Genomic DNA, 56,533 nt, shown 5'->3' with positions numbered 1-56,533 from the left:
ATGGCCGCCTGAATGCGCCGGAAGACGTTCTCGGAAAGTGTTTCCGATTCGTCCGGGGCTATGACCGGGGGATCGAGTTGATCGAGCATATTGTCGACACCTTGAAAGCTGATGCGGCAAAAACTAGCGAATAACGACCTTCCAGTCAAAGGATAAATAGGTATTGTCGACAATCGTCTAATAACCGGTTGCACCACCACGATGCAGCCCCTCTGTTTATAGCCGCCTCCCGGCGCTGGCGCCATAAAGCCACCGTGCTAGAATGCCGCCCGCATTTGTTTGTGACATCTGCACTGCTTGTCATAAATAGCTGATAGGCATACGAGGGAGCTTGCGCAGCGATGCCAGGGCCTTGAATCGAAACACGGACCGCTGCGCACCAGGATTTATGAGACTCAAGCCCTTCCCCACCTTCCTTTATCTGCTTTGCCTGCCCGGTGTTGCCGCGGCGGGGGAAAAAACCGTGTACGGCCTCAACGAGTACGCCTCGCTGGACGGCATCAACCTGGAAGTCGCGGCCAAACTCGACACCGGGGCGAAAACCGCCTCCCTGAGTGCCCGCGACATCAAACGCTTCAAACGCAATGGCGAGTCCTGGGTACGCTTCTATCTGGCGATCGATGCGGCGCACACACACCCGATCGAACGACCATTGGCCCGCGTCAGCAAGATCAAGCGCCGTGCCGGCGACTACGATCCGGAAGAAGGCAAGAAGTACACCGCCCGTCCGGTGATCGAGCTGGATATCTGCATGGGGTCGGCATTACGCAGCATAGAAGTGAACCTTACCGACCGGAGCGCTTTCCAATACCCGCTCCTGATCGGCTCCGAAGCGCTGAAACGCTTTGATGCGCTGGTCGACCCCAGTCTTAAATACGCTGCTGGCAAACCCGCCTGCGCCACCGACGCTCATACCGCAGAGTAATTCCAATGCGCTCTCTTACCCTCCATCTGAAAATGCTGATCGCCATCCTGGTGGTCTTGGGCATTTCAGTTACGGCCTATCAGATTTTCGTGCTCGGCATTCCCGTGACCGAAGACGCCACCGACGACTTGTGGAACATCGACGCCAAAGTCGAGTTCGTCGCCAGTGCCAAAGACCCGGTCAAGATCCAGATGTTCGTGCCGCCACTGAGCCGCGATTACGTCAGCCTCAATGAGAGCTTCATCTCCAATAACTACGGCGTGGCCGTGAATCGCGTCGACGGTAACCGCAAGGTCACCTGGTCGGCGCGCCGGGCCAAGGGCAACCAGACCCTGTATTACCGCCTTGTGTTGACCAAGCGTTACACCGGCGAAAAATCCAAGGTCAAAGGCCCGACATTCCGCGACAGCATCGCTGTTGAAGGCGCAGAAAAAGTCGCAGCCGAAGCCTTGCTTGCGCCGATTCGCCAGCACTCGGCCGACGTTGAAACCTTCATTGGTGAAGCGATCAAGCGGGTCAACAACCTCAACGACGACAACGTGAAACTGTTGCTGGGCGGCGATCCGTCCAGCGGGCACAAGGCCAAGATCGTCGAATTGGTACTGTCCATCGCCCACGTGCCAGTGGAAAAAGTCCACACCATCCGTCTGGTCGCCGACCAGCCGCAAACCCCGGAACTCTGGCTGCGCAGCTTCAACGGCACCGACTGGCTGTACTTCAACCCGGAAACCGGCGAACAAGGCCTGCCGACCGACCGTTTGCTGTGGTGGACCGGCGACGAAAACCTGATCACCGTCGATGGCGGCAAGAAGGCCACCGTCACCTTCAGCATGAACAACAGCGAAATGAACGCCATTCGCCTGGCCAAGCTGACCGACGAAAACACCGACGCCAACTTCCTCGAATACTCGTTGTACGGCCTGCCGCTGCAAACCCAGCAGACCTTCATGATCATGGTGATGATCCCGATTGGCGTGCTGGTGATCCTGATCCTGCGCAACCTGATCGGCTTGCAGACCCTCGGCACCTTCACCCCGGTGCTGATCGCCCTGGCCTTCCGCGAAACCCAGCTCGGGTTCGGCATCATGCTGTTCACCATCATTACCGCGCTGGGGCTGTCGCTGCGCTCCTACCTGGAACACCTGAAGCTGCAAATGCTGCCGAGGTTGTCGGTGGTGCTGACGTTTGTGGTGGTGTTGATTGCCGCGATCAGCCTGTTCAGTCACAAGCTGGGCCTGGAACGCGGGTTGTCCGTGGCGCTGTTCCCGATGGTGATTCTGACCATGACCATCGAACGCCTGTCGATTACCTGGGAAGAACGCGGTTCCGGGCATGCCATGAAAGTGGCGATCGGCACCTTGTTCGCTGCCACCCTGGCACACCTGATCATGAGCGTGCCGGAGTTGGTGTACTTCGTGTTCACCTTCCCGGCGATCCTGTTGATTCTGGTGGGCTTCATGCTGGCCATGGGTCGCTATCGCGGCTACCGCCTGACCGAACTGGTGCGCTTCAAGGCTTTCCTGAAGAAGGCTGACGCCTGATGTTCGGCTTCTGGAAAACCTGGAAGGCCCTGGAAGCCCGGGGCATCATGGGGATCAATCGGCGTAACGCAGACTACGTGCTCAAGTACAACAAGCGCAGTCTGTACCCGATCGTCGATGACAAGATCATCACCAAGGAACGCGCGATCGCCGCCGGTATTCATGTGCCGGAACTGTACGGGGTGATTTCCACCGAGAAAGAAATCGACAAACTCGACGAGATCATCGGCGGTCGCAGCGACTTCGTGATCAAACCGGCCCAGGGCGCCGGTGGCGACGGCATCATTGTGATTGCCGACCGATTCGAGGGGCGCTATCGCACGGTGTCCGGCAAGATCATCAGTCACGAGGAAATCGAGCACCATGTCTCCAGCATCCTCACCGGCCTCTACTCCCTGGGCGGCCACCGTGACCGCGCACTGATAGAATACCGCGTGATCCCCGACCAGATCTTCAAGAGCATCAGCTACGAAGGCGTGCCGGACATTCGCATCATCGTGCTGATGGGCTATCCGGTGATGGCCATGCTGCGCTTGCCAACGCGCCAGTCCGGCGGCAAAGCCAACTTGCACCAGGGCGCCATCGGTGTCGGCGTCGACCTCGCCACCGGCCTGACTCTGCGCGGCACCTGGCTGAACAACATCATCACCAAACACCCGGACACCACTAACGCAGTAGACGGTGTGCAACTGCCCTACTGGGACGGTTTCATGAAACTCGCGGCCGGCTGTTATGAGCTGTGCGGACTGGGTTACATCGGTGTGGACATGGTGCTGGACCAGGAGAAAGGGCCGCTGATTCTCGAGCTGAATGCCCGGCCGGGGTTGAACATCCAGATCGCCAATGATTGCGGACTGACGTTGCGTACCCATGCGGTCGAGGCGCGGCTGGAGGAGTTGAAGGCGCGCGGGATTACCGAGACCGTCGAAGAACGCGTGGCGTTTGTGCAGGAGATGTTCGGGCATATTCCTGCGGTCGAGGGTTGATCCGGGACCGAGTTGCCCCCATCGCGAGCAAGCTCGCTCCCACAAGGATTGCGCTGAACCCGGTGGGAGCGAGCTTGCTCGCGATAACGGCCTGACAGGCACCACACCTCCCAATCTTGTCGCCCAATTGCCAATCCCCGACATCCCCTCTAGGAGCAATTCCCCGACGGGACTACAATCGCCACCCCGCCTCGATGGCTGATCTGCCCCGCCCATGTTGACCTGCTCCGTACACCCGCTGCCCTATCGCGCCAACCCCGCCGAGTACTTCGCGGCAATCCGTCATGCCCCCGGTGCCGTGCTGCTCGACAGTGGCCGACCAACGGCTGATCGCGGGCGTTATGACCTGCTCAGTGCCTGGCCACTGGAACAACTGGCGGTGATGCCTGACGAAAGCGGTGGCGATTTCCTTCAACGCCTTCGCGACAATCTGACACGACTCGGTGAGGCGGCGCTGCCACCTGATCTGCCCTTCGCCGGCGGCCTGATCGGCTACCTGAGCTACGACTTCGGCCGTCATCTGGAAGACCTGCCGAGCCAGGCACAGGACGATCTGCAATTGCCGGATGCGCGTTTCGGGCTCTACAACTGGGCGCTGATCAGCGATCACCAACGGATGACCAGCCAGCTGGTGTTCCACCCGTCGCTGAGCGACAGCGAACGTCAACGCCTGATCACGCTGTTCAGTCAGCCCGTGGCGGAAACGATCGAATCGTTCAAACTCAAGGCGCCGATGAACGCCGACCTGAGCGCTGATGACTATCGCCAGGCGATAGAACGTATCCAGCAATACATTCAGGCGGGCGACTGCTATCAGGTCAACTTTGCCCAGCGCTTCCGCGCCGAGTGCCAAGGGGATCCGTGGGTCGCGTACTGCGCGTTGCGCGCGGCGTGTCCGACACCATTCTCCGGTTTCCAGAGCCTGCCCGACGGTGGCGCAGTGCTGAGCCTGTCGCCAGAGCGTTTCGTCAAAGTCAGCGACCGCTATGTGGAAACCCGCCCGATAAAGGGCACTCGCCCCCGGGGCCAGAGCGCAGCCGAAGATGCGGCAAACGCCGCCGAACTGCTGGCCAGCCCCAAGGATCGCGCGGAAAACCTGATGATCGTCGACCTGCTGCGCAATGACCTCGGCCGTACGTGCCGCATCGGCTCGGTGCAGGTGCCGGAGTTGTTCAGTCTCGAAAGTTATCCGAACGTGCATCACTTGGTGAGCAGCGTGACCGGCGAACTGGCGGATGACCGCGATGCGCTGGATCTGATCGCTGGCAGCTTCCCCGGCGGATCGATTACCGGAGCGCCGAAGATTCGCGCGATGCAAATCATTGATGAGTTGGAGCCGACTCGGCGCGGATTGTATTGCGGTTCGTTGCTGTATCTGGATGTGCGTGGCGAGATGGACAGTTCAATCGCGATTCGCAGCTTGCTGGTGAAAGATGGGCAGGTGTGTTGCTGGGGCGGAGGCGGGATCGTGGCGGATTCGGAGTGGCAGGCCGAGTATCAGGAATCGATTACCAAGGTGAAAGTACTGCTCGACACCCTGCAAAACCTTTAACAGCATCGCGGGCAAGCCACGCGCCCACAGGTTTTGTGTTGATCGCACAATTGCGGGGCGACACAAAACCTGTGGGAGCGGGCTTGCCCGCGATGGCGTCCTTGAAAACGACTACAAACTCAACGCCCGATTCGAAGCCTTGATGAACTCCTGCTTCAAATCCTCAAACGTATGCACCGCCGGGAATTGCGGAAACTCGCGAATCACGTTGTCCGGCGCATGGAACAAAATCCCCGCATCCGCCTCGCCCAGCATTGTGGTGTCGTTGTAGGAATCCCCAGCCGCTATCACCCGATAGTAAAGACTCTTGAACGCCAGAACCGACTGACGCTTCGGATCCTTCTGACGCAGCTGGTAGCTCGTCACCCGCCCGGCATCGTCGGTAATCAATCGGTGGCAGAGCAAGGTCGGGAAGCCCAGCTGACGCATCAGCGGCTGGGAAAACTCGTAGAACGTGTCTGACAGAATCACCACCTGAAAGCGCTCACGCAGCCAGTTGACGAACTCGACGGCGCCGTCCAGCGGTTTCAGCGTGGCAATCACTTCCTGAATGTCGGTGAGCTTCAAGCCATGCTCATCGAGAATCCGCAGGCGCTGCTTCATCAGAACGTCGTAGTCGGGAATATCCCGAGTGGTCGCCCTGAGGGATTCGATCCCGGTTTTTTCGGCGAAGGCGATCCAGATTTCCGGGACCAGCACACCTTCCAGATCCAGACAGGCAATTTCCACAAGACACTCCCATTTGTATTGATTATTGAGTCGAGCGAGCAAAAGGACTGCCGAACTCTAGCGACTCGGGCTGACCTGCGCAACGCAGAGGGCGCGCCAGCGGCTGCAGGATTTTGTTACCATCAGGCCCATATAGAGCGCCCAGCGCCACCGACCTGTAGGAAGCCGCCCTGATGAGCCCATCGTTTGATGTCGTGGAACTCGCCACGACCTATGCCAACAAGTCCGCCCAGGACATCCTGAAACTCGCGTTCGCCGAGTTCGGCGATGACCTGTGGATATCTTTCAGCGGCGCCGAGGACGTGGTGCTGGTAGACATGGCCTGGAAGCTGAACAAGAACGTCAAAGTGTTCAGCCTCGATACCGGCCGTCTGCACCCCGAGACCTACCGCTTCATCGATCAGGTGCGCGAGCACTACAAGATCGACATCGAGCTGGTGTCGCCGGACTACACGAAACTTGAACCCTTCGTGAAGGAAAAAGGCCTGTTCAGCTTCTACAAGGACGGGCATGGCGAGTGCTGTGGCATCCGCAAGATCGAGCCGCTGCGTCGCAAGCTCTCGGGCGTGACTGCCTGGGCCACGGGCCAGCGTCGGGACCAGAGCCCTGGTACTCGCAGCGCCGTCGCCGTGCTGGAAATCGACACCGCGTTCTCCACCCCGGAACGCACCCTGTACAAATTCAATCCGCTGGCGCAGATGACCAGCGAAGAGATCTGGGGCTACATCCGCATGCTCGAGTTGCCGTACAACAGCCTGCATGAGCGCGGCTTCATCAGCATCGGCTGCGAGCCGTGCACCCGCCCGGTACTGCCGAACCAGCACGAGCGTGAAGGTCGCTGGTGGTGGGAAGAGGCGACGCAGAAAGAATGCGGGTTGCATGCGGGGAATATCATCAGTAAATCCAAGGCCTGATCTCGAGCCTTGTAAAATCCCCCTGTGGGAGCGGGCTTGCCCGCGATAGCGATCTTTCAGTCACATTGATGCTTAATGTGCCGACGCTATCGCGGGCAAGCCCGCTCCCACAGGGTCTATGACTGACCTCAAAATGTGTACACACGAATGTCACCATAGGTGCCATTTATGTGTGCACTTTTTTCTGCGCCCCAAATGGTTACATCCGCCCTTTCTGAATCACTCCGTAGCCCCTCCCCCGATATTCCCGCTGAAAAATAAATACCTGCATTGATCCGCGCCATTATCGCCATCGCCTGGTTCGGGATTCAGACGTACCTCGCCTCGGTTGTCTTTCGGGTGTTGCTGACGGCGGTTCATCAGAACATCGTTGGCTGGCCGGGGCGGTTTGGCAGGTAGACCGCGTTATCGTTCATTGCGGGCAGCCACGCTGCCACAGGTCCGGTGTCGTACACATCATATGGAACGACACGAAACCTGTGGGAGCCGGGCTTGCCCGCGATGGCGGCAACTCGGTCCCCAGTCAGACTCAAACCGCACTAAACCGCGCCCCCAAGCCCTGCTGCGCAAACTGCTCGATAATGAAGTCCACAAACGCCCGGGTCTTCCCCGGCAACAACTTGTGCTCCGCGTAATAGATAGAAATGTTGCCATCGTCCACATACCAGTCCGGCAACACCCGCTGCAACGTCCCCGCCTCCAGATAACCCGAAGCGAACGGCATGCTCACCAACGCAATCCCCAACCCCTGGACCGCCGTCGCACAAGCTGCTTCGGAATCGCTCATGGTCATCCGCGCCTTGAGCGTCAAAGGGCTGTGTTGCTGAGTGCGGCTGGTCAATTGCCAGGATCGTACACGCCCCGTCTGCGGCGACCTGATCAGAATCCCGTCATGATGCTTGAGATCATCCGGCTCGACGACCGCCTCACGCCCCGCCAGATATTCGGCTGAAGCCACCAGCACCCGATGTGCCGGCGTCAGCTTGCGCGCGACCACGCCCTGCGGTAGCTCGAATCCACCGCCAATCGCGGCATCGAACCCTTGGGCAATCAGATCGACCTGGCGGTTATCAAAATGCCAGTCCGGGTTGATTGCCGGAAACCGCCTTAGAAACTCGCCCAGCAACGGCACCACGTACAACCGCCCGAACACCGTACCCATGCTGACTTTCAGCGTTCCCGCCGGACGTCCCTCGGCGCTCGCGAGATTGGCCACGGCATTCTGAATCGTGTGCAGGCTGGAACTGACTTCGCCAAGAAACAGATGACCGGCCTCGGTCAGCGTCAGGCTCCGGGTGCTGCGCTGAAACAACCGCACACCGAGCCGCGCCTCAAGTTTTGCAACACTCTTGCCCACCGCTGCCGGGGTCAGGCTCAGTCGTCGCGCGGCTTCGGCAAAGCTGCCGACTTCGGCGCTGCGCACGAAGCACTCGATACTGCTGAAGGTTTCCATAAGCGCCACTATAAACTTCTGGTTTACACAGACTATCGCAATTACCGTCTACACAGACTGTAATCCTGAATCGATACTAGGCTCCATCAACCGAGGCATCTCGCCTCGGCGACTTTGGAGATCAACATGACTACTCAGAACCTCAGCGGCAAAGTGGCTTTGATTCAAGGCGGGTCTCGCGGCATCGGCGCCGCCATCGTCAAACGCCTGGCCGCTGAAGGCGCGACGGTTGCCTTCACCTACGTAAGCTCCACGGCCAAGGCCGAAGAGCTGCAAAACAGCCTCACTGCCAACGGCGGCAAAGCGCTGGCCATCAAGGCTGACAGTGCCGACGCCGAGGCGATTCGCAACGCCGTGAGCGCCACCGTCAACGCCTTCGGTCGCCTGGACATCCTGGTCAACAACGCTGGCGTGCTGGCCGTTGCCCCGCTGGAAGATTTCAAACTTGAAGACTTCGACCAGACGCTGGCGGTCAACGTGCGCAGCGTGTTCATCGCCACCCAGGCCGCCGCGAAACACATGACCGAAGGCGGTCGCATCATCAACATCGGCAGCACCAACGCCGACCGCATGCCCTTCGCCGGCGGTGGCCCGTACGCCATGAGCAAAGCAGCACTGGTCGGTCTGACCAAAGGCCTGTCCCGCGACCTCGGGCCACGCGGCATCACCATCAACAACGTCCAACCGGGCCCGGTCGACACCGACATGAACCCGGCCAGCGGCGACTTCGCCGAAAGCCTGATCCCGCTGATGGCCGTGGGTCGTTATGGCAAAGCGGAAGAAATCGCCAGTTTCGTCGCCTACCTTGTCGGGCCGGAAGCCGGTTACATCACCGGTGCCAGCCTGACCATCGACGGTGGTTTCGGCGCCTGAGACAAGTCAGTCATACGCAAAACATATGTGGGAAGGGCCCGGCCCTTCCCACATTTCCAGCATCAAGCCCACTCAAGCGCCGGCAAACCACAAGCGCTCGGCTTGAACGCTTTCAGCGTACGAAGAATGCCATCCGCGTGTGCGTATTTTTCATCGGCCATCGCCGCATCAGGGATCGCAATCGCCGTCATCCCCGCCGCTTTCGCCGCGGTCACGCCAAACGGCGAATCTTCGAACACCAGGCAATCCTCGGGCGCTACGCCCAGGCGTCGCGCCGCGGTGAGGAAGATGTCCGGCGCCGGTTTGGCCGCACCGACTTCCGGGTCATCGGCCGTCACGACGAAGTCGAACAGCGCAAACCAGTCACGGTGCAAGGTGGTTTTCTGGCCGAACGACTGACGCGACGAACTGGTGCCCACCGCGATCGGAATGTTGTTGGCCTTCAAGTGCCGCACCAGCTCCTCGGCACCGGGCATCGCCAGCGCGGTCGGAAAACGCTCGCGCATCAGCGGCTCGCGGATCACCAGGAATTCCTCGGCAGTAATCGGCAGATCCAGCGCTTCGACCACATAACGCGCCAGATCACCCGCGCCACGGCCGATGATGTTCTGTTTGACGCTCCAGTCGAAGGTCCGGCCATAGCGCCCGGCAATGATGGACGTGACCTCGGTGTAAATGCCCTCGGTGTCCAGCAGCAAGCCATCCATGTCGAAAATCACGGCTTTGATCGGGCCGAACTCTTTCAGCGGTGCATTCATCGCATCTGATCCGTTTTTAATGACATCCCGTTCGGCTCAGGCACACCTGATTCCGGGATTTGATTAAAGGGTTCAGCAGCATAGCCATCGTGGTCGGCAGAGAGCAACGGGCAATCTCTCGACGGCGGCGAAACCTTCGCCGAAGCACAGAACATGATTTAGCGATTCGCCCTACACCAAACACCTCTTTTCCCGACTTCTTTCCTCGTTGATCCCCCGCAAAGTCTCGCGACCCAAATTGATCCGCGCGAGGGACTGCGAATGTTCAACCCTGACAAGGTCCTGGCCTTGAACAACGCCATCGGCCTGTTGGTGGTGGCAGCCATGCCCCCCGAGCAACCGGACGTTGAAGCACTGCTCGACGATTTTCGCCTGTGCCTCAACGACTACGAAGCCTGGGCGGAAAACTTCTGGACGGGGTGGGCGCTGGATGTCGAGCAAGTGTTCACGGTCGGCAACGACGTTCGCTTGAGTGCACCGAAGGACTCCACCGCGCCTGTCAGTTCGACACTCGCCACGTGCCCGGCCAACGGCCCGTTGACCCTCGTACATATGTTCGACGCGGCGCGGTTCGTGCCGATTGGTGATACGCCGGTGATGCTCGAACTGATCACTGAAAAGAGCAACGGCGAGATTATCTTTGCTGAACCGACCCATCACACCATCGGCCCCAGCGGCATTCTCGAAATCCCTGAGTGCTGGCGCGGTCATCGTTACCGCATCACCTTCTTTCCCCACGTTTCCACCGCTCACGTCCAAGCGCTTTATACCTCCTATCAAAGCGTGATCGATGAGCTTGAAAGCTGGTTGCGCAACGAGTGGACGAGCGAGTTTCAACCGTTGTGGGCGGGGTTTTCCGAGGCTCGTTTCACCGAACGCTACGGCATGCTGCAACGGGCCGACTGGCGCGGATTCGAGAAGTCGCTACACGGCTTGTGGGATGACGTGAAGCAGATCTACGCCCTGATCGCGGACTTGCAGGCCAATAGCGAAAAGCTACTTGAATACCTGACCGAGGTTCAGCTCGAGGCATTGCTGAACGCTTCGGCCGAGACCATCGCCACTGTGATGCTGGTGTTGAGTGATGAACCGTTGATGTTCATTCATCTCGCGGCGTTCACCAGTTGGCTGCGAATGTTGCCGCCGCAGTACATCGCCGAAGTCGTCGCGGAAGTTCGTACAGAAATACTCGTCGCGTTCCTGCTGGCGCGCCTCACAAGTCCCATAGGTCTGAAACTCGGCATCAGCGCCAAGGTGCTGGGCAAGGTCAAGTCCGAGCGAGCCCGACAATGGCTGACTGCCGCGAGTCTGCGCCTGGCCGAACTCACGACCAGGTCTGATCTGACCCATCACGCCGACGCCCTCAAACCGCTGATGCTCAACGCGCGGAACGTGCCGCTCAACCCTGCGCCGGCGACTCCGTTGCACATCACCACGGGTGAATCACCGATCGTGCGGGTGAACAACCCGGTCGCCATTGCCCGTGACAAGTCCGAAGCCAAGACGCGCCTGAGCCGCCAGGAACATCGTGATGACGCCCCTGCTCCCGCGCAAAACCCGAACGGCGACAGTGTCGATTCAGCGGATAAAACCACGACCAACGGCTGCCCGGTATCGATGGTTACCGGCGAAGAACTGCTGACCCTGATCGATGGTTCGCTGGATGGACGGTTGCCGTTCGAGTTCACCCGCGTGTACCGCACCAGTGCCGTTGAAATCGACTGCGGGCTCGGATTTGGCTGGAGTCATGCCCTTGCACACCGACTGGAAATCAACAGCGAACAGGTTAGTTGGATCGACCACGAAAACCGTCGTACGACTTTCCCTTTACCCAATGTCGAACGCCCGACCATTCACAACAGCCTGTCACGGGCGGCGATTTTTCTGGGGGATGAGCCGGAAGAACTGATCCTCGCGATGGCAGGTGAAGCAACGCGTTTTTACCACTTTCGTACAGGCCGACTGACAGCGATCAGTGATGCCTATGGCAACCGTCTGACAGTGCAGAGGGACGCCGCCGACAGAATCATGCGTCTCGACAACGGCGCCGGGCGCTCGCTGCGATTGCGTTACGACCGCCGACACCTCGCCGCCGTCGAGTATCAGCGCTTTCATCCCGCCGGCACCCTGGAAGAGGCCTGGCGCACCGAGCAAACACTGGTTACCTACCGCTATGACGCCTGTCATCGCCTGATCGAAGCAACCAACGCCGCCGGCGAAAGCGAACGCTACGACTATGACGACCAGCACGTCATCCTGCAGCGGCAACTGGCCGGTGGCGCGAGTTTCTTCTGGGAGTGGGAACGGTTCGGCAAGTCTGCAAGATGCATCCGGCATTGGGCGTCGTTTTCGCAGATGGACACGCGCTATGTCTGGGATGACGACGGCGGCGTGCAGGTGAAAAACGTTGATGGCAGTGAAGCGTTTTATCAGCACGACGATCGAGCGCGCCTGGTGCGGAGGGTCGAACCCGACGGGGCGGAACACCTCAATGTCCATGACGACCAGGGGCGGCTGATTGCCGAAAGAAATCCGCTCGGGGCAATTACCCACTATCGCTATGACGACGTCGGACGACTGATCGCCCAAATTCCCCCCGAAGGTGATCCAACGTCCTACGAGTACCGCAATGGTTTCCTGCATGCGCGGTACCACGGCAACGCCGTGTGGAAGTATTTGCGCAATGCTCAGGGTGATGTCATCGAGATGACCGACCCCGAGGGAAATGTCACCCACTATCACCACGACGAAAAAGGTCAGCTGCTGTCGATCCGCTTTCCGGACAACAGTCGACAGGTCTTCGTCCGGAATGCCTTGGGTCAACTGATCGAAGAGACCTTGCCGGGTGGTGATCAGCGGCGTTTTTCCTACGATGCGCTGGGACGGCAGGTGACCTGTCAGGACGAACACGGTGCCGTCACCCGTTATAAATGGGATGCCGTTGGACGACTGGTTCAGACGACACTTCCCACAGGCGCCAGTCGTGCCTTCACCTACAACGCCTACGGCAAGATCACCGCCGAACGCGATGAGCTGGGGCGCATCACGCGTTTTGAATACGCCGATGATTTGCATCTGGTCAGCCGCCGGATCAACCCCGATGGCACACAACGGCTTTATCGATACGACAACGCACGGTTGTTGCTGACCGAAATCGAGAATGAGTCCGGCGAAAAACATCAGCTGGACTACACGCTCAATGGATTGATCCGGCAGGAAACCGGATTCGATGGCCGACGCACCGCGTATGCCTACGACCTCAATGGACAGCTGCTGGAAAAGACTGAATTCGGTGACGACGGCTCGCAGTGGGTCACGGCTTATCTTCGGGATTCGACGGGACGGTTGTTGGTCAAGACGCTGCCCGACGGCGTCAATGTCGAATATCGCTACGACAGCCTTGGCCGACTGGTCAGCGTCGATGACGGTCACGATCATCCCCTGGAGTTCGAATACGACAAGCAGGGTCGGCTAGTCACCGAACACCAAGGCTGGGGCACCCTGCGCTATGGCTACGATGCCTGTGGCCAGCTCAACCACCTGCGCCTGCCCGACAACAGCAAACTCGATTTCCATCACGCCAAGGGCGGTGCACTGACGGCCATTGACCTCAATGGCGCCCGACTCACCGCTCACACCTTTTTCGCCGGCCGCGAACAGCAACGTCAGCAAGGCCTGCTGCTCAGCGATTATCAGTATGACAATGAAGGCCGGCTGAACACCCACGCTGTCCGGCAAAACCTGCAACCGCTGTATCGCCGCGACTATGCCTACAGCGCCAACGGCAACCTCGACCGCATTGCCGACAGCCGCCACGGCCAGCGCAGCTATCACTACGATTCGCTCGATCGCCTGATCCGCGTCCGCCACTCCCGAGATCACCAACCGGAAAACTTCGCCCACGATCCGGCCGACAACCTGCTGATGCAGGACCGCCCCGGTCTGGCCACGGTCAAAGGCAATCGCCTGCTGATGCAAGGCGACCGTCACTACGATTACGACGCCTTTGGCAACCTGATCCGCGAACGCCGCGGCACGGCACAAAAACTGGTCACCGAGTACCGTTACGACTGTCAGCACCGACTGATCAGCGTCACCCTGCCCAACGGCAGCCAGGCGACTTACCGCTACGATGCCTTCGGCCGCCGCATCAGCAAAAACGTCGATGGCCACATCACCGAGTTTTTTTGGCAAGGCAACAACCTCGTCGCCGAAGGCGGTCGCGAACACTACCGCAGCTACATCTACGAACCGGGCAGCTTTCGCCCTCTGGTCATGCTCGACGGCAAAGGCCCGCGTAACGCCTGCCCGTTCTACTACCAGCTCGACCACCTCGGCACACCACAAGAACTCACCGACTACAGCGGCGAAATCGTCTGGGCCGCCCAATACACCGCCTACGGCCGCCTCACCCGCCTCAACCGCGACACCCACCAGATCCTCGACCAGCCGCTGCGGTTTCAGGGCCAGTACTTCGACTCGGAATCGGGTTTGCACTACAACCGGCATCGGTATTACCAGCCTGAGCTTGGACGGTATTTGACGCCGGATCCGAGCAAATTGGGCGGAGGATTGAACCAGTACCAGTACACGCGGAACCCGACGGGGTGGGTTGATCCGTTGGGGTTGAGTGATTGTCCGGGAGGGGACGGGTGTAAGCGGACTTCATCTGCGAGCACAAATCCGGCAACGAACCTGCAGGTTAACGAGGGGGAAGCTAAACTTCCGTCATATCCTGAAGAAAAATACTTATACCGTGGTGACAGTCGCCCCCCGGGTGAAATATTTGAACAAGGCTTTAAAACCAAAGGCGATAGTAACAATTTATTGCTTCACTCACTTGACAGTAATAAACCTCCGAGTAATTTTATAAGTACCTCACCGATTAGAGAGGTCGGTATTGATTTTGCGACAAATTTCAATATGAGCAGCGGCTTTTTGTACACCATTCGAATGATCCCAGGTCGAGATCTGGCATCTGAACTTGGAAATAAATACAAATTTGGAAGTGAGCGAGAGCGCGCAATTCAAGGCGGAATTAAAAGAGAGGATATACTAGGTGTCACCCCCATCGGTGCAAATGGTCGATCATCTAGTCACACCACATTAAATCCTTATAGGAAATAAAACATGGAGATCGTTAAAATTTCAATAATCAAAGATGGGGAGCATCAATACGCAGAGCTCCTGTGCGATTCCACAAAATTATCCATTACGCTCGTCTTGAAAAATGAACGTCCAAAAATTTATTTCGGTGACGACTTCTACAAATGTCTAGGCCATGCAAGGAACGACAATAAAGAAATTATATTCTTATGTAAGGGCGCAAAAATAAACGTACATCCTTCTACTATGTCCTCACAAATGACCCTAGGCGTGAAAGCCTACGAGCTTACGCTAGGAAAACCAGCATTAAGAAATGATGTGGTTAATATCTTCGATCACGAAGAACACGACCTAACAAATGATCCTAAAGTCCAGGAGGAATTTTTTATGTGTTGGATGGAATCCGAAATTACGAATGAATAAAAAAAGAGAAACCAAATAGCTCCGAAGATAAACCAAGGATAATTTATCTTCGGGATAAAGTTTAAATCAGCCCGAATCTCCCACCGCCCGAACCAATGAGTTACCTCACTCTCGCCAGCCCCCCCACTCTTCTTCCTTGGACAGATGCTACTCCCATTAGCAATCGCCTTTCTTAGAAACCATTCCGTTAACAAATGGCGATTAAACTCAAATATAATTTAACTCGGTTCATTGGAACCATCCTCCCCCGCAACATCCGGATCATCAGGAAGCGCTTCAACATCAGTATCACTGCGCTTTACATCACCGTCAGGCACCTGTTCCACCCCCGCCTCTTCATCATCCGGCGGCCGCTGATCACGACTCAGCGAATCAGTCGGCGAAGGCAGCGGATACTCGGGGGTGTCATCGATGTCGGTATCTTTCGAATCAGCGTTCATAAAGCACCTCTCAAAGAACTTGAAAAACAAGCTCCTGAAAATTCGATGGCTCCGCGACGAAGACCGTTCGATCAAGGAGACGACCGGTCACTCCAATCATAACGGCTGATCATTGCTCGTCTTCGTCTTCATCCTCGTCTTCAAACTCAGTCAGCCCTACGTCACCCGCGTCATCGGCATCGTTGAGCGGCACCGTCGCGTCATCCATCAGTGACCCAGGATCTTCGTTGCCAGGGTCGTTGATGAACGGAAGTCCGCTTGGGCCTTTTTCTTCCTTGCCTTCGGTTTCGGGAGTCATGGCATGCCTCATAACATTCAGGTGTGTATAAAGTTCGAGGCGGGCTGAGGTCAATCGTTCCGATGTCATGCTCGCGAAAACGAAAAACCCGGCGCCAGGCCGGGTTTTACTGTCACTGACTGTCGACTCAGTGATGTTTGTTCTTGTGCTTATTCTTATGCTTGTTTTTGTGCCCGTTGCCGGAATGGGAGCCGCCACTGTCAGTGCCCAGGTTGTTGCCCACCGCACCACCCGCTGCGCCGCCGAGGCCTGCGCCAATGGTCGAACCGGTGGAGCCGCCGAGGCTGTTACCAATTACCGAGCCGCCCGCCGAGCCCAAACCACCACCGACCGCCGCTGCGGTACGGCTGCCTTTGGGCGCGCCAACAGCGCTGCCCGCCGCGCCGCCCACGCCTGCGCCAATCGCGGCACCGGTGCTGCCGCCCATCTGCTGGCCAACCACGTTACCCAATGCACCGCCAATACCACCGCCAACAGCAGCGGTGCCATCACCGGCAGCCATCGCACCTTGAGCAACCAAAAGTCCCAGAAACAACGTGGACAATGTCAAACGCATGATATGAACCTCTAATTCCGCATCGGGGGAAAGGACGCGCTGCGGATGGGCGGAGTCTAGCACCTGCCCCCACTGAATCCGGCCAGCGATGACGGTTGGACCGCTAATAGATGCAATAGCAGCGAAAGAGAAACAACCAGATACAAAAAGCCCGGCATCAAGCCGGGCTTTTGAACGGATCAATCAGAATCAGTGGCGCTTGTGGCCCTTGGCCAGGTTGCTGCCCACGCCGCCGCCCAAAGCACCGCCCAAGCCTGCGCCGATGGTCGAACCGGTCTTGCCGCCCAGGCTGTTGCCGATCACCGAGCCGCCCGCTGCACCCACGCCGCCGCCGATGGCTGCTTTGGTGCGGCTGCCTTTGCGTGCTGCAACGGCGCTGCCAGCGGCGCCCGCTACGCCAGCACCAATCGCTGCGCCAGTGCTGCCGCCCATGCTTTGGCCGACCACATTACCCAGCGCGCCACCCAGACCGCCGCCCAGCGCGGCAGTGCCGTCGCCAGCAGCCATTGCACCTTGAGCAACCAAAAGCCCCAAAACCAGAGCGGGCAGAGTTAAACGCATGACAAGAACCTCAAAAACAGGGGGAAATAAGAAAGGGTCGAGATTGAATGCTCAAGCAGCGAGAAAGTCCAGACGCACAGACCCAACCTCACCATCGGCGACGGTTGGACAGCGTTTATGGAAAAGGTTTTATGACAGGCAAAAAAAAGCCCGCTGGGGAGACGGGCCAGGTGTTGCTTTCTAACGGATGAGTTGAGATTACGTAAGACCTTGTGAAAACTTTGTGAAAGCTCTGGCGGAAAAACACACGCGGCAAAAAAAAGTTTCAGGCATAAAAAACCCCGCTCAATGACGGGGTCTGGAGGTGACGGGTTACTTCCTGACAGGGGCCGCAACCTTGGGTAAAAATTTCGCCTTCGGCCCTCGGGGCACCTGGGATTTCATTTTGCCGAGCTTGACCTCATCGTCACCGTAAGCCACCACATAGTCTGTCTGGCCACACCGCACGCAATTATTGATCGGAAATTCAGCACCGTCGTCTTCGATATACGGATCAGCCATCTTTTCGCCCCTCTCAAATGCGGGATCGATACCGGCAAGCCCTATTTGCCTGAAACATACCGACCACCAAGCTTTTGAGACTAGCCGGTCATTACCGGACTTGTAATTCAGATTGCCGAACGCCCGACGAATGGCCAGCACGGTTTCCTACGGAAATACACATGAACCGTTGCGCGATTCACCTCAGTTTGACGGCCGTCCCGGTCACAAATACCACCACCATACCGCCCTTGCCGGCCGGCATGCTGATCTCATAATCGAGCCCCACCACCGCGTCGGCCTGCAGTGCCCGCGCCCGTTCCTTGATCTCGTCAGTGGCCTGAATCCGCGCCTCCTTCAATGCACGCTCCAATGTTTGAGAGCGCCCGCCGAAAAAATCCCGCATGCCGGCGAACATGTCGCGGATAACGTTGACACCCTGCACCGACTCGGCGCTGACGATATCGAGGTAAGCGGTGATTTGGCGACCTTCGATGGCGTGGGTTGTGGTGGTGATCATGGACATTCCTTCCTCATAAACAGGCACTCAAGGCAACCTGGACAGATAGTTTGCCAACGCATCAAAAGCAGGCAACGTGACAGGATCATTAGCCGAATTACTGGCAACAGGGTGCGAGGCATAGCGAACAATAACCATCTCGGCGTGCGGATCAACGTAGATGCGCTGCCCATGAACACCGCGCGCCATGAACGCCCAGCCTTCCTTGTTCATCACCCACCACATCGACCGGTAACTCCAGCCTTTAAGCAAGCCATACCCGGCCTTGGCAAAAACCTGCTTGTCGCCACCTCGACGGATATCGTCCACCACCGCTTTTGGCACGATCTGTTGGCCATTGAACCGACCTTCATTGCGCAGCATTTCACCGAACCGCGCCAGATCCCGCAGGCCGGTATTCAAGCCGCCGCCGGCAAACGGCGTGCCGATGGAGTCCACGGTGAAATAGGCATCCTGTTCGGCACCCAGCCGACTCCAGATACGCTCGGACAACAACTGCGCAACATTGCGCCCCGTCGCTCGGGCGATGATCCAACCCAGAACATCGGTATTGACGGTCTTATAGTCGAACGCTTTCCCATGCTCACCTTGCCGCTGAACCGTCTGCAAAAACTCGTAGTAACTTCTCGGGCCGGTGTAGTCCCTTGGCTTGGGCAGCGGACTTCCGGCTTTTGCATGTGCCCAGACCTCGGCATCAGAGTCAGCGTAGTCTTCGCTGTACTTGAGCGCGGTGGTCATATCGAGGACCTGGCGCACCGTGGCACTGCCAAAGGCGGAAGCGGCCAATTCGGGGACGTAATCTGCGACAGGCTTGTCCGCATCGATTGCCCCTTGCGCGACCAACATCGCCCCCAGCGTGCCGACCACAGATTTGGTCACCGACATCGCCGCATGCTGGCCTTCCGCTTTCAGTCCACCGAAGTATCGTTCGTACACCACCTTGCCGCGGTGCATCACCACAATCCCGTCAGTGTAAGTTTCCGCCAGTGATTGATCCCAAGTCATCGACGCCTTCGCGCCGAGCGGCGTGAAGGTGATCGCGTTGACGTCTTTACGCAACGCCGATTCCAACGGAATTGGTGCACCCAGGCCCCGTGAAACATTGATCGTCGGCATGAGCTGGCGGAAATTGGAGACGCTCCAGCGCATTGCCGGAAACTGGAAATAACTGCCCACATGAGCCTTTTCCAGTTTGGCCTGTTAGATGTTGAATTCCGGCATAACGCCGCCTTGAATTCCATACTCCAGAAACCACAAAACCCCTGACTTCTCTCGAAATCAGGGGTTCTGGTTACATCGAATTTGGCGGTGAAGGAGAGATTCGAACTCTCGATACAATTTCTTGTATACACACTTTCCAGGCGTGCTCCTTAAGCCACTCGGACACTTCACCGTATCTCGTCAAACATGTTCTGTCTGTCGAGGCGCGCTAATGTAGTCGAAAGCTTTTCTGATGGCAAACTTTTTTTGCAGAATTTTCATGTGCTTAGCGGTTTAGAGGTTCTGGCGCATTCCGGACCATGGCATACCTGCCAATCTCTGGCTTCGCGCGCTCCTTTATAGAGAGGGGAACGCCCGGCGGGGGTGGCAGGCTGCGCTTGCCCGGCGGGGAAAGGGTGACTGACGGGTCAGTCACGGCGCTTTACCTGGCCTGCGGCGGTGGGTAACGTCTGCCCCAACTTTCATATAAGGAATAGCGTCATGAGTGAGTTGATTTCCTACCACCTCGAAGACGGAATCGCGACCCTGACCTTGAGCAACGGCAAGGTCAATGCCATCTCTCCAGACGTGATTGCTGCGTTTAATGCTGCGCTGGATCAGGCGGTGACTGATCGTGCGGTGGTGATCATTACCGGTACCCCCGGGATTCTATCGGGCGGTTATGACTTGAAGGTGATGACAGCCGGCCCTAAAGAAGCGGTGGCGCTGGTGACGGCTGGCTCGACGCTGTCCCGTCGCCTGCTGTCGCACCCGTTTCCGGTGATCGTCGCGTGCCCTGGGCATGCAGTGGCCAAGGGTGCGTTCCTGTTGTTGTCGGCGGATTACCGAATTGGTGTCGACGGCCCGTTCAGCATTGGCCTGAACGAAGTGCAGATCGGCATGACGATGCACCACGCCGGCATTGAAATCGCCCGTGATCGTCTAAGCAAGGCAGCGCTGCATCGTTCGGTGATCAACGGTGAGATGTTCAACCCGAAGAGTGCCGTGGATGCGGGTTTCCTCGATCTGGTGGTGTCGCCCGAAGAGCTGCAAGGCGCAGCGCTGGCGGCAGCTCGTCAGTTGAAGAAGATCAACATGACCGCGCACAAGAACACCAAACTGAAAGTGCGCAAGGCACTGCTGGACACCCTGGACAACGCAATCATTCAGGATCAAGAGCATTTGGTTTAATCCAGACACGCTGCACCGAAAAGCCCGACCATCGTGTCGGGCTTTTTCATACGCGCCTTGTTGAAAAGTCTACAACCGCTCTAGAACACGTCTGACCAACAAGTCGGAAACATGCGCTCAAACATCGGCTATCTCCTACCTCTATAGCGGCAATTGCCGAAAACAGTGCACATCCGTACACTGCGCCACCTTTTGTCCCGGTGGGGCCTGTAAATGCTGTTTGTGTTTCGTATGTTATTGATGGGGCTGCACTTTATTCTCGCTGGCGTGCTGGGAGTAATTCTGGGGCTGTGCCGCCCGTTCAACCCGGACAACAGCCGTTTGTGCGCGCGTCTGTATGCGTGGCCGGCAATGTGTATTTTGCGTTTGCGGGTCAAGGCCGAGGTCGGGCCATTGATGGACAAACCCGAGAGCTGCGTGATCATCGCCAATCACCAGTCCAACTATGACTTGTTTGTGTTCGGCAACGTGGTGCCCCGCCGCACCGTGTGCATCGGCAAGAAGAGCCTGAAGTGGGTGCCATTGTTCGGCCAGTTGTTCTGGCTGGCCGGCAATGTGCTGATTGACCGTGGCAATGCGCACAAGGCACGTCAGTCGATGCTGACCACCACGCACACCTTGCAACATGAAGACACCTCGATCTGGGTGTTCCCGGAAGGTACGCGCAATCTCGGCGAAGACCTGCTGCCCTTCAAGAAAGGCGCGTTCCAGATGGCGATCGCGGCGGGCGTGCCGATCGTCCCGGTGTGTGTCAGCAGTTACGTCAAACACATGCGATTGAACCGCTGGCGCAGTGGGAAAATTCTGATCCGTTCGTTGCCGGCGATTCCTACAGCAGGTCTTAGCCTGGACGACATGCCGCTGCTGATCGCCCAGTGCCGCGAGCAGATGCGCGAATGCATTGCATCGATGGACCGGCAACTGCAAGCCGCGTAAAAGAAAACCCGCCTGTGCGGGTTTTCTTTTGTCGGCGACCCCTTACCGGCGAACTCCACAGATTTCACTGACTCTCAAGCAGCAGACAAGGCTAAGCTGAACACCGCCTGCCCCATTTGCTAACGAAAGCCTGCCAATAAGAAGTGAACGAACATCATGGGTAGAGTTGTTGCTGCTGCGGTTTACAGCGCCGGTAAGAAAGTCACCAATATCACCCTCGACGAAGGCGCTGCCTGGGCTGCCAAGCCTGGCCACTTTGTCTGGATCGGCCTCGAAGAGCCGGACGCCCAGGAACTGGCCAACCTGCAACGCCAGTTCAATCTGCACGAACTGGCCATCGAAGACGCCTTGGAAAAACATAGCCGACCGAAGCTCGAAACCTTCGGCGACGCGTTGTTTATCGTCACGTATTCGCCAATCCGCCATGAAGGAAAGCTTGAGTTCATCGAGACTCATATCTTTGCCGGCAACGGCTACATCATTACCGCGCGTAACGGTCATTCGGCGTCCTACGCCTATGTCCGACAGCGTTGTGAGGCGCGTCCGCTGCTGCTTGAACACGGGGAAGACTTCGTACTCTATGCCCTCCTCGACTTCGTGATTGAAAACTACCAGCCGGTGGGCGAAGCCATTCATGCCGAGATCGATGAGCTGGAGCGCAACGTGTTGTGTAGCGCCCTCAATGAGCATGACATCCAGAAGCTTCATGGCCTGCGCCGAGACGTATTGCGCCTGCGTCGTTATGCGGCGCCGATGGTGGAAATCGGTGAGGAACTGCAGAAGCTGAACTTTCCGTTCATCGACAAGAACATGCGCCCGTATTTCCGCGATGTGCAGATCCATGTGACCCGGCAGATGGAAGACCTGACAACCCTGGCGGACATTGCCAGCCAGACCATTGAAGTCGGGGTATTGCTGGAGGCTTCACGGCAGAGCGTGGTGCAGCGCAAGTTTGCGGCGTGGGCGGCGATTCTGGCATTCCCGACGGCGGTGGCCGGTATCTACGGGATGAACTTCCAGAACATGCCGGAGCTGACCTGGCATTACGGGTATTTCGCGGTGCTGGGGTTTATTGCGGTGGGGTGTGTGAGTTTGTGGGCGAGCTTCAAGAAATCGGGGTGGTTGTAGTCGATACCGCGTCGTATGTGAACCCGCTGGCAACCAGCGCCTACAAAGGAAACGCAAACCTCTGTAGGCGCTGGTTGCCAGCGATGCTTTTAGCGTTAAACCGTTTCGGGTTTGTGCGCCACAAACCGCATCATCCACTCCGCAACGGTAGCGCCATGATGCTCATGCTCGAGGCTCGCCATGCCTTTGGTATAAACCTGTTCGCCCAACGCTTCCTGACGAATATCCAGCAAGGCTCGCGAGTAATCGTGAATGAATTCCGGGTGCCCCTGGAAACACAGCACCTGGTCGTTGATGTGGTACGCGGCGAACGGGCAGAAATCGCTGGAGGCGATGACCGTGGCGTTTTCCGGCAGCGTGGTTACCTGGTCCTGGTGGCTGATCAACAACGTCAGTTCTTCCCGCACCGGGCTCATCCACGGCGCCTTGGCCGCCAGTTTGTAGCTGTGGGTGCCGACACCCCAGCCCTGGGTCGCACGTTCGCTTTTGCCGCCCAGCAGCAGTGCCAGCAACTGATGGCCGAAGCACACGCCGAGCAGTTTGTCGCCGCGCTCGTAACGGGTCAGCAGGTAAGCCCGGAGGGTTTCAATCCATGGGTCGGTGCCGAAGGAATCGGCTTTGCTGCCGGTGACGAGATAGGCATCAAAGGTCTCGTCATCGCTTGGGTACTCGCCCTGCATCACGTTGTAGACAGTGAACTCGGCCGCGATGGGTTGTTGCGAAAACAGACGCTGGAACATCTGCCCGTAACCCTGATATTGATCGACCAGTTCCGGACGCAGGATGTCGGTTTCCAGAATGCAGATGCGTAACGACATAAAAAATACCTGACACGTGATGGGAATAATGCACACCCCAGAGCCTGCCTCGAAACACCGTCCCAAGGCAAGCCCCGCGAGTCGTCATCGGTCCCTTAAAATACCTCCCCCTTGGCCGCTTTCTCCAGCAGCAATGCGGGTGGCGCGAACCGTTCGCCATACTGCTCGGCCAGGTATTGCGCACGCGCGACAAAGTCCTTCACACCGTACTGGTTGATGAACTGCAGCGCACCGCCGGTCCAGGCCGCAAAACCGATGCCGAAGATCGAGCCAACGTTGGCATCCGCGGTCGAGGTCAGTACGCCCTCCTCCACGCAACGCACGGTTTCGATGGCTTGCACAAACAGCAGGCGATCGCGCACGTCCTTTGGTGATATCTGCCCGTCAGTCTTCTCGAAACGGCTTTTCAGCTCTGGCCACAAGTGCTTCTGGCCGCCGACCGGGTACTCGTAGAACCCCCCTCCTGCCGCTTTGCCCGGACGTTTGTATTCGTTGAGCAGCAAGTCAATCACGGCAAACGCCGGGTGCTCAATCAGCGGTTTCCCTTCTGCTTGCAGGTCTTTGGCCGTTTGCTGGCGGATATGGCTCATGAGGCTGAGGGAAACTTCGTCGGAGATCGCCAGAGGCCCGATGGGCATGCCGGCCTTGCGCGCTTCGGTCTCGATCATCGGCGCGCTGACACCCTCGCCGAGCATGGCAATGCCTTCGTTGGTGAAGGTGCCGAACACTCGCGAAGTGAAGAAGCCGCGGCTATCGTTGACCACAATCGGGGTTTTCTTGATTTGCAGGACGAAATCGAAACCGCGGGCCAGGGTTTCATCGCTGGTATTGGCGCCCTTGATGATTTCCACCAGCGGCATTTTTTCCACAGGACTGAAGAAATGCAGGCCGATGAATTTGCTCTGATCCGGCACGGCGGTGGCGAGGCCGCTGATGGGCAAGGTCGAGGTGTTGGAAGCAATCACGGCGTCCGGGCCGACGACTTTTTGTGCGGCAGAGGAGACCTTGGCTTTCAGTTCACGGTCTTCGAATACCGCTTCAATGATCAGGTCACAACCGGCCAGATCAACGTTATTCTCAGTGGTTTTAATCCGCGCCAGCACCGCATCGCGCTGCTCGGCACTTAACTGACCGCGGGCAACTTTTTTGTCCAGCAACGTCGCTGAATGAGCCTTGCCCTTTTCCGCCGCCGCGAGGTTGATGTCCTTGAGCACTACTTCGATACCGGCCGAAGCACTGACGAAGGCAATCCCGGCCCCCATCATCCCCGCGCCCAGAACACCCACGCGACGTGTCACATAAGGTGCAACCCCTTGAGGCCGTGAGCCGCCGGCATTGATCTCGTTGAGCTGGAACCAGAAGGTGCCAATCAGATTTTTCGAGACTTGGCCGGTGGTCAGCTCGGTGAAGTAACGGGTTTCAATCAGGTGCGCCGTGTCGAAATCCACCTGCGCGCCTTCCACTGCGGCGCAAAGAATCTTCTCCGGTGCGGGCATGCAACCTTGGGTTTTAGTGCGCAGGATCGACGGCGCAATCGCCAGCATCTGCGCGACTTTCGGGTTCGACGGCGTACCGCCAGGTATCTGATAACCCTTCACGTCCCAACGTTGTACCGCCGTCGGATTGGCCAGAATCCAGGTGCGCGCCTTGCTCAGCAGCTCATCGTGATCCACCGCCAACTCATCGATCAAACCTGCCTGCAGGGCTTGTTGCGGACGGACTTTCTTGCCTTCAAGCAGATAGGGCAAGGCTTTTTCCAGACCGAGCATCCGGACCATGCGCACCACCCCGCCACCGCCCGGCAACAGGCCAAGGGTGACTTCCGGCAAGCCGAGCTGCACCGATGAATTGTCCAGCGCGACGCGGTGATGACAGGCCAGGCAGATTTCCCAGCCACCGCCCAGCGCCGCACCGTTGATCGCGGCGACCACCGGTTTGCCCAGGGTTTCCAGCGTGCGTAATTGGCCCTTGAGGGTCAGCACCATGTCGTAGAACGCTTTGGCTTCAGGCTTGCCGACCTTGATCAGTTCATTGAGGTCGCCGCCGGCGAAGAAGGTCTTCTTGGCGGAGGTAATGATGACGCCGGCGATACTTTCTTTTTCAGCCACTAAACGGGCCACACACGCAGCCATGGCCTCGCGGTAAACCGCGTTCATGGTGTTGGCGCTCTGGCCCGGCATGTCGATGGTCAGGACGACAATCTGGTCCTGCCCTTTTTCGTAACGAATGGCTTCGGTCATGGAGGGTTTCCTTGAAATCGTGGCTCAGAGGCGTTCGATGATGGTGGCAATGCCCATGCCGCCGCCGACACACAGGGTCGCGAGGCCATAGCGCAGGCGCCGGGATTCCAGTTCATCGAGCAGCGTGCCGAGGATTGCGCAGCCAGTGGCGCCGAGCGGATGCCCCATAGCGATGGAGCCGCCGTTGACGTTGACCTTGTCCGGGTCGATGGCCATGTCCTTGATGAATTTCAATACGACAGAGGCAAACGCCTCGTTGACCTCGAACAGGTCGATGTCTTCGACCCGCAGCCCGGCCTTGGCCAGCGCTTTTCGGGTGGCCGGCGCCGGGCCGGTGAGCATGATGGTAGGGTCAGTGCCGGTGACCGCCGTGGCGACGATTCGCGCCCGTGGCTGCAAGCCGAGCGCCCGCCCCTTGGCTTCGGAGCCGATCAGCATCAACGCTGCGCCATCAACGATCCCGGAACTGTTGCCCGGCGTGTGCACGTGGTTGATTCGCTCGACGTGGCTGTAGACCCGCAATGCCGTGGCGTCGAAGCCCATTTGCCCCATCATCTCGAAGCTCGGCTTGAGTTTGCCCAGGCCTTCCAGGGTGGAGTCGGCGCGGATGAACTCATCGTGATCGAGCAGGATGATGCCGTTCTGGTCCCGCACCGACACCAGCGATTTGCTGAACGAACCATCGGCCCGCGCCCGCGCCGCTTTTTGCTGAGAGTGCAGCGCGTAGGCATCGACGTCCTGGCGGCTGAAGCCCTCGAGGGTGGCAATCAGATCGGCGCCCACGCCTTGCGGGGTGAAATGGCTGTGCAAATTGGTTTCCGGGTCCAGCGCCCAGGCGCCGCCATCGCTGCCCATCGGCACACGGGACATCGACTCGACGCCACCGACCACCACCAGGTCTTCAAAGCCGGAACGCACTTTCATCGCCCCGAGGTTGACGGCCTCCAGCCCCGACGCGCAGAAGCGGTTGATCTGCACGCCCGCGACGCTGACGTCCCAATCGGCCACCTGGGTCGCAGTCTTGGCGATGTCCGCACCTTGATCACCGACCGGCGTCACACAGCCCAGCACCACGTCGTCGACCTGACTGGTGTCGAGCGACGTGCGCTGCTCCAGCGCCCTGAGCAACCCGGCCACGAGGTTCACGGGCTTGACGCTGTGCAACGCGCCATCGGACTTGCCCTTGCCACGGGGCGTGCGTAACGCGTCGAAAATCAAAGCTTGGGTCATGACGTCCTCGAACCTGGCAGTGAGAATACTGAGCCCTCACCTTATGCCTAGCCACCGCCGATTCAATGACCACAATGCTCACCGGCGTTGACGGACACGCTCAGACGGACGGTAGTGTGCTACCGGATTGACTGTTTCCGGACACCGACATGTCTAGCAAACGGGCGGCAAAGAAGCTGGCAATAGGCCTCATGCCATTTTTAAAGCAATAAGTGCGTTCTCCATACGAAAGGGATCTAAACCACGAGTGACGCGGGCCCTAAGGTGAACATATGCGAAGTTGTCGTCGGGTTTTGCCGAGGCGCTCGCCCTACAGGAAGTGCAACGCTCTGCCGTCATGGAGATATGCAGGCAGGCATCAGGAAATAACAAAAAAGGCGGTCAAGCCATGTTCAAACACTCGAAAGTACGTCAAGCCGGGCTCATTCTTTTCGCCACTACGCTGTTGTTGATTTTGCCGAACCTGACCAAGGTGATCGGCTGAGTCTTTTATTGAAAAACCGGCGCACGTTTTCCATCGCCTCTTAAAAATGTGACTGGCTCGCTATCCGGGCCAGCGTGGGTGTGCCAACCTTTGCGGCACTTCCACGACATGGACGGCGATCTGTTGAAAACGCTCATTTTGTTCGGGGCCTTGCTGCTCAGCACGCCTCTGTTTGCAGCACAGCTGAACCTGGAGCTGGGCGGGCAAAGTCGCACCTGGCAGACCGAGGAATTGCTCAAGCATCCTCAGGTTCAGACCCTCACCATTACCAACGACGTTTCCTACAAACGGGACATGAGTTATCGCGCCGTGCCCTTGGCGGCGCTGTTGACCGGCATCCAACCTGACGATCACCTGCAAGCGGTAGCCCTGGATGGTTTTGCCGCCGAACTGGCGGCCGCGCCGCTGCTCAATACGCACGGTGCCCGAGCGTGGCTGGCGATTGAGGACCCGGCCAAACCGTGGCCGGCGCTGTCGGCAGGCAAGCCGAGTGCCGGGCCGTTTTATCTGGTCTGGACCGACCCGCAAGCGGGCAATATCAGTCCCGAGCAATGGCCCTTTCAAGTGGCGCACATCAAACGCATGGCGCCGGTGGCCGAGCGCTTCCCTGCCCTGCTGCCGGACCCGGCGCTTAAGGCGGACGATCCGGTGAATCTGGGGTTTGCACTGTTTCAGAAGAACTGTCTGGCGTGCCATCGATTGAACGGCGCCGGGGATGCGCAGTTCGGACCGGATCTGAATATTCCGTTTAATCCGACGGAGTATTTTGGCGCGGACTTTTTGAAACGGTACATCCGTGATCCGCAGAGTTTGCGGCAGTGGCCGCAGGCAAAGATGCCGGGGTTTGCTCCACAGGTGCTGCCGGATGGGGATCTGGACATGTTGGTGGGGTATTTGAAGCATATGGCCGGGCGCAAAGTTAAACCCTGAAGCAAGCCCCGGCCTGACGCGGTCCCTTGCAGGAGCTGGCTTGCCAGCGCCTGCAAGGTTGTGCGGCGTTCCGGCTTACTGCTGCTGGACTGAAATCACCGGCATCGGCGTCGGCGACACAAACACCTTCGCATGCATCTGCTCACACCCGCCGCCCCGACGCATCCCGCGCACCGGGCAAGCATCCAGGTAATCCAGGCCCACCGCCAGCTTCAAATGCCGCTCCGGCCGTGCCAGTTCGTTCGTCACGTCGAAGCTGTACCACGCGTCATCGAGCCAGGCTTCCGCCCACGCGTGGCTGGCCAGATGCTCGCTGTTCTCGCTGTACAAATAGCCCGACACATAACGTGACGGAATGCCCAGGCTGCGGGCGCAGGCGAGAAACGCGTGCGTGTGGTCCTGGCACACACCCGAACGCCCGGCGAAGGCTTGCGCAGCGCTGGTGTCCACTTCGGTGGAGCCCGGCGTGTAGGTCATGTGTGAATTCAGGCCATGCATCAAATCGATCAGCGCCGTACGATCCCGGCGCTTTTTGCATTCTTTCTCGGCAAACGCACGCAACGCTTCGTCGGCTTCGGTCAGGCGCGTGAAACGCAGGAACGGCAGCGCCGACTGGCTCTCGTGTTCGGCTTCGCGCAGTTCGTCGATATCGACCTGGCCACGGGCGCCGATGATGATCGCTTCATGCGGCTCGTCCATGGTCAGCACGTGCAGGATGTTGCCGAACGGATCGAGTTGCGCGCGCACCGGGCGCGGCAGGTCGAGTTGCCAGCTGAGCACGTGCTGGCGCTCGCTGTCGTGAGGGGTCAGTCGCAGGTACTGGATGCTCGCCCGCACCTGATCTTCGTAGTGATAGGTGGTCTCGTGGCTAATGGAAAGTCTCATGCAGCCTCCAGGTAGGAACTGTGTATGGCGTTACCCAACTGGCGCACCAGCGGGATGAACTCGGTCAGCCAGGCATGCAGGCCTTCGTCGAGAATTTCGTTGATGCCGGTGTAGCGCAGGCGTGCGTCCATTTCGGCGGCCAAACGTTGCGCAGGACGGCCATTGGCCCCCGGCAGTTGAGCGAGGATCTGGTCGATTTCTTCGGTGCAGGCGCGCAGGGATCGCGGGACATCGGCGCGCAAGAGCAGCAACTCGGCCACATGCCGGGCGCCAGGGGCGTCGCGGTAGATTTCGGTGTAGGCCTCGAACGACGACAAGGCTCGCAACAAGGCACTCCACTGGTAATAGGCGTGAGCCGTGCCGTCGCTGACCGCTTCGGCCTGATCGCCCGCCATTTCGTAGCGCGCATCGAGCAGGCGCAAGGTGTTGTCAGCCCTTTCGATAAAGGTGCCCAGACGAATAAACCGGAACGCATCGTTGCGCATGATCGTGCCGTAGGACGCGCCACGAAACAGATGGGAACGCTCCTTGATCCACTCGCAGAACCGGCTCATGCCGTAGCGACTCAAGCCTTGCTCGGCAATGCCGCGAATTTCCAGCCACGTGGCGTTGATGTTTTCCCACATGTCCGCGGTGATTCGCCCCCGCACGGCATGGGCACTGGCCCGCGCCGAACCGAGGCAGCTGTAAATGCTCGCCGGGTTGGCCGCGTCCAGGGCGAAAAAGTGCAGCAGCCGTTCGGCATGCAACTCGCCGTGGCGTTCGAGGTAATCGTCCAGGGTGCCGGTAATCAGCAGCGGCATGGCGAGCTCATGCAGACCATCCCCGCGACCATCCTGTGGCATCAGTGACAGCGAATAACTGATGTCGAGCATCCGTGCGAGGTTTTCCGCCCGCTCCAGGTAACGCGACATCCAATACAAATCCGAGGCAGTTCTACTTAACATGGCAGGCTTCCTTCAATCCTCGACCACCCAGGTGTCCTTGGTTCCGCCGCCCTGGGAGGAGTTCACCACCAGGGAGCCTTCACGCAAGGCGACACGGGTCAAACCACCGGGCACAACCCGGGTTTCGCGGCCAGACAATACAAACGGACGCAGGTCGATGTGGCGTGGTGCGATGCCATTTTCGACAAAGGTCGGACAGGTCGACAGGGACAACGTCGGTTGCGCGATGTACGCGTGGGGCTTGGCCTTGATCCGCTCGCGGAAGGATTCGATTTCCGCCGCCGTCGCCGCCGGCCCCACCAGCATTCCGTAACCGCCGGAACCCTGGGTTTCCTTGACCACCAGATCCGGAAGATTGGCCAGCACGTGGGACAGTTCAGAAGGATTGCGACACTGGAACGTCGGCACGTTTTTCAGGATCGGTTCCTCATCGAGGTAGAAACGGATCATGTCCGTCACAAACGGATACACCGATTTATCGTCCGCGACCCCGGTGCCGATGGCATTCGCCAGCACCACGTTGCCCGAGCGGTAGGACGACAGCAGCCCCGGCACGCCGAGCATCGAGTCCGGGTTGAACGCCAGCGGATCGAGGAACGCATCGTCGAGGCGACGGTAGATCACATCCACCGCTTTCGGCCCGTCGGTGGTGCGCATGAACACCTTGTCGTCCCGCACGAACAGGTCCGCGCCTTCTACCAGTTCAACGCCCATTTCTCGCGCAAGGAACGCATGCTCGAAAAACGCGCTGTTGAAGCGACCCGGTGTCAGCACCACCACGCTCGGGTTGTCGATGGGGCTGGAGCTTTTCAGGGTGTCGAGCAACAAGTTCGGATAGTGGTCGATAGGGGCGATGCGCTGGGCCGAGAACAACTCGGGAAACAGTCGCATCATCATCTTGCGGTCTTCGAGCATGTAGCTCACGCCGCTGGGTGTACGAAGGTTGTCTTCGAGCACGTAGTACGTGCCGTCGCCATCGCGCACCAGGTCGACGCCGGAGATGTGCGAATAGATATCCCGATGCAAATCCAGCCCCTGCATCGCCAACTGGTATTGCTCATTGGCCAGCACTTGCTCGGCCGGGATGATGCCGGCCTTGATGATGCGCTGCTCGTGATAGAGGTCGGCGAGGAACATGTTCAACGCCTTGACCCGCTGGATGCAGCCGCGTTCGACAATCCGCCACTCACTGGCGGGGATGCTGCGCGGAATGGTGTCGAAGGGAATCAGGCGCTCTGTCCCCTGCTCGTCCCCGTAGAGCGTGAAGGTAATCCCGGCGCGATGAAACAACAGATCGGCCTCGCGTCGCCGTTGTGCCAGAAGCTCGTCAGGCGTTTCGGCCAGCCAACGGGCAAACTCCCGATAATGCGGACGGACCTGGCCGCCGGCATCGTACATCTCATCAAAATAGGTGCGGATCATGCCGTACTCCTTGTCACCCGGACATCTAGGCTTCGCAAGGCCCGTGCCATCGGCAGAAACGCTTTAATATCAATCAGTTGGATAATCACGCCATTAGCACCGCACCAATCCTGTGCGGTAAATGCCCCAACCTGATCGCCCCCGCTTCATTGCGAAGCAATGCTTTCGCCTATCACCAGCATAGTCAGAGTTGATTTCAGTGCCCGGCAGTTGGTGCGGATAATCGGCGCATTCGCTGGAAATGCTTACTGAACTTCCCTTTTAGCCGCCTGCTCGGGCGGCTTTTTTTTGTTTCCGGATTTGTGCCCGGTGGCGTGGCAGCCAGTTTTGCGGAGATTGGGAGGACGCCACCGCCAGCAAGCCGGCTCCTTCACAGGTCGGCGTTGAATCCACAAACGAAAACGGCCAACCCGTAGGTCAGCCGTTAGTGAATGTTGTCGCTGTTCATAGTGTTATGCGAGTAGCCCTCGTACCTCCTGCTTGACGCCCCATCCTTCGATGATGCCACCCAAAGGCTCGACCACCGCCTCGAAATCCTGCTCAAAGTCGCCGATGCCGTCGTAAGTGGCGGACATCACTTTGCTCAGTTCCAGGGCCCATGCGCCGTCGTCCCGTACGCTGATCTGTGCATTCATGGATTCGCCGGAATAATGCCCTGCCGCCCTGCGTGCCCGCTCCTCGTCCGGAAAAATGGCGTAGAACTCGATGGGATGGAAACGTGAAAAGTCAAAACCGCCTTCTTTCATGCGGCGCAGCACCGAGCTGCTGATGTCTTCTTGATAGGCTGTGCTCATGAAACGTCCTCCTGAACCGATGGATAGACTTTCCGTACTCCCGACGCCTGCAACCGAATGGTGCAAGCATTGCGGCAACCACGTTGCCGAGGGGAAACAAGCATGTAGCTGACAAGACCAGACCTTAGCGATCCAATCGCTGATCTCGATTGCAGAGTAGCCTCAAGTAAGCGCCGCTGCCAAGGCCTGGTGTTTCAAGAGTGTGCCAGAGAGTGTTTCAGACGGGAGTGATGCCGAGGATTTGTATGCTGTTCTGGGACTTGAGATTCTTGACGCTCGCATCAGCAGTGCGCCCTTCCAGATCGTTCAGATCCAGTTCGGCAGCGACAGGAAGGAGACGGGCCTTGATGAGTTTGGCGGCATGCTCGTTGTCCGGGCATTCGTCGCACTCAAAGACTTCATCGACTGTTTCGCCGTGATCATCCACGAAAGTGATTTTCCACTTTTGCATCAGTGCCTCCTCGAACAAACCCGCAAATGGGCTTACACCTATCTGGACTTTTGGCCTGACTGATCGTTCAAACGGATTACGGCACACCAACATGAAAACACACAGAACCTGTGGGAGCTGGCTTGCCAGCTCCCACAGGGGATGTGAATAAGCTTAGTCGTTGCTTGGCTTGTTGATCGCTTGCAGCACGTATTGCGGTAAGGCAAACGCGCCGATGTGGATTTCCGGGTTGTAGTAGCGAGTGATGATGCCGCTGCCGGCAAAGCGCTGTTGCAGGGTTTCGCGGGACAGTTTGCGATAGGCGGTGTCGGTCGCGCCCCAGGCAAAGGTCATCGAGCCACCGATGTAGGTCGGCACGGCGGCCTGATAGAAATGCCAGTCCGGGAACAGGCTGCGCAAGCGACCGGCGGTGGTTTTGACTTCTTCGATCTGCATGAACGGCGTGCCGTTCTGGGTCACCAGGATGCCGCCTTCGTTGAGGCAACGACGGCAGGCCTGGTAGAAGTTTTCCGAGAACAGCACTTCACCCGGGCCGATCGGGTCGGTGGAGTCGGAAATGATTACGTCGAACTTTTCAGTGGTGGTGGCGACGAAACGCATGCCGTCATCGATCACCAGGTTCAGGCGCGGATCATCGAACGCACCCTTGGAGTGGTTCGGCAGGAATTCCTTGCACATGTCGACCACGGTGCCGTCGATCTCGACCATGGTGATGTGCTCGACGCCACCGTGTTTGGCCACTTCACGCAGCATGCCGCCGTCGCCGCCACCAATGATCAGCACGCGTTTGGCACTGCCGTGCGCCAGGATCGGCACGTGGGTGAGCATCTCGTGGTAGATGAATTCGTCGGCTTCGGTGGTCTGGATCACACCGTCCAGCGCCATGACCCGGCCCATGCGCGGGTTTTCGAAAATCACCAGGTGCTGGTGTTCGGTGCGCACTTCGTGCAGCAGTTTTTCCATGCGAAAACGCTGGCCGTAGCCTTCGTAGAGGGTTTCCAGGTAATCGCTGGTTGGAGTGTTGCTCATGGGAAGTGCTCCGATGAATGCGGTGGCAACGGACGGTTACCCGCCCATGAAGGCCAATCGATCAGCTCGATTGCCCGGGAAAGGCGCGCATTCTACGTCGCGGAAGATGACAGGTCGAACGTCAGTTGACGGCTCGACGCCAAACCTGTGGGAGCTGGCCTGCCAGCGATAGTATCGCTGCGGTCTATCAGAGACTCCGCAGTGATGCCATCGCTGGCAGGTCAGCTCCCACAGGTTCGGTGGTGTTTCGGGAAACGGGTCAGATCCGCACATTGCCCCGTGGCCCGGCGATGGCCCAGATGATCAGGCCCAGGACCGGCAGCAGCAGGATCAGCAACACCCAGAAAATTTTCATCCCGGTCGAGACGCCACTTTTCAGCACGTTGATGATTGCCCAGATATCCAGGGCCAGAATGATCAGGCCAACCAGACCGTTGAACGTGGAACCCATGGTGTCGCTCCCTAAGAGTGGATTGCACTCTTAGGATAGCCGGCCTTGGCGAGGGTTCCGTTTTATTCCATCAAACGTGGATGGCGACTTTCAGGGCTTCCAGGGACGGCGCGGCCGTGATGCCGACTTCAGCGCACAGCTCGAGCACACGCGCAACGTCGTTGCCATAGACCAGCACCACTTGCAGCTCGTCGTCCAGCAGCTGGCTGAAGTTCATCAGCGTGTAACCGCCATTCTCCTTATTCATGCTGCCCATCTGCACCTGAATGCGATTGAGCGCGGTCAGGGCTTCGGTTTTGGCCAGTTGCTTGGGTTTGATGTTGAAATCCACGCCCGGGCCGAACGACGCGACGATCTGCGCGAACAGGTCCATGTAGGTGTCGGCCTGGAACAGCACGGTTTCCGGCAGGCTGCCGACGACGACCCACTCGCCCAATGGCATCGGAAAGGTGTCGTCGTAGTTGATGTCCGGATTGGCCGTCAGAAAAGCCTCTGGATCGGCGTAGGCCTGGGCCGCTTCGTCAGCGACTTTGAGGATTTCGTCTTCGCTCATGCACCCGGAGCTGATTTTGCTGATGAGTTCGACGAGTGCGGCTTTCATGGGGGCGGAATCCTGTAGCGAGGGAATTTTGAAGGCGCGAAGGATAGCGCATTACGTCCCGCAGTTCCTGCGCGCGAGCGTGAGGGGGAATGTTGACGCATATCAAGATCCAGCGCCTCGGGTAGCGGCACAATGCTGGCACCTTGCCAATGCTGTTTCCGCTATCAGAGAAGACCTCCATGGGTGCCTGGCTTAGCAACATCTCGCTGAAATATAAATTCTGGGCGGTCAACGCTGTCGCCTTCGTCACCACCCTGCTGTTGGTGTTGTACGCCGTACAGCTCGAACAGCAGGCCCGCAGTCATGCCTCTCAAGCGTCCGCTCAGGCACAGGCGCGATTGCTCAACGCCTGGCCTGCCGGGCAAGCGCTGCCCAAAGCCGATAACCTGCTGACATTCAGTCGCGGGCAGGCACCGTTGCTGAACGAGCAGCCCGTGCTGGAACTGGCGGATGCCAACGGCTGGGTCGAGATCAACTCGATGCCGCTATTCGGCGACAACCTGCTGATGGGCGCCGAAGTGTTCACGCGCACCGATGGTCAACAGGTGGCGGTGATCGCGTATGGCCCGAGCCTGAGCCAGGTGTTCGGTGAGCGTTTCGCCAACTACGCGGTCGCGGTGTTCATTCTGATGCTGGCGATGCTCGGCGCGTCGCAACTGTTGATCCGTTTTCTGCTCAGCCAGCTCAACACTTTGAAAGACGTGATGCTTCACGTTGAGAAAACCGGCGACCTCTCGGCCCGTGTACCGCTGGCCTGCAACGACGAGGTCGGGCAGATGGCCGGCGCGTTCAACGCCATGCAGGCCGGTTATCAAAGGGTGGTCACCACTGTCGCCAACACCGCGCGGCAACTGGATGTCGGCGCCGCGCGGCTGGCATCGAGCATGAACGAGGTTCGTCACGGCATGCTGGGCCAGCAAAGCGAAACCGACCAGGCCGCCACGGCGATCAACGAAATGACCGCCACCGTCTATCACATCGCCCAGCACGCCGGCGCCACCCGCGACCTTTCGCAAACCGCCGACACCCTGGCCGGCAGCGGCCAGGAAGTGGTCAGTCGCGTGCAGAAGTCGATTGCAGGGTTATCCACTGGCGTGCAGCAGACGGCGGAGATGATTCAGCGCCTGGCCGAGGACAGTCAGAAAATCAACGGCGTGGTCAATGTCATTCACAGCATCGCCGAGCAAACCAACCTGCTGGCACTGAACGCCGCGATTGAAGCGGCCCGGGCCGGGGAAATGGGACGTGGCTTTGCAGTGGTCGCCGATGAAGTGCGCAACCTGGCCAAACGTGTGCAGACCTCGACCGATGAGATCACCCTGATGGTCTCGGCGCTGCAGGCCGGAACCCGGGACGCGGTGGACTTCATGCAGGAAAGCTCGTTCAAGGCCGACGACTGCGTGCAACAGGCTCAAGAGGCCGGCGCCGCATTGCTGGAAATCACCAGCGCCGTGGCGCAGATGCGTGAAAGCAACACGCAGATCGCCGTGGCGGCCGAGCAGCAAAGCCAGGTGGCGGAAGAGATGAACCGGGCGGTGGTGAGCATTCGCGATGTGACCGAGAACACCGTGCAGCAGACGGTGGATTCGGCGACGACCAGTAATGAGTTGGCGGCGTTGGCCGGCGAGTTGAGCAAGGCCATTGGGCAGCTCAAGCTGTAACGGCCCCATCGCGAGCAGGCTCGCTCCCCCATTTGAAATGCATTCCAATGTGGGAGAGAGGCCGGCCTGTCGGCAAAGGTGCCAGCCCGGTCAACATCAATATTGCCCATGACACCTATCACTCCGATAGCCATCCTTGATTCGCCGCCCGCCCATGCCGCGCCTATTCTTCAACCATGTGTTCAACATGGATCGAGGATCAGCATCATGGGCAAACGTCACCCCAACCTTCCCGCCTGGCAATGGCGCGCGTACCCGGACAATCACCAGCACCCGGCCAATCTGGTGTTGCACCTGATTGCCGTGCCGCTGTTCATCGTGGCGTTTCTGCTGCTGGTGTGCGGGGTGTTCAGCCTGAGCTTTGCGAACTTCGCGATTGGCGTCATCGGCCTGCTGGCGGCATTGGGCCTGCAACGCCACGGTCACAGCCTGGAGGCGCAAGCCTCCGAGCCGTTCAGTGATCGCAAGGACGCGGTATCGCGCCTGCTGGTCGAGCAATTCCTGACCTTCCCACGGTTTTTCCTCAGCGGCGGCTGGTGGCGCGCCTGGCGTGAGCGTCACCGTCGTCACTGATCAGGCGAAAATCGTCACCGTCTGCCGGCTCATGGCAATCAACTGACCCTGTGCGTTCCACAGCTTCGCCGCCGCGTGACCGTAGCCGTCAGCGGCATGTTCGATTTCAACGAAGTATTTGCACCAGTCCAGCGTGCTCAGTTCCAGCAGTGGCTGGACGAATTCGATGGTCCAGGTCAGCGTGCTGCCCATCGCGACTTTCGTCAGGTGCGGCAACAGCGCCGGTGGCCAGGCGTCCACCAATGCCAGGATATGCGCCTCACTGACCGCCTCTTCCTTCACGTCCCCACGCAAGCGCACCCAGCCGCCCATCTCGCGGGATTTATTACCGGTGAACGGCAGACCGCCAACGCTCCAGCGCATCGCCAGATGGCGCATGAACTCCGGGGTCACGCCTTTGATGTACGGCAGTTCCTGGCAGTCATCCCAGTGTTTCATTTCCGGGGCCGCCGTCGCCGATACCGCCACTTCGGACGGTCGCGAGGCGCCGAAGCTGCCTTGGATCAGCGTCACCACCTGGCCCTTCTGCATCGCCCGCCCCAGTACCTGGCTGACAGCCTTGCCTTCGCGCAGGACATCCACTTCAAAACTGACCGGCACTTCAGGCTCGACCGGCCCGACAAAAGTGATCGCCAGCGAACGCACGGGGCGATCCGCCGGCACCCTGGCGCGCATGGCTTCGTATTGCAAAGCCGCCACCAGGCCGCCGAAGCTGGCACGCCCCTGTGCCCATTCGGCCGGAATAGACAGCTCCAGCGGCTGGCTGCGGACGGCGTCGAGCAGATCGGAAAAGCGCATGAAAACCTCAAGGGCAGAAAAGGATGGAGGAATGTTAACCAGCCACGGGGGATGACACAGCGCTTATTCTGGCCAAAGAGACTGACAGATAGGCCGCAATCGGATCGAACACAACTTTCATGTTCAACACAATCCCTGTGGGGCTTGCCCGCGATGAGGCCAGAACAGTCAACATTGATGTCGACTGTCAGACCGCTATCGCGGGCAAGCCCGCTCCCACAGGGTTTTGTGTTGTCCGCCCTATTGGCGATGAGACCCACATTGGATCGGCGGAGGTTTCAGGATTTGAAACAGGCGGCACTGAGTTTGTCGAGCACACGATCCGCACGGCCCTCAGCGTTGACCATGGCGGTTTTCCACACGGCCACGCAAGGCTGCAAATCGGCTTCCTGTTCGGCCCGGGCCAGCCATTGCCAGCAATCGTGCCAATCGCCCAATGCGGCCTGGGCCGATTTCAGTCTGGGCAGTGCCGGTTTCGGCAAGCGATCCAGCTCGGGATACGCTTCGATGCCGTAGCGAACGCGTTTGATCAACAGGCGCAGACGATGGCGATCATGGGCGGGATCATGCAGCGCCTGGTCGAGTTTCTTCCATTGTTTGGCCAGGCGTTTCTCGATGCGTTGACCCAAGCCCTTGAGCAACCCCTGACGCTGTGAGGCGCGCAAGAAACGCGGAAAGGCGTCAAGGATCATCAGCAACTGCGCCAGCTCAGGGCTCACCGCAACGGCCGGATAAGCCTTGGCCATCTGCGCCATGCGTCGCTGCGCTGCTTCGGGTTGATCGTGCTCAAGCAAGTACGCCGCCAGCACCTCACGATCTCGCAACGGCGTGGTCAGGTCACCGACCCGGGACGCCGCCACTTCCAGCTGCTCGACCCCGGGCAAGCCGCGCAATGGACGCAGCAGACTGCGCAAACGGCGAACCGTGGTGCGCAGATCGTGCAATGCTTCCGGGTCTGTTCGAGCACTCAAACGGGCCTGACAGGCCAGCAAACGGACTTCCAGGCCCAGAACATGAGCCACCAACCGATTAATCATGGGATTGACTCCAATTAGGAGCCGGCTTGCTGGCGAGGGTGGCCGTGATGGCGCCATCGCCGGCAAGCCGGCTCCTACAGACTAGCGCCTTGATTAACGGCCGGCACGTGACTCACGAATATAGAAGCGTGCCTTTTCGGCTTTCTTGGTGCAGCCTTCGAACGCTTCGAATTGCTGCTGGGTCTTGGCGCCGGTCAGTAACGACAGGGCCTTGGAGTAACTGACGGTGCCGGCGAAACCTTCGGCCTTGGCCAGGTCCAGCTCATGCCACGCGGCATCGATCCCGCTGCCACAGCTGTCACGGTAAGCGGTTTTACCGGCACAACCGGCGAGTGCCAGCGCAATCAAGGGCACACAGATCCAGGCTTTCATCACTTACACCTCAACAATAGGTAAACAGTCGTGCACGTAAGACGGTCTGGCGCGTGAAAAGTGCCTTGCTCCCGCCGCGCAAACTCTAGCGCTGGCGAGAATACCCCCTGCCGCCATGGAGTGTCGAAAAAACGACGCCTTCACCCTGCCATACGACCTTAGCGATTGAAGCACAGCCCTCGATGGGTGCATTGTTGAACCTTGTTCAGAAGAGGTCGATTCATGAAAAAGCGTGTCGCACTGGTGTTGGGCTCAGGTGGAGCCCGGGGCTATGCCCATATCGGTGTCATTGAAGAGATCGAACGGCGTGGCTACGACATCGCCTGCATTGCTGGCTGCTCGATGGGCGCCGTGGTGGGCGGGATTTATGCGGCCGGCAAACTGGACGAATACCGGAACTGGATCGAAAGCCTGGATTACCTCGACGTGTTGCGCCTGGTGGACGTCAGTTTTCGGCTGGGGGCGATTCGCGGCGAGAAGGTCTTCGGGCAGATCCGCAAGATCGTCGGCGAAATCAATATCGAAGACTTGCGCATCCCCTACACGGCGGTCGCCACCGACCTGACCAACCAGCAGGAAATCTGGTTTCAGGAAGGTTGCCTGCACCAGGCGATGCGCGCCTCGGCGGCAATTCCGAGCCTGTTCACCCCGGTGATGCAGGGCAATCGCATGCTGGTAGACGGCGGCATCCTCAACCCGTTGCCGATCGTGCCGGTGGTGTCGAGCCATTGCGACCTGATCATCGCGGTCAATCTCAACTCCACCAACCAGCGCCACTATAAATTGCCGGTGATCCAGCGCCCCGCCGCGTTCAGGACCCGGTTTGACAGCCTGATCAACTCGGTGGGCTCGAAGTTGCCGTTCCGCCGCAAGCAAGCGGAGAAATTGCTGCTGCTGGAAAAAGAAGCGTTGATTGCAGAAGCAGCCGAGATCAACCCCTGGATCGAGTCCGCCGAACCCGAAGCCCAGCAACCGGCGGCTGCTCCTGAACGCGACGGCGCACCGAAGTCCGCCACCGGTTCGTTCATCATCGATAACGTGGGCCCGGCGTCCTTGCTGGATTTGATCAACCAGAGTTTCGAGGTGATGCAGACGTCGTTGGCGCAGTACAAGATTGCCGGGTATCCGCCGGATATTCTGATCAACGTGCCAAAGCGGGTGTGCCGGTTTTTCGAGTTTTACAAGGCGCCGGAGTTGATCGCGCTGGGGCGCGAAATTGCGCGGGATACGCTGGACAGGTATGAGAGCGAGCGAGATCGAGAATCCTGACGCTCTCGGGAGGCTGTTAGAACCTCATCGCTGGCAAGCCCGGCTCCCACAGGATTTGTATCGTTCACAAGTACTGTGATCACCTCAACACCTGTGGGAGTTGGCTTGCCAGCGATGGGGCTGGATCAGGCAACACAAATACTAAAGCCCACCCTCACTCAACAACCGATACCCAACCCCCGCCTCGGTCACGATAAACCTCGGCTGCATCGGATCATCCGCCAGCTTCTGCCGCAAATGCCCAACCACAATCCGCAAATAGTGGCTGTCTTCGGTATGGGTCGGCCCCCAGATATCCTTGAGCAATTGCTGCTGGGTGATCACCCGCCCCGGATGCCGCGCCAGTTGCGCCAGCACCGCGTACTCCTTGCGGGTCAACGCCACTTCGACACCGTCGAGCAGCACCCGGCGATAGGCCAGGTCCACAGTCAACGGGCCGAACGCCAGCGCCGCTTGTTGAGCCTCGCCCACCGGCGCCTGTCGCAACAGGGCACGCACCCGCGCCAGAAACTCCTGAATGCCGAACGGTTTGGTCACGTAGTCATTGGCGCCGCCATCCAGTGCTTCGACTTTCTGCCCTTCGCTGGCACGCACCGACAGCACCAGCACCGGCACCGTCGACCATTCGCGAAATTCGCGCAGCACTTGCTGCCCGTCCATGTCCGGCAGGCCGAGGTCGAGCACCAGCAGGTCCGGTTTGTTCAACGCGGCCTGTGCCAGACCTTCCGTGCCGGTGCCGGCCTCCAGTACTTTATAGCCTTGGGAAGCGAGGCTGATGCGCAGGAATTTACGGATCTGCGGTTCGTCGTCGATGACCAAAATGGTCGCAGTCTGGCTCATTATTTCTGATCGTGGCATGGAGAATTCCAAAGGGTATCAGGCTTCACTGTCAGCGCTCACTTTCAAACGCAGGCTGCTCCTGCAACGGCAAATGAAGGGTGATGCAAGTGCCACGCCCTTCGATACCCTCGCCGACGCTGATTCGCCCGCCGTGTGCACCGACCATGCCCTGACAGATCGCCAGTCCCAGCCCCGTGCCCTGCCCGCCACGATCCCCCCGCGCGGCGGTGTAGAACATGTCGAAAATCTTCGCCCGCTCCTCCTCCGGAATCCCCGGGCCTTCATCGCTGACCGAGAAGAACAGCTCGTTTTCATCCGCGCCGGCGCGCAATTGCAAACGCCCATGCACCGGTGAAAACCGTGCAGCGTTTTCCAGCACGTTGACCAGCGCCTGTTCGATCAGCGCGGCGTGAACGTAGAGCAGCGGCAGCTCCGCAGGTACGTCAGTGCTGACCTGCAATGGCGCCAGCACCGCGCGCAGGCGATTGAGCGAGCTGCCCACGATGTCGGCCGGCGACACCCAGTCCCGCGCCAGCTTCAACGCGCCGTGGCCGAGACGGGTCATGTCCAGCAGGTTTTGAATATAGCGATCGAGGCGTTCGGCTTCATCGCGGGTGCCTTCGAGCAGTTCCCGGCGATCCTCCAGCGGGATGGCTTCGCCGAGCGCCAACAGGCTGTCGATGCTGCCGCGCATGGAGGTCAGCGGTGTACGCAAATCGTGGGACACCGAGGCCAATAAGGCACTGCGCAGTTGCTCGGTTTCGCCGTGCAGCCGCGCCGCTTCCAGGTCTTCAGCCAACTGCGCACGCGCCAGCGCCTGGGCCAGCGGCTGACTCAGCGCGGTCAGTAACCGTCGACGCTGACCGCTCAAGGTCTGCCCTTCTTTGGCACAGACGCCGAGCAGCGCCAGCGGCCCGTCTTCCACCGACAGCGGCCACCACCACCAACGTCCGAACGGCAACGTGCCGGTGCCCGCGCCCGCGGGTTGATCGTGTTGCCAGGCCCAATCGGCGGCGGCGCGTTCGGCTTCGGAAAGCTCCAGCGGGCCACCGGTTTCGACTTTCCAGCCGCTCTGGCCATCGCGATTGAGCAGGCACAATTGCAGATCGCTCCAGCCCTCGAGGTGATGAGCGGCGGCATTGACCACGGCCTGACGGTCAGTGGCAGCCGTCAGTTTGCGCGAGAGGTCGAGCAGTTCGGTGGTTTCTTCCTGGGTGTCGCGCAAGGCCTGCAATTGCCGCCGCTGACGCGCCGCGAGGTTGCCAGTGAGCGCGGCCATCAGCAGGAAGAACAGCAAGGTCAACACGTCTTCTTCGCGCTGGATGCTGAAGGAAAAATTCGGTGGAATGAACAGGAAATCGTAAGTCAGGAAGGACAGCGCGGCACAGGCCAGCGCGGGGCCGAGGCTGCTGCGCACCGCCACCAGCAACACGGCGGCGAGGAACACCAGTGAAATATTGGGCAGCGGCAAGACACTCGCCACCGCCCAGGCCAGGGCACTGGCGAGCACGGTCGCGACCAGCGCCAGCGCATAGTCGAACCACACCAGCGACTGTGCGGGGCGTTGTCTTGGTGGGTCCTGTTCGTGATCGTTGTCGATGACGTTGATTTCCAGCCCGCGCGCATGGCGCAACAAACGCTCGGCCAAGCCGCCACCGAACAGCCGACGGCGCAATCGCTGTCGGGACCGGCCGACCAGGACCAGGCTGGCGCGTCGTTCAGTGGCGTGCTGAATCAGGGTTTTCGCCACCTCACCGGCCCGCAGCAATACCACTTCACCGCCGAGGCGTTCGGCCAGTTGCTGGGCACTTTGCAAACGCAGGCGTGATTGCTCATCACGCACGCTGCCGGTATCCACATGCACCAGACTCCATGGCAGATGCCTGCGCTGAGCGACGCGGCTGGCGTGACGCACCAGACGCTCGGCCTGGGCATCACCATCGACGCCGACCAGCAAACGGCCGCGCACCGTCGGTGCGGCCTGGCCGAGCTGACGATACCCCTGGGTCAGGTCGTTATCGACCTGAGCTGCAGCGGTTTGCATCGCCAGCTCACGCAGGGCGGTGAGGTTGGTCTGGGAGAAGTACGCATCGATGGCCGCCCGCGCCTGTTCCGGCACATAGACTTTGCCGTCACGCAAACGCTCAAGCAGCTCGCGTGGGGGCAAGTCGATCAGCAGCAGTTCATAGGCTTCTTGCAGCACCCAGTCCGGCAGGGTTTCGCGGACCTGCACGCCGGTGATACCGCGCACCTGATCATTGAGGCTCTCCAGGTGCTGAACGTTGACCGTGGTGTACACGTCGATGCCGGCGGCGAGCAGTTCCTGGATGTCTTGCCAGCGTTTGGCGTGACGACTGCCCGGTGCATTGGTGTGGGCCAGTTCGTCCACCAGCACCAGTTTCGGCTTGGCGGCGAGCAAGCCGTCGAGGTCCATTTCTTCGAGGGTCACGCCACGGTATTCCGAGCGCACCAGGGGTTGCTGCGGCAAGCCGCCGAGCAGCGCTTCGGTTTCGGCACGGCCATGGGTTTCGACCACGCCGGCGATGAGTTTCACGCCCTGGCGCTGTTGGGTATGGGCGGCTTGCAGCATGGCGAAGGTCTTGCCGACACCGGGCGCGGCGCCGAGGAAAACCTTGAGCCGGCCACGGCCATCGCGGGGCAGGTCTGCTAACAGCGCGTCGGCGCGGCCGGAGTCACTCATGCTTTTATATCTCTTTTTTTCAGAGGTTGATGGGGTGGATTGTTCTGCCGCCATCGCTAGCAGGCTAGCGCCCACAAGAAGTCAGCACTCACCTGTGGGAGCTAGCCTGCCAGCGATTGACGCCACCACCGATCTACAGTTTTTCCAACGCCATATTCAGCGCCAACACATTCACCACCGGCGGTCCCACCAACGGCTGCTCGATGTGCGCATCCAACAGGTTCTGGAGCGTCGCCACCGGCAGATTCCGCGCCGCCGCAACTCGCGCCAGTTGATAGGCAATTGCCGCCGGTGGCAAGTGTGGATCAAGCCCGCTGCCCGAAGTGGTCAACAGCGCCAACGGTACCGGTCCCTGACCCGGCACCAACAGTTTGTTGGCATCGTCGATCACCCGAGTGGCCAGTGCCGGGTTGCTTGGCGAGAGGTTGCTGGCGCCACTCGACACCGTGGCGAAAGCGCCGGCAGATGGCCGTGGATGGAACCACGCGTCACCGGTGAAATCCTGGGCAATCAGCGAGGAGCCGCGGACTTTGCCGTCGGCGTCGCGCACAAGGCTGCCATTGGCCTGATCCGGAAACGCGACCTGCGCGACACCGGTGACCACTAACGGGTAAGCGACGCCGGTGATCAGCGTCATCAGGACCAGCAGGCTCAGGGCCGGACGTATCATTGTGGACATTTCAAAATCCTCGAATTCGGTGAAAAACTGCGTTTGGTCAGGTGGACCGTGGTGTGTTCATCGCGAGCAAGCTTGCTCCTACGGGGCGGAGACGTTCGTGACACTCGCGTACACCGTAGGAGCCGGCTTGCCGGCGATCGAGCGCGCAGCGCTCGCCAGGGTTAAACCAGATGCAACGCCGTCAACAGCATGTCGATCGCCTTGATGCCCACAAACGGCACCAGAATCCCGCCCAGCCCATAGATCAGCAGATTGCGACGCAGCAACGCCGCCGCACTCGCCGCCTGCACCCGCACGCCGCGCAACGCCAGTGGAATCAGCACCACAATGATCAAGGCGTTGAACACAATCGCCGACAGAATCGCGCTCTGCGGGCTGGTCAAGTGCATGACGTTGAGCACGCCCAATTGCGGGTAGATCGAGGCAAACAGCGCCGGCAGAATCGCGAAGTATTTGGCCACGTCGTTGGCAATGGAAAAGGTCGTCAGCGCACCGCGGGTCACCAGCAATTCCTTGCCGATCTGCACCACGTCCAGCAGCTTGGTCGGGTCGCTGTCGAGGTCGACCATGTTCGCCGCTTCGCGCGCCGCTTGCGTGCCATCGTTCATCGCCATACCGACGTCCGCCTGGGCCAGGGCCGGGGCGTCGTTGGCGCCGTCGCCGCACATGGCGACCAGACGACCGTCATTCTGCTCATGACGAATACGCGCCAGTTTTTTCTCCGGCGTGGCTTCGGCCAGCACGTCGTCCACACCCGCTTCGGCCGCAATCGCTGCTGCGGTCAGCGGGTTGTCGCCGGTCACCATGACGGTGCGAATCCCCAGTTTGCGCAGCTCGGCAAAACGTTCGCGGATGCCGGGTTTGACCACGTCCTTGAGGTGGATCGCACCGAGCAATTTACCGTCGACGCAGACCAGCAATGGCGTGCCGCCGCTCTGGGCAATCTTGTCGATTTCACGGGACAGAGCAGGTGCGAGATCGGCGCGTTTCAGGCCGACGAACGCCAACAGCGAATCCACTGCGCCTTTGCGATACACGCGGCCCTGATAGTCAACGCCGGACAGACGGGTTTCAGCGCTGAACGGTACGGCGGTCAAGAGCTCGGTGCTTGGCTCAGGCTGCGGATGCAGGCCCCGCAGGTACTCGACGATGGATTTACCTTCCGCCGTGTCATCGGCCAGCGAAGCGAACAGCGCGCCCTCGGCCAGCTCCTTGGCGTTCACCCCCGGTGCGGTATACACCGCGGTGCAACGACGGTTACCAAAGGTGATGGTGCCGGTCTTGTCCAGCAGCAGGACATGCACGTCCCCCGCCGCTTCCACGGCGCGGCCGGATTTGGCGATCACGTTCAGGCGCACCAGACGGTCCATCCCGGCGATACCGATGGCCGAGAGCAAACCGCCGATGGTGGTCGGAATCAGCGTGACCAGTAACGCCACCAGGAACACCAGCGGCAGGCTGCCGTTGGCGAAGTGGGCGAACGGTTGCAGGGTGACGACCACCAGCAGGAAGATCAGCGTGAGGCCGATCAGCAGGATGTCGAGCGCCACTTCGTTCGGGGTTTTCTGGCGTTTGGCGCCTTCGACCAGCGCGATCATGCGGTCCAGTGTCGACTCGCCAGGGTTGGCGGTGATGCGCACCAGCAGCCAGTCGGAGACCAGGCGAGTGTTGCCGGTGACGGCCGAACGGTCGCCGCCGGATTCGCGGATCACCGGTGCGGATTCACCGGTAATCGCCGCCTCGTTAACTGCCGCGATGCCTTCGATGACTTCGCCGTCACCGGGAATCATTTCCCCGGCTTCGACGCGCACCACATCGCCCTTGCGCAGGCTGGTCGCCGGCACCACTTGAAAGGCGCCATTGCTGGTTTTGCGGCGCGCACTCAAACCTTCGCTGCCGGCCTTGAGGCTGTCGGCGCGGGCCTTGCCGCGGCCTTCGGCCAGAGCTTCGGCGAAGTTGGCGAAGAGCACGGTGAACCACAGCCACAGTGCGATTTGTGCAGCGACAAAGGTCGGCACGGCGCTGTCGGGAATGAAGCACAACACGGTGGTCAGCACGGCGGTCAGTTCGACCACCAGCATCACCGGCGCACGCTGCAATTGCCGCGGATCGAGCTTGACGAAGGCTTGCACCAGCGCCGGGCGCCACAGGGCCGAGATCGCGGTTTTCGGTTGCTCCGGCGCCTTCACGGCGACGGGTTTAGTTGCGGGCAAATTCATCATCAGATCCTCAGAAGCCCATGCTCAAGTGTTCAGCGATTGGACCCAGCGCCAGCGTCGGCAAGAAGGTCAAACCACCCACCAGCAAAATGGTCACGGTCAGCAATGTCACGAACAGCGGGCCATGCGTCGGGAAGCTGTTCTGGCCAATCGGTGCGGTTTTCTTCATCGCCAGGCTGCCGGCCAGGGCCAGTACCGGGAGGATGTAACCGAAGCGACCGATCAACATGCCAAAACCGAGCATCAGGTTGTGAAACGGTGTGTTGGCGCCGAAACCGCCGAACGCCGAACCATTGTTCGCGCCGGCCGACGTATAGGCATAAAGCAACTGGCTGAAACCGTGGGCACCGGGGTTGGTTACCGAGGCCACCGGACCTGGCAGGCTGGCGGCAATCGCACTGAGCACCAGCACGCCGACCGGCATCACCAGCAAGGTCACCACCAGCAATTGCACTTCCTTGGCCTGCAGTTTCTTGCCGAGGTATTCCGGTGTACGACCGATCATCAGGCCGGCGAGGAACACCGCGATCAGCACGTTAAGCAACATGCCGTAGAGCCCGGCGCCGACGCCGCCGAAGATCACTTCGCCGACCATCATGTTGACCAGCGCGACCATGCCGCTCAGCGGGTTGAGGCTGTCATGCATGCCGTTGACCGAACCGTTGGACGCTGCGGTAGTGGTCACCGACCACAGCACGGTGGCGGTGGTGCCAAAGCGCGCTTCCTTGCCTTCCAGCGGCGCAGTCTGTTCGACGGCGACGTTGTTCAGGCCAGGGTTCGGTTGGTTTTCCGCCCACAACGAGGTGGCGCCGCCGATCAGGAACAACGCCAGCATGCAGGCGATGATTGCGCGGCTCTGACGCAGGTCCTTCACGTAATGGCCGAAGGTGAACACCAGGGCGGCGGGGATCAGGATGATCGAGGAAACTTCGAACAAGTTGCTCCACGCCGTCGGGTTCTCGAACGGGTGCGCCGAGTTGACGCCGAAGAAGCCACCGCCGTTGGTGCCCAGTTGCTTGATCGCAATCTGGCTGGCGGCCGGGCCGAGCGGGATCACCTGATCGACGCCTTGCATCGTCACGGCATTCACGTACTGCGCGAAGGTTTGTGGCACGCCCTGCCAGACCAGATACAGCGCCAGCAGCAGGCACAGCGGCAACAAGCCGTAGAGGGTGGCGCGGGTCATGTCGACCCAGAAGTTGCCAAGGGTCTTGGTCGATTTGCGACCGATACCGCGGCACAGCGCAACCAGCACAGCGAGGCCGGTGGCGGCGCTGACGAAGTTCTGCACGGTAAGGCCGGCCATCTGACTCAGGTAGCTCAGCGAGGCTTCGCCGCTGTAGGCCTGCCAGTTGGTGTTGGTCATGAAACTGACGGCGGTGTTGAACGCCAGCGTCCACTCCTGACCCGGCAGGTTTTGCGGGTTGAGCGGCAAGTGATCCTGGAACAACAGGATCGCGAACAACAGCAAGAAGCCCGCAAGGTTGAAGGCGAGCAAGGCCAGGGTGTATTTCTGCCAGCTCTGTTCGGCCTGCGGATCAACGCCGGCCACCCGATAACAACCACGCTCCACCGGTCCCAGGATCGGTGTCAGCCAGGTGCGCTGCCCCTCCATGACCTTGTAGTAGAACCGCCCAAGAAACGGTGCCGGGACCAATACCACCGCGAAAAACGCGAGGACCAGCCAATAGTCATAACTGTGCATAGCCGCTCCTAGTTCCGGTCCGCGCGCAACAGCGCAACCAACAGATAAATGAACAGCCCCACTGCCAATAGCAGTGACACCCCGTCCAGAACGCTCATGGAAGTTCTCCGTGTTACGGCGTATTGCCGCGTGTGGAGCCATTGTCGGAAGGAAGGCTGTAAAGGAGCGAGGTCGAGGGTGTTGGCTGTGCATAAAGAAAGCGTAAAGAGTGGGTTTATGGCTTTGTTACAGCGGGGCCCCATCGCGAGCAGGCTCGCTTGCATGGTAGGACTTGAAGGAGGGGCAAGGCTCGATTCTGACTGTTAGCGCAGTACAGACCGTGACCTTGAACTAGCCAAATGATTTTGGACACTTCAATCGGGCGCTATGATGGCGCCCAAATCTGAGGTGTTTGGCTATGCGTAAATCTTACTCGAGTGAGTTCAAGCTCAAGGCCACCAGCTCGGTGCTGGACGAAGGCCAGTCAGTTCCCGAAGTCTGTGCCAGTCTGGATATTGGCCCGACCGTCTTGCGCCGTTGGGTCGATCAAGTTCGCCAAGAGCACTTGGGTTCAATCCCGTAGGGGGCCAAGGCGATTACCGCCGATCAGCGAGAGATTCAGCAGCTCAAAGCTTTGCTCAGACAAAAAGACCTGGAAATTGAAATCCTAAAAAATGCCAGTACTCTCCTGCTTTAGGACTCCAAAGATCATTCTCGTTGATCAACGAGTTGGACGAGCAGTACGGCGCTAACAATGGGTGTCGGGCGTTTGGAGTCAACCGGAGCAGCTTTTACGCCTGGCGTCAGCGCCAAGGCAAGGTGAAACCTGAGCGGGAGAAACTTAAAGCCGGCTGGTCGAACATCACGAGGAATCCAGAGCCTCTGCGGGGGCTCGCACCCTTTCCAAGGAGCTGCAAGCAAAGGGGTATCGTATCGGGCGGCATATGGCTCGCAGCTTGATGCGCGAGGCCGGTGTCGCCAGTCATCAGCGCAGGTGACACAACTACAAGTCTTCCGGCGTGGAAGTGTTAGCCGCGCCGGATGTGCTCAAGCGCGAGTTTGATGTCAAGGCGATTAATCAGGTTCGGTGTGTCGAAGTGACAGGCATCAAGGTCGGCAAGCGCTGGCTGTATCTCGCGGCGGTGCTGGATTTGTTTGCTCGCCGGATCGTGGGCTGGTCGTTTTCAATGATTTCCGATGCCACGCCGACCTGCGCAGCTTTGCGAATGGCGGTCGAGTTGAGAGGTCGGCCAAAGAGGTGCTGTTTCATTCGGATCAAGGCTGCCAATACGCCAGCGACAAATTTAGGAATGGGATGCGCGAGCATGGTCTTGTGCAAAGCATGAGTCGCAAAGGCGAGTGCTGGCCCCGGTGGAGCGTTTCTTTGGCAGCCTGAAATCAGAGCGGGCGCCCGAAGCTGGCTACCGCTCGAGGCCCGCGAGGATGTGCAACATTATGTGATGCGATACAACAACGCCAGGCCCCACAGCTACAACGGCTACCGGTCGCCAGTCGCTAGGGAGAAACTGGCGGCGTGAAACCTTACCCGGTGTCCACAACTACTTGACCAGTTCAGCTCGCCCGGCAAGATGACATCAAAGGCTTTTATGCCGTAAATCCGTTAAGGCACATACAGTCCAAGTTTTTGGTCAAGTCACTTCTGGAACCCGCGCCATAACTGATTTAGCAAACTCCACTATTACGACGCTAGGGTCAGTAATTCACCGAGCAGACCCGGCTGCGCGGTGATGCCCTCGCCACCACGAATAACGCGGCCGCCGCCCTAGTCCGTGCAGATCAGGACAAGCGCCGGGTGCTTAAGCAACGGCCTCAGCGACTAAACCAACTGTTGACCAATGCACAAAAAGACCAGGCTCGCCTGCATGACAGCCTAGCCACTTCTGATCAGCGGTTGTCAGTGCTTTTCGTGAAGATCCGGCCCGTGGCTACTTTGTGCCAGCCGGTGCCGAATCCGCTGGCGTGACTCATGGAGGAGCGTGCGCCAACTTGACCCAGCGCATGCTCAACAAATTGCCGACATCACCGGTGAAGGCGACCAAGGACTAATTGCGCTGGCGGCGTGTCAGGCATATACCAGAAAAGTATCAACTGCAATGAGAAGAACCAAGCTGCAAAAATTAGTAATCAAAAAAACCGCATCCAGTTTTCCGTCCCAGCCTATTTCCCCTGACCATTTTTCTAAGAAGTGGATGAGCTCGGTATTTGGGATCGCCGGTTTCATCATGGAGTGTTTCCATGATCGAAAGGTTAACGTCATTACCAATCAGGTCGGCTAGGGCGAGAGGACCTATTGGATGGTTCGCGCCAAACCGCATTGCCTTGTCTATCTCTTCGGCGCTGGCAACGCCTTCCGCTAAAATCCCGATTGCTTCATTGATCATTGGAATTAGCATTCGGTTAACGATGAAGCCTGGCGCTTCATTTACCACAACAGGGTCTTTGCCGAGTTTTTTTGCGAAATCTACTGCCCAATCAATGGTGCTCTGATGTGTGGCGATTCCGACAACCACTTCAACCAGTCGCATTACCGGTGCAGGGTTGAAAAAGTGTAAACCTACTACTTGGCCTGGATATTGTGAAACACTAGACAGTTCAGTAATAGATAGAGAAGATGTGTTGGACGCAAGGATGGCGCCCGGCTTTGCAATTCTAGCTACATTATGAAATATTTCTTTCTTTGAACTTATATTTTCCGCAACCGCTTCGATAAAACAGTCGGCATCAGAAAGCTCATGATATTCATTGCAGCATACAATTTTGTCTGAGTATTTTTTTGCGGCTTCTTGGGTGAGCCGACCTTTCGCAGCAAGCCTATCCCACTGTGTTTTCAATCCCAGTAATGCATCGGCTGCTCCATTCTCACTACGTCCCCTCCAGTATATTACTGAGACATGCTCGGACTGTGCGAGGATCTGAATTATTCCTCTGCCCATAGTTCCTGTCCCGATAACAGCAACAATGCTCGGCTTGCTAAAAATATTCAATTCGGCACCACACAATTTATAGGTTCGTAGGTTTACGTGTTCGACGCAGCAGATCTCAATGCTTTTGCAGGGTTACCAAAAACGGTAGTAAATGGAGGTACGCTCTTGGTAACTACTGCCCCCATGCCGACAATGGCACCCTCCCCAATAATGATTGGCCTGTCAGCGGTGCCCTGCTTAATCATCGCCCCAGTACCAATGTAGGCGTGATCCTCAATAACCACGCCGCCATTGCATTGAACGTTTGGCGCAAAAGTAACGTAATCACCAATTACGCAATCGTGCGCAACATAAGAATACAAGTTTGCGTGAAAAAATTTTCCTATTTTTGTATTTGATGTAACTGTTGTAAATGGGCAAAAAATGCCCCCCACCCCAATGTCATTATTGCTAAGTTTTATAGAGTTTTCAGCAGAAATAGGAAATGGATGGATTCCAGCGGCCATTAGCTTTTCCGCTAACGACTGCCTTACCCTGCTATTAGCAATAGTTATGTTGAAATATTTCTCGCAATCCATATTTAGAAATGACGCGGTATCCATTATATCGTATCCGTTCATTGTGGATTCTTTCGGGTTGTCATCCACAAAAACCACCTTGAATGGCCCCTCGGAGATCATTCCAAGTAGCTCGGAAGCCAGTGGGGCTACTTCACGGCCGAATCCTCCGGCGCCTACAATTCCATAAAATTTCATTGGTTATACCTGAGATGACTTTGCCGTATGCAAAAAATGGCAAGCATTGTAACTACTGTTTCTCTCTCGAGCGAGCCCATGGGGGCGAGTTTGGGCTAATCAGCGAGGGGAGATTGAGGTAACCATTCGCACGATCACCATTCCGCGGTAGCCAACAAAGGAGGAATCGGACCTTGCCTACTCCCCCAAGACGCAACCCTTTGGACCAATATTCATTCGGATTAGAAGAGCCGCAAAAACGGGTCGTTTTCGGCGATTTCGAACACCCCCATAATTTAAAGGGTTTTGATCGACTTTTATACGTCATCCCAATGCATCAACGCCCCCAACTGGTGCCAACATCCCCGCCAATCAGCAGCTAACATCCCCGATACGACACCTTTTTACGGTTTGCGACTACCATCACCACACTGGCACGCCCGCTGCACACGCCCTCCCCGAGCTTTCCAAACCGTTCAGGGAGCAAACGCATGAACACACAACTCAAACCCACGCTGGGCACGCTGCACCTGTGGGGCATCGCGGTCGGGCTGGTGATTTCCGGTGAGTATTTCGGCTGGAGTTACGGCTGGGGCGTGGCGGGCACACTCGGTTTTCTGGTGACGTCCTTTATGGTCGCCACCATGTACACCTGCTTCATCTTCAGTTTCACCGAACTGACCACTGCCATTCCCCACGCAGGCGGTCCCTTCGCCTACAGCCGCCGCGCCTTTGGCGAGAAAGGCGGACTGATCGCCGGGCTGGCGACGCTGATCGAATTCGTCTTCGCCCCACCCGCCATTGCACTGGCCATTGGCGCGTACTTGAACGTGCAGTTCCCGGCACTTGATCCGAAACACGCAGCGGTCGGCGCCTACATCGTGTTCATGGGCCTGAACATCCTCGGCGTGAAACTGGCGGCCACCTTCGAGCTGGTGGTCTGTGTACTCGCGGTGGCTGAATTGCTGGTGTTCATGGGCGTTGTTGCGCCGGCGTTCAGTTTCAGCAACTTCGCGCTGAATGGCTGGGCCGGTTCCGATGTGTTCGGCGCACCGGCGATTGCCGGGATGTTCGCGGCGATTCCATTTGCCATCTGGTTTTTCCTCGCCATCGAAGGCGCGGCCATGGCCGCCGAAGAAGCCAAGGACCCGAAACGCACGATTCCCAAGGCGTACATCAGCGGCATTTTGACCCTGGTGTTGTTGGCCATGGGCGTGATGTTCTTTGCCGGCGGCGTCGGCGACTGGCGCACCCTGTCGAACATCAACGACCCGCTGCCGCAAGCGATGAAAACCGTGGTCGGCGAAAGCTCCGGCTGGTTGCACATGCTGGTGTGGATCGGCCTGTTCGGCCTGGTGGCGAGTTTCCACGGGATCATCCTCGGCTACTCGCGGCAGTTCTTCGCCCTCGCCCGTGCCGGTTACCTGCCGGCGTCGCTGGCCAAACTCTCACGGTTCCAGACGCCACACCGGGCAATCATCGCCGGCGGTGTGATCGGCATCGCGGCAATCTACAGCGACGGTTTGATCAACCTCGGCGGCATGACGCTGACCGCCGCGATGATCACCATGGCGGTATTTGGCGCGATCGTGATGTACATCATGAGCATGCTCAGCCTGTTCAAACTGCGTAAAACCGAGCCGAACCTGGAGCGCACGTTCCGCGCGCCGTGCTACCCGCTGGTGCCGTTCATTGCGCTGTTACTGGCCGTGGTGTGCCTGGTGGCGATGGCCTGGTTCAATACGCTGATCGGTTTGATTTTCCTCGGCTTCATGGCGGTGGGTTTCGTGTACTTCATGCTGACCGCGCAATTGCGCGCCGATGCACCGGCGGACGCGATGTTGACCGGGCTTTAAACAGTCGCGGTGCTGCTGGCATATCAGGCATAGAATGGAACCAGTGCGAAGCTGAATCACTCAAAGTGGTATGCACGATCGATTGGCGAAACCCGCCAATCGGCCTGCCCTCAAGGAGAGCCCTATGCCCTGGTATGCCTGGTTGATTCTGGTCGTTGCAATCGGCTCGATCGTTGGCGGTTTGATGATGTTGCGTGACACCGCCAACAAGGTCGAACTGACCGATGAGCAACGTAAACGCGTCGCTGAGCGCAACGCGCAAGCGGACGCCAAGGATGCGCAGGACCGCTGAAAAATAACTGTGGCGAGGGAGCGTGCTCCCGTTGGATCGCGTATCGGCCCCGAAGCCCCTCGCCACAACACGCTGTTATTTTTCCCAATCAGCCTTGGCAATGTGCAAGCCATACAGCCCTTTGTAGCCTGCACGCTCCGGCTGACTCCAGCCTTCGAGCAGCGAATCTTCCAACCTTAGGAAAGCTTCGTGATCACGCGGGAAGCGTTGTAGTCTTGGCATATCCATAGCCAGCACTTCGATGCCAACGGCAGCCCCACGACTCTCACCGGCCATGGAGCGGTTCGGGTAGGGTTTGAACTAACTCTGCAAACACCTACCGAATCGGTCGACTCTATGATGTAGTTCTGGGGCAATTTACCCGAGACCATCAGCGCCAAGCAGGTCGCCTGTTTATACCGTCGTCTATGGAATATCGAAGGGATGTTCCAACGGCGGGAGTCGGTGCTGAACAATGAAATCGAAAGCTTCGGCTCTCCCCGGGAGGCCGTCCTGGAATTCTCCTCGGCGGTGTCGGCCTGTAACAATATGGCCACCCTCAACGAAGGGTCGAGCAGGCTCATCGCGAGATGGAGCCTGAAAGCTGGGAAATTTCGACCTTCCATCTAGCCGTGCAAGTGCAGAACGGTTATGAGGGCATTCAAATCGCATTACCCTCGAAGTACCTATCACTTCAAACCACCACAGAAACTTTTGCAGAGCGCCTGTTGGCGCTGGCCAGGAACATCAAGCCCAAGCAAGTCGCAAAAGCATCCGCAGCCCAAAAATCGCCATCGGGGGTTCATGGCCCATAAAGGTCGGGCCACCGCCTGCCACCTTGAAAGGACGGCATCAAGAACCCAGCTCGTGTTTAAACCCTCAATTCCGCTGTGTAGTTGATGAAACTGATTGTCCCAGTACAAACGATCAGCGTGCCGAACATAGTCGATGTGCTGAAAGCATTTACCGAAATCAGTTCGGTCTTGACGCGGCAATAAAGGAACTTTACAGCAATTTATGCGCGAAACCCTTCAGATGCGCTGGTGCGGCTGGGCTTGCGCTGTAGCCGAGGCAAACCGTCATTGAGGGGACGTCACTAGCTCACCCTACTGTCGCTTTCATCTGAAACTCGCAGTAACATATGCGATCAGTGCGAACAACCGTGCTACCAATAAAGGAAAGAAAATTGGCGGAAAATATGACCAAAGACCGCATAAATGAAATAGATCTATTTCGTTTCGTCGCGGCGATGGCAGTGATTTTTTATCATTACGCGTTCCGCGGGCATGCGTTTGACGATCTATCTGTGATGTCTTATCCGTGGCTTATACCAGTTGCAAAATATGGATATCTTGGCGTCCAGTTCTTTTTTATGATCAGCGGTTTTGTAATTCTTATGACTGCCACAAATGCATCGCTAACGTCATTTATTCGATCAAGGATTATTCGTCTATACCCAGCTTTTTGGGCTTGCTGCACAATTACATTTTTGGTTATTACATTCGCAGACGATCCAAGATTCACCGCAAGCATTCCTCAATACTTACTCAACATGACCATGATCAGCGGTTTTTTTCAACAACCCTCCATTGACGGCGCTTACTGGTCAATATTTGTAGAGATACGATTTTATGTATTAGTAGCAATAATATTATTATTTAAACAAGCAAAGTACGCGGAATACTTCATGCTTGCGTGGCTTATATACACAGCAAAATCGTTATTTTTTGGAGAAGGGCGACTATCTATATATTTCATTTCGGAATACGCACCTTATTTCATAGCCGGCGCATCCCTGTTCCTGGTGCGAAAAAAAGGGCTTTCCAAATTACGAGTTGCAACCATTAGCGGGGCCTTTCTTTTAAGTTTGAACCAGGCATTGACACAAGCACACCTTATTACACCAATATTCAAATCTGAAGTTAACCCATTAGTGGTTACCATTACAATCGTTTGTTTTTTCATCGCTATGACACTCTCGGCGTTAAGAAAAACGGGGGGAATCGGAAGGAGAAACTGGAGCACTATTGGCGCCCTTACAT

Annotated in this window: 55 protein-coding genes, 1 tRNA gene and 1 pseudogene (1 of these 57 cut by a window edge); 22 read left to right on the top strand and 35 right to left on the bottom strand. The window is 58.5% G+C overall.

Annotated elements, in window-relative coordinates:
- A protein-coding gene (locus F8N43_RS00270) for a GntR family transcriptional regulator (RefSeq protein WP_150633980.1) crosses the window boundary here: on the bottom strand, positions 1-89 show its 5' portion. Its footprint begins 634 nt before the window's first position; the window shows 89 of its 723 coding nt (coding positions 1-89); its start codon is at positions 87-89; its stop codon lies off the left edge, out of view.
- A gap of 299 nt (positions 90-388) precedes the next feature.
- Between F8N43_RS00270 and F8N43_RS00265 the strand changes: the two genes are divergently transcribed.
- From F8N43_RS00265 to pabB, 4 genes are all read left to right on the top strand, one after another.
- Positions 389-925, top strand: coding sequence for an ATP-dependent zinc protease (locus F8N43_RS00265; protein ID WP_150633979.1), 537 nt, complete (start codon positions 389-391; stop codon positions 923-925).
- A gap of 5 nt (positions 926-930) precedes the next feature.
- A complete protein-coding gene (locus tag F8N43_RS00260; RefSeq protein ID WP_150633978.1) occupies positions 931-2,466 on the top strand; it encodes an inactive transglutaminase family protein in 1,536 nt (511 codons plus the stop codon).
- Positions 2,466-3,452 (top strand): alpha-L-glutamate ligase-like protein, encoded by a 987-nt coding sequence (locus F8N43_RS00255; RefSeq protein WP_150637857.1) that lies wholly within the window; start codon positions 2,466-2,468, stop codon positions 3,450-3,452. Before F8N43_RS00260 ends, F8N43_RS00255 begins: the two co-directional genes overlap by 1 nt.
- A gap of 214 nt (positions 3,453-3,666) precedes the next feature.
- A complete protein-coding gene (pabB, locus tag F8N43_RS00250) occupies positions 3,667-5,004 on the top strand; it encodes an aminodeoxychorismate synthase component I (RefSeq protein WP_150653032.1) in 1,338 nt (445 codons plus the stop codon).
- 111 nt (positions 5,005-5,115) lie between these two features.
- Here the strand turns inward: pabB and thrH are convergent, their stop codons facing one another.
- Positions 5,116-5,733 carry a bifunctional phosphoserine phosphatase/homoserine phosphotransferase ThrH gene (gene thrH / locus F8N43_RS00245; RefSeq protein ID WP_150633975.1) on the bottom strand — a complete coding sequence of 206 codons (618 nt, stop codon included), beginning with the start codon at positions 5,731-5,733 and terminating at the stop codon, positions 5,116-5,118.
- A gap of 173 nt (positions 5,734-5,906) precedes the next feature.
- Here thrH and F8N43_RS00240 point away from each other — a divergent pair, with 173 nt between their 5' ends.
- Together F8N43_RS00240 and F8N43_RS29405 are read left to right on the top strand one after the other, a co-directional pair.
- Positions 5,907-6,647 (top strand): phosphoadenylyl-sulfate reductase, encoded by a 741-nt coding sequence (locus tag F8N43_RS00240; RefSeq protein ID WP_008042297.1) that lies wholly within the window; start codon positions 5,907-5,909, stop codon positions 6,645-6,647.
- Positions 6,648-6,908: 261 nt separating this feature from the next.
- A pseudogene (locus tag F8N43_RS29405) lies at positions 6,909-7,031 on the top strand (hypothetical protein); the annotation flags it as partial.
- A gap of 145 nt (positions 7,032-7,176) precedes the next feature.
- Here the strand turns inward: F8N43_RS29405 and F8N43_RS00235 are convergent.
- Positions 7,177-8,100, bottom strand: coding sequence for a LysR family transcriptional regulator (locus tag F8N43_RS00235; RefSeq protein ID WP_150633974.1), 924 nt, complete (start codon positions 8,098-8,100; stop codon positions 7,177-7,179).
- A gap of 126 nt (positions 8,101-8,226) precedes the next feature.
- On the opposite strand from F8N43_RS00235, the gene F8N43_RS00230 reads away from it, so the two are divergent.
- Complete coding sequence (locus F8N43_RS00230; protein WP_150633973.1) at positions 8,227-8,973, top strand: 3-oxoacyl-ACP reductase family protein; 747 nt, start codon at positions 8,227-8,229, stop codon at positions 8,971-8,973.
- 62 nt (positions 8,974-9,035) lie between these two features.
- Here the strand turns inward: F8N43_RS00230 and F8N43_RS00225 are convergent, their stop codons facing one another.
- Positions 9,036-9,731: an HAD-IA family hydrolase gene (locus F8N43_RS00225; RefSeq protein WP_150633972.1), complete on the bottom strand. Its 696-nt coding sequence runs from the start codon at positions 9,729-9,731 to the stop codon at positions 9,036-9,038.
- 261 nt (positions 9,732-9,992) lie between these two features.
- Between F8N43_RS00225 and F8N43_RS29790 the strand changes: the two genes are divergently transcribed.
- Positions 9,993-14,858: an RHS repeat-associated core domain-containing protein gene (locus F8N43_RS29790; RefSeq protein WP_150653031.1), complete on the top strand. Its 4,866-nt coding sequence runs from the start codon at positions 9,993-9,995 to the stop codon at positions 14,856-14,858.
- A gap of 3 nt (positions 14,859-14,861) precedes the next feature.
- Complete coding sequence (locus tag F8N43_RS00215; protein WP_150633970.1) at positions 14,862-15,260, top strand: hypothetical protein; 399 nt, start codon at positions 14,862-14,864, stop codon at positions 15,258-15,260.
- A gap of 218 nt (positions 15,261-15,478) precedes the next feature.
- Here F8N43_RS00215 and F8N43_RS00210 read toward each other — a convergent pair whose 3' ends face one another.
- From F8N43_RS00210 to F8N43_RS00175, 8 genes are all read right to left on the bottom strand, one after another.
- Complete coding sequence (locus tag F8N43_RS00210) at positions 15,479-15,700, bottom strand: hypothetical protein (RefSeq protein ID WP_150633969.1); 222 nt, start codon at positions 15,698-15,700, stop codon at positions 15,479-15,481.
- A 109-nt stretch (positions 15,701-15,809) separates the two neighbouring features.
- Complete coding sequence (locus F8N43_RS00205; protein WP_150633968.1) at positions 15,810-15,998, bottom strand: hypothetical protein; 189 nt, start codon at positions 15,996-15,998, stop codon at positions 15,810-15,812.
- Between the two features lie 127 nt (positions 15,999-16,125).
- Complete coding sequence (locus tag F8N43_RS00200; RefSeq protein ID WP_150637843.1) at positions 16,126-16,554, bottom strand: glycine zipper domain-containing protein; 429 nt, start codon at positions 16,552-16,554, stop codon at positions 16,126-16,128.
- 189 nt (positions 16,555-16,743) lie between these two features.
- Complete coding sequence (locus F8N43_RS00195; protein WP_017337435.1) at positions 16,744-17,115, bottom strand: hypothetical protein; 372 nt, start codon at positions 17,113-17,115, stop codon at positions 16,744-16,746.
- Positions 17,116-17,427: 312 nt separating this feature from the next.
- Complete coding sequence (locus tag F8N43_RS00190; RefSeq protein WP_150634790.1) at positions 17,428-17,616, bottom strand: hypothetical protein; 189 nt, start codon at positions 17,614-17,616, stop codon at positions 17,428-17,430.
- A gap of 178 nt (positions 17,617-17,794) precedes the next feature.
- Positions 17,795-18,115, bottom strand: a complete 321-nt coding sequence (locus F8N43_RS00185) for a YbjQ family protein (RefSeq protein WP_008027329.1) — start codon at positions 18,113-18,115, stop codon at positions 17,795-17,797.
- A 27-nt stretch (positions 18,116-18,142) separates the two neighbouring features.
- A complete protein-coding gene (locus tag F8N43_RS00180) occupies positions 18,143-19,264 on the bottom strand; it encodes a serine hydrolase domain-containing protein (RefSeq protein WP_224787806.1) in 1,122 nt (373 codons plus the stop codon).
- A 154-nt stretch (positions 19,265-19,418) separates the two neighbouring features.
- Positions 19,419-19,508, bottom strand: a tRNA-Ser gene (locus tag F8N43_RS00175).
- A 308-nt stretch (positions 19,509-19,816) separates the two neighbouring features.
- On the opposite strand from F8N43_RS00175, the gene F8N43_RS00170 reads away from it, so the two are divergent.
- The 3 genes from F8N43_RS00170 to F8N43_RS00160 all read left to right on the top strand — a co-directional run bounded on the left by F8N43_RS00170 (position 19,817) and on the right by F8N43_RS00160 (position 22,570).
- Positions 19,817-20,506, top strand: coding sequence for a crotonase/enoyl-CoA hydratase family protein (locus tag F8N43_RS00170; RefSeq protein ID WP_150653029.1), 690 nt, complete (start codon positions 19,817-19,819; stop codon positions 20,504-20,506).
- 213 nt (positions 20,507-20,719) lie between these two features.
- Positions 20,720-21,442, top strand: coding sequence for a 1-acylglycerol-3-phosphate O-acyltransferase (locus F8N43_RS00165; protein ID WP_150630092.1), 723 nt, complete (start codon positions 20,720-20,722; stop codon positions 21,440-21,442).
- 156 nt (positions 21,443-21,598) lie between these two features.
- Positions 21,599-22,570: a magnesium and cobalt transport protein CorA gene (locus F8N43_RS00160; RefSeq protein ID WP_150630093.1), complete on the top strand. Its 972-nt coding sequence runs from the start codon at positions 21,599-21,601 to the stop codon at positions 22,568-22,570.
- Between the two features lie 95 nt (positions 22,571-22,665).
- Here F8N43_RS00160 and F8N43_RS00155 read toward each other — a convergent pair whose 3' ends face one another.
- The 3 genes from F8N43_RS00155 to F8N43_RS00145 all read right to left on the bottom strand — a co-directional run bounded on the left by F8N43_RS00155 (position 22,666) and on the right by F8N43_RS00145 (position 26,858).
- Entirely contained in the window at positions 22,666-23,388 is a 723-nt protein-coding gene (locus tag F8N43_RS00155) for an amidotransferase (protein WP_150630094.1), read from the bottom strand.
- 95 nt (positions 23,389-23,483) lie between these two features.
- Positions 23,484-25,628 carry a 3-hydroxyacyl-CoA dehydrogenase NAD-binding domain-containing protein gene (locus tag F8N43_RS00150; protein ID WP_150630095.1) on the bottom strand — a complete coding sequence of 715 codons (2,145 nt, stop codon included), beginning with the start codon at positions 25,626-25,628 and terminating at the stop codon, positions 23,484-23,486.
- Between the two features lie 24 nt (positions 25,629-25,652).
- Complete coding sequence (locus F8N43_RS00145) at positions 25,653-26,858, bottom strand: acetyl-CoA C-acetyltransferase (protein ID WP_150630096.1); 1,206 nt, start codon at positions 26,856-26,858, stop codon at positions 25,653-25,655.
- Positions 26,859-27,450: 592 nt separating this feature from the next.
- Here F8N43_RS00145 and F8N43_RS00140 point away from each other — a divergent pair.
- On the top strand, positions 27,451-28,272 hold the full coding sequence (locus tag F8N43_RS00140) for a c-type cytochrome (protein ID WP_150630295.1): 822 nt from the start codon (positions 27,451-27,453) through the stop codon (positions 28,270-28,272).
- A gap of 75 nt (positions 28,273-28,347) precedes the next feature.
- Here F8N43_RS00140 and F8N43_RS00135 read toward each other — a convergent pair whose 3' ends face one another.
- The 8 genes from F8N43_RS00135 to F8N43_RS00100 all read right to left on the bottom strand — a co-directional run bounded on the left by F8N43_RS00135 (position 28,348) and on the right by F8N43_RS00100 (position 34,852).
- Positions 28,348-29,157: a transglutaminase family protein gene (locus F8N43_RS00135; protein ID WP_150630097.1), complete on the bottom strand. Its 810-nt coding sequence runs from the start codon at positions 29,155-29,157 to the stop codon at positions 28,348-28,350.
- Positions 29,154-30,104 carry an alpha-E domain-containing protein gene (locus F8N43_RS00130; RefSeq protein WP_150630098.1) on the bottom strand — a complete coding sequence of 317 codons (951 nt, stop codon included), beginning with the start codon at positions 30,102-30,104 and terminating at the stop codon, positions 29,154-29,156. Before F8N43_RS00130 ends, F8N43_RS00135 begins: the two co-directional genes overlap by 4 nt.
- A gap of 12 nt (positions 30,105-30,116) precedes the next feature.
- The gene (locus F8N43_RS00125; protein ID WP_150630099.1) at positions 30,117-31,526 is read right to left on the bottom strand and encodes a circularly permuted type 2 ATP-grasp protein; all 1,410 of its coding nucleotides are present in this window, start codon (positions 31,524-31,526) and stop codon (positions 30,117-30,119) included.
- 452 nt (positions 31,527-31,978) lie between these two features.
- Entirely contained in the window at positions 31,979-32,320 is a 342-nt protein-coding gene (locus F8N43_RS00120; RefSeq protein WP_017337348.1) for a ribonuclease E inhibitor RraB, read from the bottom strand.
- Positions 32,321-32,537: 217 nt separating this feature from the next.
- Entirely contained in the window at positions 32,538-32,771 is a 234-nt protein-coding gene (locus F8N43_RS00115; protein ID WP_150637829.1) for a hypothetical protein, read from the bottom strand.
- A 153-nt stretch (positions 32,772-32,924) separates the two neighbouring features.
- Complete coding sequence (gene speE, locus F8N43_RS00110; RefSeq protein WP_150630101.1) at positions 32,925-33,800, bottom strand: polyamine aminopropyltransferase; 876 nt, start codon at positions 33,798-33,800, stop codon at positions 32,925-32,927.
- 259 nt (positions 33,801-34,059) lie between these two features.
- Positions 34,060-34,251: a PLDc N-terminal domain-containing protein gene (locus F8N43_RS00105; RefSeq protein WP_150653028.1), complete on the bottom strand. Its 192-nt coding sequence runs from the start codon at positions 34,249-34,251 to the stop codon at positions 34,060-34,062.
- A gap of 70 nt (positions 34,252-34,321) precedes the next feature.
- The gene (locus tag F8N43_RS00100) at positions 34,322-34,852 is read right to left on the bottom strand and encodes a hypothetical protein (RefSeq protein ID WP_150630103.1); all 531 of its coding nucleotides are present in this window, start codon (positions 34,850-34,852) and stop codon (positions 34,322-34,324) included.
- Positions 34,853-35,031: 179 nt separating this feature from the next.
- On the opposite strand from F8N43_RS00100, the gene F8N43_RS00095 reads away from it, so the two are divergent.
- Positions 35,032-36,513, top strand: a complete 1,482-nt coding sequence (locus tag F8N43_RS00095) for a methyl-accepting chemotaxis protein (RefSeq protein WP_150630104.1) — start codon at positions 35,032-35,034, stop codon at positions 36,511-36,513.
- Between the two features lie 207 nt (positions 36,514-36,720).
- The gene (locus F8N43_RS00090) at positions 36,721-37,086 is read left to right on the top strand and encodes an Mpo1-like protein (RefSeq protein WP_008027303.1); all 366 of its coding nucleotides are present in this window, start codon (positions 36,721-36,723) and stop codon (positions 37,084-37,086) included.
- Here F8N43_RS00090 and F8N43_RS00085 read toward each other — a convergent pair whose 3' ends face one another.
- The 3 genes from F8N43_RS00085 to F8N43_RS00075 form a co-directional block, all read right to left on the bottom strand.
- Positions 37,087-37,884 (bottom strand): acyl-CoA thioesterase, encoded by a 798-nt coding sequence (locus F8N43_RS00085; RefSeq protein WP_150630106.1) that lies wholly within the window; start codon positions 37,882-37,884, stop codon positions 37,087-37,089.
- A gap of 278 nt (positions 37,885-38,162) precedes the next feature.
- Positions 38,163-38,921 (bottom strand): CHAD domain-containing protein, encoded by a 759-nt coding sequence (locus tag F8N43_RS00080; RefSeq protein WP_150653027.1) that lies wholly within the window; start codon positions 38,919-38,921, stop codon positions 38,163-38,165.
- A gap of 93 nt (positions 38,922-39,014) precedes the next feature.
- Positions 39,015-39,293: a hypothetical protein gene (locus tag F8N43_RS00075; protein ID WP_045058957.1), complete on the bottom strand. Its 279-nt coding sequence runs from the start codon at positions 39,291-39,293 to the stop codon at positions 39,015-39,017.
- Positions 39,294-39,515: 222 nt separating this feature from the next.
- On the opposite strand from F8N43_RS00075, the gene F8N43_RS00070 reads away from it, so the two are divergent.
- Positions 39,516-40,562, top strand: a complete 1,047-nt coding sequence (locus F8N43_RS00070) for a patatin-like phospholipase family protein (RefSeq protein ID WP_150630108.1) — start codon at positions 39,516-39,518, stop codon at positions 40,560-40,562.
- 141 nt (positions 40,563-40,703) lie between these two features.
- On the opposite strand, the gene F8N43_RS00065 is transcribed toward F8N43_RS00070, so the two are convergent.
- From F8N43_RS00065 to kdpF, 6 genes are all read right to left on the bottom strand, one after another.
- Positions 40,704-41,402: a response regulator gene (locus tag F8N43_RS00065; RefSeq protein WP_150630109.1), complete on the bottom strand. Its 699-nt coding sequence runs from the start codon at positions 41,400-41,402 to the stop codon at positions 40,704-40,706.
- Between the two features lie 49 nt (positions 41,403-41,451).
- Positions 41,452-44,103 carry a sensor histidine kinase gene (locus F8N43_RS00060; RefSeq protein WP_150653026.1) on the bottom strand — a complete coding sequence of 884 codons (2,652 nt, stop codon included), beginning with the start codon at positions 44,101-44,103 and terminating at the stop codon, positions 41,452-41,454.
- Positions 44,104-44,236: 133 nt separating this feature from the next.
- Positions 44,237-44,782, bottom strand: a complete 546-nt coding sequence (kdpC, locus tag F8N43_RS00055; RefSeq protein ID WP_150630111.1) for a potassium-transporting ATPase subunit KdpC — start codon at positions 44,780-44,782, stop codon at positions 44,237-44,239.
- A 161-nt stretch (positions 44,783-44,943) separates the two neighbouring features.
- The gene (kdpB, locus tag F8N43_RS00050; RefSeq protein WP_150637818.1) at positions 44,944-47,001 is read right to left on the bottom strand and encodes a potassium-transporting ATPase subunit KdpB; all 2,058 of its coding nucleotides are present in this window, start codon (positions 46,999-47,001) and stop codon (positions 44,944-44,946) included.
- 10 nt (positions 47,002-47,011) lie between these two features.
- Positions 47,012-48,706, bottom strand: a complete 1,695-nt coding sequence (gene kdpA, locus F8N43_RS00045; RefSeq protein ID WP_150630113.1) for a potassium-transporting ATPase subunit KdpA — start codon at positions 48,704-48,706, stop codon at positions 47,012-47,014.
- Between the two features lie 8 nt (positions 48,707-48,714).
- Positions 48,715-48,804 (bottom strand): K(+)-transporting ATPase subunit F, encoded by a 90-nt coding sequence (kdpF, locus tag F8N43_RS00040; RefSeq protein WP_007899818.1) that lies wholly within the window; start codon positions 48,802-48,804, stop codon positions 48,715-48,717.
- Between the two features lie 299 nt (positions 48,805-49,103).
- Here kdpF and F8N43_RS29400 point away from each other — a divergent pair, with 299 nt between their 5' ends.
- The 3 genes from F8N43_RS29400 to F8N43_RS29395 all read left to right on the top strand — a co-directional run bounded on the left by F8N43_RS29400 (position 49,104) and on the right by F8N43_RS29395 (position 50,031).
- On the top strand, positions 49,104-49,268 hold the full coding sequence (locus F8N43_RS29400; protein WP_224787775.1) for a transposase: 165 nt from the start codon (positions 49,104-49,106) through the stop codon (positions 49,266-49,268).
- Between the two features lie 268 nt (positions 49,269-49,536).
- Complete coding sequence (locus tag F8N43_RS29785) at positions 49,537-49,683, top strand: IS3 family transposase (RefSeq protein ID WP_412072588.1); 147 nt, start codon at positions 49,537-49,539, stop codon at positions 49,681-49,683.
- Positions 49,684-49,704: 21 nt separating this feature from the next.
- Positions 49,705-50,031, top strand: coding sequence for a DDE-type integrase/transposase/recombinase (locus F8N43_RS29395; protein ID WP_224787774.1), 327 nt, complete (start codon positions 49,705-49,707; stop codon positions 50,029-50,031).
- 792 nt (positions 50,032-50,823) lie between these two features.
- Here the strand turns inward: F8N43_RS29395 and F8N43_RS00030 are convergent.
- A complete protein-coding gene (locus F8N43_RS00030) occupies positions 50,824-51,690 on the bottom strand; it encodes a 3-hydroxyacyl-CoA dehydrogenase family protein (RefSeq protein ID WP_224787773.1) in 867 nt (288 codons plus the stop codon).
- A gap of 32 nt (positions 51,691-51,722) precedes the next feature.
- Entirely contained in the window at positions 51,723-52,385 is a 663-nt protein-coding gene (locus F8N43_RS00025) for an acetyltransferase (protein ID WP_150653025.1), read from the bottom strand.
- 470 nt (positions 52,386-52,855) lie between these two features.
- Here F8N43_RS00025 and eat point away from each other — a divergent pair, with 470 nt between their 5' ends.
- Together eat and F8N43_RS00015 are read left to right on the top strand one after the other, a co-directional pair.
- A complete protein-coding gene (eat, locus tag F8N43_RS00020; protein WP_150630114.1) occupies positions 52,856-54,220 on the top strand; it encodes an ethanolamine permease in 1,365 nt (454 codons plus the stop codon).
- A 124-nt stretch (positions 54,221-54,344) separates the two neighbouring features.
- A complete protein-coding gene (locus F8N43_RS00015) occupies positions 54,345-54,512 on the top strand; it encodes a DUF2897 family protein (RefSeq protein WP_017337332.1) in 168 nt (55 codons plus the stop codon).
- A 75-nt stretch (positions 54,513-54,587) separates the two neighbouring features.
- On the opposite strand, the gene F8N43_RS00010 is transcribed toward F8N43_RS00015, so the two are convergent.
- On the bottom strand, positions 54,588-54,788 hold the full coding sequence (locus F8N43_RS00010; RefSeq protein ID WP_150653024.1) for a hypothetical protein: 201 nt from the start codon (positions 54,786-54,788) through the stop codon (positions 54,588-54,590).
- 901 nt (positions 54,789-55,689) lie between these two features.
- On the opposite strand from F8N43_RS00010, the gene F8N43_RS00005 reads away from it, so the two are divergent.
- Positions 55,690-56,533, top strand: an 844-nt coding sequence (locus F8N43_RS00005) for an acyltransferase family protein (RefSeq protein WP_191630096.1), incomplete at its 3' end; no start/stop codon positions are given.

Source organism: Pseudomonas fluorescens (genome assembly GCF_902498065.1).
GTDB lineage: Bacteria > Pseudomonadota > Gammaproteobacteria > Pseudomonadales > Pseudomonadaceae > Aquipseudomonas > Aquipseudomonas fluorescens_BJ.
Note: the sequence above shows the minus strand (reverse complement) of the source record. Positions and strands in the feature narration are given on the sequence as shown.

Coding starts and splice junctions, on each gene's coding strand:
- F8N43_RS29790 (WP_150653031.1), top strand. CDS start 9,993: ATGTTCAACCCTGACAAGGTCCTGGCCTTGAACAACGCCATCGGCCTG.
- F8N43_RS00105 (WP_150653028.1), bottom strand. CDS start 34,251: ATGGGTTCCACGTTCAACGGTCTGGTTGGCCTGATCATTCTGGCCCTG.
- F8N43_RS29400 (WP_224787775.1), top strand. CDS start 49,104: ATGCGTAAATCTTACTCGAGTGAGTTCAAGCTCAAGGCCACCAGCTCG.
- F8N43_RS00010 (WP_150653024.1), bottom strand. CDS start 54,788: ATGGCCGGTGAGAGTCGTGGGGCTGCCGTTGGCATCGAAGTGCTGGCT.
- F8N43_RS00205 (WP_150633968.1), bottom strand. CDS start 15,998: ATGACTCCCGAAACCGAAGGCAAGGAAGAAAAAGGCCCAAGCGGACTT.
- F8N43_RS00070 (WP_150630108.1), top strand. CDS start 39,516: ATGAAAAAGCGTGTCGCACTGGTGTTGGGCTCAGGTGGAGCCCGGGGC.
- F8N43_RS00150 (WP_150630095.1), bottom strand. CDS start 25,628: ATGACCGAAGCCATTCGTTACGAAAAAGGGCAGGACCAGATTGTCGTC.
- F8N43_RS00085 (WP_150630106.1), bottom strand. CDS start 37,884: ATGCGCTTTTCCGATCTGCTCGACGCCGTCCGCAGCCAGCCGCTGGAG.
- F8N43_RS00240 (WP_008042297.1), top strand. CDS start 5,907: ATGAGCCCATCGTTTGATGTCGTGGAACTCGCCACGACCTATGCCAAC.
- F8N43_RS00210 (WP_150633969.1), bottom strand. CDS start 15,700: ATGAACGCTGATTCGAAAGATACCGACATCGATGACACCCCCGAGTAT.
- F8N43_RS00190 (WP_150634790.1), bottom strand. CDS start 17,616: ATGGCTGATCCGTATATCGAAGACGACGGTGCTGAATTTCCGATCAAT.
- F8N43_RS00120 (WP_017337348.1), bottom strand. CDS start 32,320: ATGAGCACAGCCTATCAAGAAGACATCAGCAGCTCGGTGCTGCGCCGC.
- F8N43_RS00065 (WP_150630109.1), bottom strand. CDS start 41,402: ATGAGCCAGACTGCGACCATTTTGGTCATCGACGACGAACCGCAGATC.
- F8N43_RS00255 (WP_150637857.1), top strand. CDS start 2,466: ATGTTCGGCTTCTGGAAAACCTGGAAGGCCCTGGAAGCCCGGGGCATC.
- F8N43_RS00145 (WP_150630096.1), bottom strand. CDS start 26,858: ATGACCCAAGCTTTGATTTTCGACGCGTTACGCACGCCCCGTGGCAAG.
- F8N43_RS00170 (WP_150653029.1), top strand. CDS start 19,817: ATGAGTGAGTTGATTTCCTACCACCTCGAAGACGGAATCGCGACCCTG.
- F8N43_RS00100 (WP_150630103.1), bottom strand. CDS start 34,852: ATGAAAGCCGCACTCGTCGAACTCATCAGCAAAATCAGCTCCGGGTGC.
- F8N43_RS00225 (WP_150633972.1), bottom strand. CDS start 9,731: ATGAATGCACCGCTGAAAGAGTTCGGCCCGATCAAAGCCGTGATTTTC.
- F8N43_RS00135 (WP_150630097.1), bottom strand. CDS start 29,157: ATGAGACTTTCCATTAGCCACGAGACCACCTATCACTACGAAGATCAG.
- F8N43_RS00025 (WP_150653025.1), bottom strand. CDS start 52,385: ATGAAATTTTATGGAATTGTAGGCGCCGGAGGATTCGGCCGTGAAGTA.
- kdpA (WP_150630113.1), bottom strand. CDS start 48,706: ATGCACAGTTATGACTATTGGCTGGTCCTCGCGTTTTTCGCGGTGGTA.
- F8N43_RS00090 (WP_008027303.1), top strand. CDS start 36,721: ATGGGCAAACGTCACCCCAACCTTCCCGCCTGGCAATGGCGCGCGTAC.
- speE (WP_150630101.1), bottom strand. CDS start 33,800: ATGAGCAACACTCCAACCAGCGATTACCTGGAAACCCTCTACGAAGGC.
- F8N43_RS00115 (WP_150637829.1), bottom strand. CDS start 32,771: ATGCAAAAGTGGAAAATCACTTTCGTGGATGATCACGGCGAAACAGTC.
- F8N43_RS00195 (WP_017337435.1), bottom strand. CDS start 17,115: ATGCGTTTAACTCTGCCCGCTCTGGTTTTGGGGCTTTTGGTTGCTCAA.
- kdpB (WP_150637818.1), bottom strand. CDS start 47,001: ATGAATTTGCCCGCAACTAAACCCGTCGCCGTGAAGGCGCCGGAGCAA.
- F8N43_RS00180 (WP_224787806.1), bottom strand. CDS start 19,264: ATGCGCTGGAGCGTCTCCAATTTCCGCCAGCTCATGCCGACGATCAAT.
- F8N43_RS00235 (WP_150633974.1), bottom strand. CDS start 8,100: ATGGAAACCTTCAGCAGTATCGAGTGCTTCGTGCGCAGCGCCGAAGTC.
- F8N43_RS00215 (WP_150633970.1), top strand. CDS start 14,862: ATGGAGATCGTTAAAATTTCAATAATCAAAGATGGGGAGCATCAATAC.
- F8N43_RS00260 (WP_150633978.1), top strand. CDS start 931: ATGCGCTCTCTTACCCTCCATCTGAAAATGCTGATCGCCATCCTGGTG.
- F8N43_RS00140 (WP_150630295.1), top strand. CDS start 27,451: ATGGACGGCGATCTGTTGAAAACGCTCATTTTGTTCGGGGCCTTGCTG.
- F8N43_RS00265 (WP_150633979.1), top strand. CDS start 389: ATGAGACTCAAGCCCTTCCCCACCTTCCTTTATCTGCTTTGCCTGCCC.
- F8N43_RS00060 (WP_150653026.1), bottom strand. CDS start 44,103: ATGAGTGACTCCGGCCGCGCCGACGCGCTGTTAGCAGACCTGCCCCGC.
- F8N43_RS00160 (WP_150630093.1), top strand. CDS start 21,599: ATGGGTAGAGTTGTTGCTGCTGCGGTTTACAGCGCCGGTAAGAAAGTC.
- F8N43_RS00130 (WP_150630098.1), bottom strand. CDS start 30,104: ATGTTAAGTAGAACTGCCTCGGATTTGTATTGGATGTCGCGTTACCTG.
- F8N43_RS00230 (WP_150633973.1), top strand. CDS start 8,227: ATGACTACTCAGAACCTCAGCGGCAAAGTGGCTTTGATTCAAGGCGGG.
- eat (WP_150630114.1), top strand. CDS start 52,856: ATGAACACACAACTCAAACCCACGCTGGGCACGCTGCACCTGTGGGGC.
- F8N43_RS00095 (WP_150630104.1), top strand. CDS start 35,032: ATGGGTGCCTGGCTTAGCAACATCTCGCTGAAATATAAATTCTGGGCG.
- F8N43_RS00185 (WP_008027329.1), bottom strand. CDS start 18,115: ATGATCACCACCACAACCCACGCCATCGAAGGTCGCCAAATCACCGCT.
- F8N43_RS00165 (WP_150630092.1), top strand. CDS start 20,720: ATGCTGTTTGTGTTTCGTATGTTATTGATGGGGCTGCACTTTATTCTC.
- F8N43_RS00155 (WP_150630094.1), bottom strand. CDS start 23,388: ATGTCGTTACGCATCTGCATTCTGGAAACCGACATCCTGCGTCCGGAA.
- F8N43_RS00125 (WP_150630099.1), bottom strand. CDS start 31,526: ATGATCCGCACCTATTTTGATGAGATGTACGATGCCGGCGGCCAGGTC.
- F8N43_RS00015 (WP_017337332.1), top strand. CDS start 54,345: ATGCCCTGGTATGCCTGGTTGATTCTGGTCGTTGCAATCGGCTCGATC.
- kdpF (WP_007899818.1), bottom strand. CDS start 48,804: ATGAGCGTTCTGGACGGGGTGTCACTGCTATTGGCAGTGGGGCTGTTC.
- F8N43_RS00080 (WP_150653027.1), bottom strand. CDS start 38,921: ATGATTAATCGGTTGGTGGCTCATGTTCTGGGCCTGGAAGTCCGTTTG.
- F8N43_RS00200 (WP_150637843.1), bottom strand. CDS start 16,554: ATGCGTTTGACATTGTCCACGTTGTTTCTGGGACTTTTGGTTGCTCAA.
- F8N43_RS00075 (WP_045058957.1), bottom strand. CDS start 39,293: ATGAAAGCCTGGATCTGTGTGCCCTTGATTGCGCTGGCACTCGCCGGT.
- pabB (WP_150653032.1), top strand. CDS start 3,667: ATGTTGACCTGCTCCGTACACCCGCTGCCCTATCGCGCCAACCCCGCC.
- kdpC (WP_150630111.1), bottom strand. CDS start 44,782: ATGTCCACAATGATACGTCCGGCCCTGAGCCTGCTGGTCCTGATGACG.